Consider the following 56,115-nt stretch of genomic DNA (forward strand, 5'->3'; position numbering starts at 1 on the left):
GTCGGCGGCAACGCGGAGGCGGCCCGGCGGGCCGGCATCAACGTCACCCGCATCCGGATCTCCGTCTTCATGATCGGGTCGGGGCTGGCGGCGGTCAGCGGCATCGTCGCGGCGTCCCGGCTGATGTCGGTCAACACCGCGGCGGGCGGCGGCGACACGCTGCTGTACGCGGTGGGCGCCGCGGTGATCGGCGGGACGAGCCTGTTCGGCGGCCGCGGCAAGGCGCGGGACGCGATCCTCGGCGGCCTGGTCATCGCGATGATCCAGAACGGGCTCGGGCTGATCGGGACGTCGGCGTACCTGACGCTGCTCATCACCGGCCTCGTGCTGCTGTTCGCCGCGAGCATCGACGCGCTGGCCCGCCGTCGGCGCAGCGCCACGGGCAGATGAACCGGCCCGGCGACCACCGGGAGCCGATGGCGCGCGCCGTCGGCTCCCCGGTCGCGCCCGCCGGCCCGTCCGGGTTCCCCGCCCCGGACGGGCCCGCGGGCGTTTCCGCGCCGTGGGCCACCGCTGATACGCTCGGCGTCCACGGCCGCGCGGGACGCGGCGGCGCGGCACGGTGGGAGCCCAGCGGGATGTCCGGTACTCCTGTTCTCGACCTGCGCGGCATCGACAAGAGCTTCGGTTCGGTCCAGGTGCTGCACGACGTCTCCTTCGCGGCCCATCCGGGCGAGGTCACCGCCCTCGTCGGCGACAACGGCGCCGGCAAGACCACCCTCGTCAAGTGCATCGGCGGCGTCCACGCGATCGACCGCGGCGAGTACCGCTTCGAGGGGCGCCCGGTGCGGCTCGGCAGCCCCCGCGCGGCGTCGTCCCTCGGCATCGAGGTCGTCCACCAGGACCTCGCGCTGTGCGAGAACCTCGACGTCGTGGAGAACCTCTTCCTCGGCCGGGAGCGGCGCCGCGGCCTCGCGCTGGACGAGGAGGCCATGGAGGACATGGCGCGCCGCACCCTCTCGGGCCTGTCGGTCCGGACGGTCGACTCGGTGCGGCGGCGGGTGGCGCACCTGTCGGGCGGGCAGCGGCAGACGGTCGCGATCGCCCGCGCCGTCCTGTGGGACTGCAAGGTCGTCGTCCTGGACGAGCCCGCGGCGGCGCTCGGCGTCGTGCAGACCCAGCAGGTCCTGGAGATCGTGCGGCGGCTCGCCGACCGGGGCCTCGCGGTCGTGCTGATCTCGCACAACATGAACGACGTGTTCGCCGTCTCCGACCGCATCTGCGCGCTCTACCTCGGCCGGACCGCCGCGCAGGTGCGGACGGCCGACGTGACGCACCGGCAGGTCGTCGAACTGATCACCTCGGGCGTCAGCGGCGATCTGGGGCTGCGCCGATGAGGGCGGGACCGTCGCAGGAGGACGTCCGGCGGCACAACCTCGGGACGCTGCTGCGCTTCGTGCACCTGCGGGGACCCGCGTCCCGCGCGACGCTCGCCGAGTCGCTGGGCCTCAACCGCAGCACGATCATGGCGCTGACGTCCGACCTGACCGCGGCCGGGCTGGTCCGCGAGGAGCTGCCGCGGGGGCCCGGGCGGCGCGCCGGGCGCCCGTCGCTCGTCGTCCGGCCGGAGTCCACCCGCGTGTACGTGCTGGCGTTCGAGGTCGCGGTGGACCGGTTCGTCGTCGCGCGGGTCGGACTCGGCGGGGTGATCCTGGACCGGCGGGAGGGCCGCCGGGCCCGCGACTCAGACCCGGCCGAGCTGCTCGGCACGCTCGTGGCGGGCGCTCGCTCGCTCGTCCGCAAGGCCGAGCGGGACGCGGTCTGCGTCGGCGCCGCGGTGGGCTTCCCGGGAACGGTCCGCCGCGCCGACGACGCGATCATGTTCGGCCCGAACCTGGACGTCGGCGACCTCCCGCTGGGCGACGCGCTGTCCCGCCGCCTCGGCCTCGGCATCCCCGTGTCGGTCTGCAACGACGCCAACCTGGGCGCGCTCGCCGAGCACGAGCGGGGTACCGGGGTCGGCTGCGACAACCTCATCTACCTGCACGGCGACGTCGGCGTCGGCGGCGGGATCATCGTCGGCGGGCGGCTGCTCGGCGGCGACGAGGGGTTCGGCGGCGAGGTCGGGCACATGGTCGTGAACCCGGGCGGGCGGCGCTGCGCGTGCGGGTCGAAGGGCTGCCTGGAGGCGGAGGTGGGGGAGCGGACGCTGCTGTTCCACGCCGGCCGGGAGGAGCGCCCCGACCAGGTGGGGCGGGACGCGGTGCGCGCCGTCGTGGACGCCGCCGACCGGGGCGACATCGTGGCGCGGGAGGCGCTGCACCGCGTCGGGACGTGGCTCGGCCTCGGCGTCGCGAACCTGGTCAACATCTTCAACCCGGGCCTGGTGGTGTTCGGCGGGACGCTCCGCGACATCTACCTCGGGGCGGCCGCGCAGGTCCGCAGCGTGCTCGCGCAGGGCGCGCTGGCCGCGCCGCGCGACAAGGTCCGGCTGCGGACGGCCGCGCTGGGCGACGACACGACGCTCGTCGGCGCCGCCGAGTTCGCGTTCGCGGAGGTCCTGGCCGACCCGGTGCAGGTGCTGGCCCGGCTGCGGACGCCGGAGAACGAGCCCGTCTAGGGGGCGCGGGCGCCGGGGTCAGGCGAGCCCGCCGTACCCGCCCCGGTAGAAGATCAGCGGGTCGTCGTCGCCGTGCTTGTCGAGCTCGTGCACCCGGGCGACGACGATCACGTGGTCGCCCGCGGCGTGCTCCTGCTCGACGGAGCACTCGATCCAGGCGAGGACCCCGTCGAGCAGCGGGGCGCCGCCCGGCGACCCGGTCCAGCCGATGCCGGCGAACTTGTCGGCGCCGCGGGCCGCGAGCCGCCGGCTGACGTCCTCCTGCGGTTCGCCGAGGATGTTCACGCACAGCCGTCCGGCGGCGCGCAGCCGCGGCCACGTCGTGCTGGTGTGCGCGACGCAGAACGCCACGAGGGGCGGGTCGAGGGAGACGGACGTGAAGGAGTTCGCGACCAGGCCCAGGGGGCTCCCGGTGCCCGGCTCCAGGGCGGTGATGGCGACCACGCCGGTGGCGAAGCGGCCCAGGACCGCGCGGAACCGTGCCGCGTCGATGTCGGTGACCGGCGGCGCCCCGGACGGCGCCGCGCCGCCCGGGCCCGCGGTCGTCGGGGGCGCGGTCGTCGGGGGCGCGGTCGCCGGTGATGCCGCGGCGGCTCCGTCGAGCATGGACGCATTCCCTCCTCGTGGCGTCGGCGCGTCGCGCGGTGCCGCACGGTGCGCGGTGCATGGCGGGCCCGTACCGGCGCTCGTCCGGTCGCAGGCGCACGTCCAGTACAGCCGACCAACGGGGACGCTGATTCCCAAAGGGGACGAACTCCGTCAAAGGTCCTGGTCGGGCCTAGGTCGGCGGTCGGAGGGGACGCCCGCGCTCAGGGGCGCGGGGCGGGTTCGATGTTCTGGTTCGCGCGGAAGAAGTTGTCCGGATCGTAGGTCCGCTTGATCTCCGCGAGCCGGTCGTAATGGCCGCGGTACGTCGCCAGGACCCGCTCCCGGCCCTCGCCCGCTCCGATGAAGTTCACGTACGAGCCGCCCATCGAGTACGGGAGCAGGGCGTCCCAGTAGTCGACGCACCACCGGCGGATGGCCTCGGCGTTGGCGGGGTCGGGGTCGACCCCGGCGAGGACGCCGGACCAGACGGCGTCGCGGTAGCTCCACGCGGTGGCGTCCGGGTCCGTCCGGTGGGCGGCGCCGTCGACCGGGTAGAGGTGCATGAGCGACAGGGACGTGGGGACCTTCTCGCCGTACTCCAGGTGGACGTCCAGAGCGGCGTCGGGGATGCGGTCGAAGAAGTGGCCGCGCCAGTACCACTGGTAGCCGGGCGGGATCAGGTCGTCGAACATGCTCTGGATTGCGGGGTAGGGCATGGGCGACGCGAAGTGGAAGGCGGGCGGGCCCGGCTCCCCGCTCGTGGCGAACGTCTCCTCGAAGCGGTCCGGATCGCCGGTGCGGCACCACACGACCCCGCACATCGTCCGCCCGTGGATCTCCTCGGGGAAGGGCGGGGCGGGCGGGATGACGAACATGGTGTAGAAGCCGTACACGTCCTCCGGCGCCCGGGGGAGGAACTCGCGGTACCAGGAGAGCACGTCGCGGGTGCGTTCGACGGGCCACACGGTGATCGCCATCCCGACCGTGTCCACCGGGTGGAGCCGGTAGGTCAGGGAGGTGACGACGCCGAAGTTCCCGCCGCCGCCGCGCAGCGCCCAGAACAGGTCGGGGTGCTCGTTCTCGTCGGCGGTGACGAACCGCCCGTCGGCCAGGACGACGTCCGCGGCCAGCAGGTTGTCCACCGTCAGCCCGTACTTGCGCGTGAGGTAGCCGTGGCCGCCGCCGAGGGTGAGGCCCGCGGCGCCGGTCGAGGACACGATCCCGGCGGGCGTGGCGAGCCCGAAGGCGTGGGCCGCGTGGTCGAGGTCGCCGAGCAGGGCGCCGCCGCCGACCTGCGCGGTCCGGGCGGCGGGATCGACGTGCACCCACCGCATCGGCGACAGGTCGATGGTGACGCCCTCGTCCACCAGGCAGAGCCCCGGCCCGCTGTGCCCGCCGCCGCGGACGGCCGGTTCCAGCCCGGCGTCGCGGACGAGCGCGACCGCCGCCATCACGTCCGCGGCGTCCGCGCACCGCACGATCGCGGCCGGATGCTTGTCGATCATCGCGTTGTAGACCTTGCGGGCCTCGGCGTACGCGGCGTCCCGCGGATCGATGACCGGTCCGCGCAGGCTGGAGCGCAGCGCCTCCACTGTCGCGCTGTTCATGATGTTCTCCCCGGACGAGCCGAACCGCACGGCCGGGCGCCCGCGGCGGCCGCCGGTGCGCTCCGCGCCGTGCCGGCCTGTACGCAGGCCGCCCTGCCCGGCCCTCCGCAAGGGAAAACCGCACAACTGGACATATAGCAACAAATGGGTTTAAAGGTGCTTGGGTCAGGGGCGGCGGGACGGCTCGGCGGACGCGGCCGCCGCGCCGTACCCCATCCCGAGCGCCATCCCGGACGACGCCGCACGCAGGCAGCCCAGGACCAGCCGGCCCGCGCGCGCCGACCGCGCCCGCGTCCGCGCGGACACCCGCGGCCCCTCGCGCAGCACGGCCCACGCCGCCCACCCGACCGCGACCACCGCCCAGTACGACACCAGCCGGTACAGCGCGACGGCCGCGACGGCCGCGGCCGGCCCGGCGCCCAGCGCCGCCAGGGCCGCCGCCATGCTCGTCTCGACCGCGCCGAGCCCGCCCGGCAGCAGCGGCAGCGCGCTGCCCGCCGCCTGCGCCGCGAAGTACGCGAGCGCGACGCCGTGCGGCGGCACCGCGATCCCCACCGCCTGCGCCGCCGCGAACAGCGCCAGGATGTCGAAGGCCCAGTTGAGGACCGCCAGCGCGGCGAGCGCCGCCCAGTCGCGCCCGGACGGCCGCAGCACGTCCCGCGCCTCGGCCAGCGCGGCCGCCGCCCGCGCCGCGCGGGGCGCCACGCGCGGGTGCGCCACCGCCCTGCCGCCCGCCCGGCGCAGCGCCCCCGCCGCCGCGCGGCGCGCGCCCGGCCGCAGCAGCACGGGCGCGGCGAGCAGCGCCGCGGCGACCGGGACGGCGAGCGCCGCCAGCACCGGTCCGCGCGAGCGCGGCTCCGCCAGCAGCGCCGCCGTCCCGATCGCGGTGTACGCCGACGTCGTGATCACACCGCCCGCCAGGATCACCGCGGTCGCCAGCCGGGCCGGCGCGCCGCCCCGCCGGAACTGCCGGAACGTGTAGACGACGCTCACCGCGGGGCCCGCCGGGAGGGTCGTCGACAGCGCGTTCCCCGCGTAGGTGATCGCGAAGGCGCGGCGCAGCGACATCCGCAGCCCGCCCACCCGCAGCAGCCGCCGCTGCAGCCGGGCGAACGCGCCCATCGACCCCGCGCCGCCCACCACGACCAGGACCAGCCACAGCGGCTCGGCCCGCCCCGCCGCGGCCCGCAGCGCGCCCGGATCGGGGAGCCGGTCGCGGTTCAGGACGAGCGCCGCGACGGCACCCAGCACCAGCGCCCACTGGACGGCGACGCCCGCGCGCCGCCACCGCGGCGCACGAGGCTTCTCCGCGACCACCCGCTCCACGCCCGCTCACCCCGCAAGATCCTTTTACGGTGCGAACCTACGGTCGGGGGCGGACATTCCCCGGCGGCCGGGATCCGGAAACCGGCGCAGCCGCTTGCGGCCCGTCCGCTTGCGGCCCGTCCGCTTCCGGCCCGTCCGCGCCGGGGACGTCCCGGCTCAGGGGCGGTTCGTCGGGTTCACCGCGTCCGACTCGGCGGGGCCGTCCCGGTCGGGCCAGCGCTCGTCCTCGCCCGGCCGGGCGGCCTGCTCGTCGTACTCGGCGACGCTCAGCCCGTCCCGGTCCTGGTCCGGCTCCTCGATGACGTGGTCCGCGGGCGGATCCTGGACGTACTGCTCGGTCAGGGCGACCTCGTCGGCCTGCTCGTCGTCGCCCATGTCGTCCACGTCCGCGCGGAAGTCTCTGTCCTCTCCAGGGTTGCGCTGCCTCATGCCCCCCGGTGTGCCCGCAGCCCGGCGCCCTATGCGGCCGGGCGGTCCCGGACGGCGACGAGCCCGCCGACCACGCCGACGAACGCCGTGCCGTCCGGGCCGATCGTGACCGGCGCCCAGTTGTTGTCGAACCACTTGCCCGTCCCGGTCAGCACCTTGTAGACCGTCCGGCCGGTGTGGACGTCGACCGCCGTGAGGTACCAGGCGTCGACGAGGTCGCGGCGCGGCTCCTTCGTGTACACGTACAGCAGCCCGGCCGGGACCGACACCTTCGGGACGGTCGACGGCGACCGCTCCGCGCTCGTCCACACGGTGCGGCAGCCCGCGCCGCCGGCGTCGACGTCCACGCGGGCGAGCCCGCCGGTCGGCGCGCCGCCCGGCGGCAGCTCGAAGAAGTTGCGGTAGCCGTGGTTGTTCTCGATGAACAGGCTGTTCCCGTACCCGACCAGCGAGTTGTCCGTCGCGCTCCGCCCGCTGCCGAACACCGGCTCCCGGCAGACGAGGCTCCCGTCGTCCCGCCGCCGCACGACCACGTTCATCCGGTCGTCGGCGTTGTCGGTGATCGCCACGTACGCGTCGCCGAGCAGCGTCGGCGTCGTCCCCGACCCCTGGTCGATCTGCCCCGGCTTGCGGCCCGAACCCCGGTCGTACGGCTCGCGCCACACGGTCCGCGGCATGCCGGTCGCGTCCGCCCGCATCGCGTACAGCGCGTGGTCGGACACGATCGAGACGCCGTCCTCACCGGCGGCGAACGAGTTCTGGATCCGCTCGCCGCCCGCCAGCCGCGTCGCCCGCACCGTCCCGGTGTCCGGATCGACCGTGCCGAGGCGCCCGCCCCGCGTGACCCACCAGATCAGGCCCGTCCAGTCCGGCCCGACCGCGGTGATCGGATCGCACTCGCCCTGCGGCCACGGGTTCGTCCACGTCGCGCAGTCGTGCGGCAGGTACGGGCTCAGGTCCCAGTCGTCGACGACCTCGAACCGCCACCGCCCGTCCGGCCCCTTCCCGTGGGCGAACCGGCGCAGGTGGAAGTCGGAGTCGGCGAGCACCGCGCGGTCCTGCGGGTCGAGGTAGTAGTACGCCCCGCCGGACGTGTCGGTGAAGATCTTGTCGAGGCTCAGCGAGAACACCGCCTCCACCGTGGACGGACGCGGCGGAAGCTCGAACGTCGCGAGATCGTCCAGCGTCCGCGGGTCGATCAGCCGCAGCATGAAGTTCTGCCCGCGCGTGCACTGCGCGACGATCAGCCCGCTCCGCCGCGCGAACGTCACCGTCGAGCACAGCCCCGGGAGCCCGCCGCCCTTCGCCTCGTCCAGCACCTCCGGGTTCCGGCCCAGGGGCCCGAGGAACGGGTAGGCGTCGGACGCGTGGCTGTCGGCGTGCATCGACGACGTCCCGACCGGGCCCATGTGCGGGTTCGCCGGGACCGGTTCGCCGGGCAGCGGCCGCGGCGTCGCCGGACCGCCGACGAACGCGGGGACGCGCCCGGTGCCGGGGCCGTCGGGGATCGGGTCCGCGCCCGCCGCCGCCGCCGACGGCAGCAGCGCCGCCGCAAGCGCGACGGGAAGCACGGCGGCGAGCAGGGCTCTGCGCATCGGGCAACTCCTCGTCAGGACGTCGCCCCGTTCGCGCCGCCGGGACGTTCAACGCATCGTCAGTATGATCGTCCGGGGCGCCCGGATGGTTACCATCCCCGCATGGCCGTGAAAGCAGTGATCTTCGACTGGGGCGGCACCCTGACCCCCTGGCACGACATCGACATCGGCGACATGTGGCGCGCCATCTGCACCGCCCACCTGCCCGCCGACGACGTCGAGCGGGTCGCCGCCGCGCTGCTGGAGGCGGAACTCGAACTGTGGCGGCGCGGCGAGGAGCAGCACCGCAGCGCCACCCTCGCCGAGGTCTTCGAGCGCGCGGACGCCGGACTGGAACTCACCGAGGCGCTCCTGGAGACCCACTACGAGACCTGGACGCCCCACACCTTCACCGACCCGGCCGTCCCCGGCCTGTTCCGCGCCCTCCGCGACCGCGGCATCAGGATCGGCGTCCTGTCCAACACGATGTGCGGGCGCGACTGGCACGAGCGCGTCTTCGCCCGCGACGACGTCCTCGACCTCCTCGACGGCGCCGTCTACTCCAGCGAGATCCCGTGGACCAAGCCGCACGCCGAGGCGTTCCGCGCCGCGATGGACGCCGTCGGCGTCACCGACCCCGCGTCCTGCGTCTTCGTCGGCGACCGCCCCTACGACGACGTCCACGGGGCCAAGTCGCTCGGCCTCCGGGCCGTCCAGATCCACCACCAGACCACCCACGCGTTCACCCGGCCCGGCCTCCTGCCGCCCGACGCGCTCATCCACCGCATCGACGAGCTGCTGCCGCACCTCGACGGGTGGTGACCTAGGGCTTCGCGGCGACGATCAGATCCCGGGAGATCGCCTGGTCGACGCGGTGGCGGAACCGCAGGTACGGCTCGGATTCCGCCACCCGCAGCCCGCTCCCCGCCAGGATGTCCGCCAGGTCCTCGCGCCGCCCCACGAACGTGTTCCACGAGATCCCGATCGCGCCGCCCGGCCGCAGCAGCCGCGCCCACTCCGGGACCGCGGCGGCCAGCAGCTCCACCGGGCTGCGCGACAGCTCCTGCCGCCGCCCCGGCCGCCCGCCCTTGGGGCGGCTCGCGTGCTGGACGCCGTACGGCGCGTCCGTCACGACCAGGTCGAACGACGCGGGCTTGAAGAACCGCCCCGCCTGCAGCGAGTCGGCGTTCACCACCTCGATGTCGATCGTCTCGCCGCTCTTGTAGCGCTCCTTCGACGCCCCGAGCGTCACGTGCAGGCGCCGCCCGACCACCGACTTCTCGCGCCGGATGTTCGCCACCTCCGCCCGGTGCTTCACCCGGTTGTTGCGCAGCCACGTCTTGATGAACGCCGCGTACGCGTCGAAGTCCTTGCCGTCGAGGTCGATCCCGGCCGCGTCGAACCCGTACATCATCGCCTGGTTCAGCGTCGTGCCCCGGCCGCACATCGGGTCCAGCACCCGCGGCCGCCCGGTCACCAGGTCGGCGGGGGAGTCGGTCGCCATCGCCGTCACGTTCAGCAGCAGCTTCGTGAAGTGCTCGTTCGTCTTCCCCGAGTACTTCTGGATCGTCAGCAGGTCGCTGCCGAACAGGTCCAGCGGCTCGACCGCCACCGGCCTGAGCAGGCCGCCGTCGCAGAACTCGAACAGCGCGTACAGCGACGACAGGTTCGACAGGAGCCGCACGTCCGGCGGGCCCAGCTCGTCGGCCTCGAACGTCACGTAGCCGACGCCGCCGACCGACGTCTCGCCGATGCCGCGGATCCGCCCGCCGAGCGCCCGCTCACCGAACACCGCGAGCTCGGCCCGCACCAGTTCGGCGGCGGCCTGCGAGTAGACCCGGTTGTGCGAAGGGGAGACGAGAAGGCCGTACGCGGTCATTCGAAGGAGCCTAACAGCGCGCCCCGCCGCCCGAGCCGGGCGCAGACACGCCCCCGGGCCTCCCCGTCGGCGCCGGTCAGGCGGTCCCGATGCGGCGCCGCTTCGGACGCCCGCCGCGCGGACGGACCGACGGGAAGTCCGGCGCCTGGACGACGCGGCCCTCGACCGTCGGGACCTCCCCGGCGGTGTCGTCGGCGGTGTCGTCGGCGGGGTCGCCGCCGGGGCCGTCGGGCCGGACGTCGTCCCGCGCGGCGGCGCCCGGGGCGGGCAGCGCCGCGGGCCCGGCGGGCGGGGCCTCCGGCGGCTCCAGGTCGGGCAGGTGGCGCGACGCCGCGTTCAGCAGCTCGGCGACGCGGCTCTTCAGGCTCGCCAGGTCGGCGCGGGCCACGTCCGCCTGCGCCTGCGCGCGGCGGGCGTTGCGGCGGGCCTCGTCCCGCTCGGCGGCCAGCCGGTTCAGCTGCTCGTGGTAGGCGGCCCGCAGTTCGTCGAGAGCGCTCGCGGCGCCGTTGTGCGGAGTGGTCATGCTCGTCTGGGCTCCTCCCCCGAGTGGTCCAGTGGCACAGGATGCAACGCCCGTTCCGGGCCGGGTGGTTCCCCGAAGTGTGGAAGATCACTCACCGGTCGCCGGGGACGGGACGCGGCGCGAGCGCGGCGTCCGGCAGCCCCGGGAACGCGTCCGCCGGAGCGGCCGCCCCCGCCCGGGCCCGCCAGCGCGCGGCGCGGGCCGCCGCCCGCAGCGCCCCGTCGGCCGCGAAGACCCGCAGGTCGGGCGCCGACGCCCCCGCCAGCGCGACGTAGCCGGGGACGACGCCGTCCTCCAGCGCCGCCGCGAGCAGCGCCGCGCTGCGGACGTCCGTGATGCGCACCGGCAGCTCGTAGGCCGGCGCCGCGGCGACCGGGTCCGCGGTCATGACCGACAGCAGCGCGTCGCGCCGCGACCGGTGGCCGTCCCACATCTCCTTCGCGGTCGCGCGCAGCTCGCCGGCCAGCCGCCCGCCGAGCACGCCGTACCCGTACACGGCCGCGTGCTCGGCGGCCAGCACGTCCTGCAGCGCGGGCGCGCCGGACCGGCCCGGCACGGGCGCCGGGTCGCCCCCGGCCGTCCGCGCGTGCCCGGCCTCGCAGGCCGCGATGCTCGCCAGGAGCTGCGCGAGCCCCGGCTCGGCGTCCGCCGTGTCGGCGGCGCGCGCCGCGGCCGACTCGCCCTCCGCCCGGCGCAGCGCCGCGAGCGCCGCGTCGCGCCCGGACGGGACGGGCCGCGCGCCGGGCGGCGGGATCCGGCCGCCCTCGTGCCGCCGGTCGCCCGAACCGGGCACGTGGTGCGCCTTCAGCACCCGCAGGTGCTCGCGGTGCCGCGCCAGGACGGGATCGATCTCCCCGGCCAGGCCGGGGACCGCGGCGCGGGCCGCCTCGTACGTGGCGATGAGGTCCTGCTCGGCGGCGATGGCGCGCACCAGCGCGGGCATCCCGCGCACGGGCGCCGCGGCCTCGGCGGCGCACCCCGTCAGCGCCCCGGACAGCAGCGGCAGGGCGAGCGCGCCCCCGAGCAGCGCCCGGCGCCGCACGCCGCCGCGCGGTACGGCCTGAGGCAAGGGAGTCTCCTCACCGGATGGTGTGGGCGGTGACGCGCACGCAGACGTGCGCGCCGGGATGTGCAGGGGAGGCCCGCGGGGCCGGTCGCTCCGGGAGCCGGCGGCGGACCGCTACCAGCATTTCACATCCGCCGCGCCGGTGACCTGTCCGAAAGACCGCTGCGGTGTCCGGCTGTCGATAGTCTTGAAGGGTCAGCGGACACACGGTGACATCAGGACAACACGAGGAGGGGCCATGAGCGTCGAGTCCCGCGGAGGTCCGGCCCGCGGGGGCCGCCCCGGCAGGGGCCGCGCCCATGGGGACCGTGAGCGGAGCGGCCGGGACCGCCGCCCCGACCCCGCGGCGCGGCCGACCCGCGACGTCGCCGCCGCCGAGCTGCGGCACCTGCTCGAACCGGCCGTGACCGAGGCCGGGTTCGACCTCGAGGACATCGACGTCCGCCCGGCGGGCCGGCGCCGCCTCGTCAAGGTCGTCGTGGACGCCGACGGCGGCGTCGGGCTCGACGACATCGCGCGGCTCAGCGAGACGGTGTCCGCGCTGCTCGACGGCTCCGACGTCATGGGCGCCTCCCCGTACGTGCTCGAGGTGACCTCGCCCGGCGTCGACCGGCCCCTCACCGAGCCGCGGCACTGGCGCCGCGCCGTCGGCCGGCTGGTCGTCGCGCCGCTGGCGGAGGGCGGGCAGGTCGAGGGCCGGGTGGTCGCGGCCGACGACGAGGCCGTCGAGATCGAGGTCGCCGAGCCGCGCCGGAAGAAGGGAGCCGGCGCGGGGGGCGGCGGTACGTCCGCTGGGTCGAAGACCGCCGGGCCGGGCGCCCGGCGGCGCCGGTTCGGCCTCGGCGAGCTGGGGCGCGGCCGCGTCCAGGTGGAGTTCAAGGCTCCGCCGCCCGGGGCGGCCGAAGATTCGCGTTCACCGGCTGAGCCGGACTAGAGGGGGGAACCTCGTGGACATCGACATGACCGCCCTGCGGGGCCTGGAGAGCGAGAAGGACATCTCGCTCGACGTGGCCGTGAAGGCCATCGAAGACGCCCTGCTGATCGCCTACCACCGAACCGAGGGCGCGGCGCCCCGGGCGCGCGTCGAGCTGGACCGCACCACCGGGCACGTCACCGTCTGGGCCACCGAGACCGACGAGGAGGGCACCGCCCTCCGCGAGTACGACGACACCCCGACCGGGTTCGGGCGGATCGCCGCCACCACCGCGAAGCAGGTCATCCTGCAGCGGCTGCGCGACGCCGAGGACGAGCTGACGTTCGGCGAGTACGCGGGCCGCGAGGGCGACATCGTCAGCGGCATCATCCAGCAGGGCAAGGACCCGCGGAACGTGCTCGTCGACCTCGGCAAGATCGAGGCGGTGCTGCCGCCGCAGGAGCAGGTGCCGGGGGAGCGGTACGAGCACGGCGAGCGCCTGCGCGCCTACGTCGTCCAGGTCCGCAAGGGCCACCGCGGCCCGTCGGTGCAACTGTCGCGCACCCACCCCAACCTGGTGCGCAAGCTGTTCGCGCTGGAGGTCCCGGAGATCGCCGACGGGACGGTGGAGATCGCGGCGATCGCCCGCGAGGCCGGGCACCGCACCAAGATCGCGGTGCGCTCGCGCAAGCCGGGCGTGAACGCCAAGGGGGCCTGCATCGGCCCCGTCGGCGGGCGCGTCCGCAACGTGATGACCGAACTGCACGGCGAGAAGATCGACATCGTGGACTGGTCGGAGGACCCGGCCGAGTTCGTCGGGAATGCGCTGTCGCCGGCGCGCGTTTCGAGTGTCGAGGTCGTGGACGCGGACGCCCGGGTCGCCCGGGTGATCGTGCCCGACTACCAGCTTTCGCTGGCCATCGGCAAGGAAGGGCAGAACGCCCGGCTCGCGGCCCGGCTCACCGGCTGGCGGATCGACATCCGGTCCGACACCGAGCCCGTCGAGCCCGCCGGGGGCGCCGACCCCCGCGGGCCGGGACGGCCGCAACCGGACGATCGCGGCGACCGGCCGCAGACGCCCCCCAAGGCCGCCGGGACCGGCGGATCCGGATCTTCTACGTCAGGAGACCATGCGACAGGTCCCGCCGACGCCTCGGCGCGGTAGACTCTTGAAAAGCGGCCGGGCTGCCCCCATGCGCACGTGTGTGGGCTGTCGGGTCCGCACGGCCAAGTCCGACCTGCTCCGCCTGGTGGTGGTCGAGGGCGTGATCGTCCCCGATCCGCGCGGGCGGATGCCGGGGCGGGGCGCGCATCTGCACCCCGATCCGGGATGCCTCGAGCTCGCAGAGCGACGTCGGGCGTTCCCCAGGGCGTTCCGCCTTCAGGGGCCGCTCGACGCCGATGTGCTGCGGGCGCGGGTTGCGGAGCGGGCCGCGCGGCAGCAGGATGGCTGAACGTAATGGCCGAACGGTAAGCGACGTCTAGTCGGGAAGCAGGTCGAGATTGCTATGAGCGCTCGATGAGCACGCCGCGATGAGTACGGCAAGTTAGCGACGGTCCGGTGGCCGCACCCCCGGACCGAGTAGGGAGTGCAGTGGCCAAGGTCCGGGTATACGAGCTCGCCAAGGAGTTCGGAGTAGAGAGCAAGGTCGTCATGGCCAAGCTCCAGGAGATGGGCGAGTTCGTCCGTTCGGCGTCCTCCACGATCGAGGCGCCGGTCGTACGCAGGCTTACCGAAGCCTTCCAGAACGGTTCCTCCAAGCAGGGGGACAGGCGCGCCGCACCGAAGAAGCCTTCGGGGCAGCCGCGTCCGTCCGCGCCGCGTCCGGGTCCGCCCGCCGGCGACGGACGTTCCCAGGGTCCGCGTCCGGGCCCCCGTCCGGGCCCCGGTGGTCCCGGCGGCCAGGGCGCGCAGCGCCCGTCCGCGCCGAAGCCCGGCCCCGCCGGCGCCGGTGCGCCGAAGCCGGGCCCGCGCCCGCCGGTCCCGCCGGCGCCGACCCAGCAGGTCCCCGGCCGGCAGGCTCCGGGGCAGCAGGCTCCGGGCCAGCAGGTGCCGCCCCCGGCCGCCGCGCAGGGCCCGAGCGCCCCGCCGGCCGGTGAGCGCACCGACCGCGGCGAGCGGCCCGGCGGCCAGGGCGGCGGACGCCCGGCCGGCGGCCCGAAGCCGGGTCCCCGCGCGCCCAAGCCGGGCCCGCGTCCCGGCCCCCGCCCCGCGGGCGGCGGCCGCGGCCCCGGCGGTCCGCGTCCGGGCAACAACCCGTTCAGTTCCAACGCCAGCGGCATGGGCCAGGCGCCCAAGCCGGGCCCGCGTCCCGGCCCGCGGCCGGGCGGCGACCGTCCCGCCCGGGACGGCGGTCCGGCGGGCGGCCCCCGTCCGGGCCCGCGTCCCGGCGGCGCCCCCGGCGCCGGCGGCCCGCGCCCGAACCCGGGCAGCATGCCGCCCCGTCCGGGCGGCCCGCGGCCCAGCCCGATGAACATGCCGTCCTCGCGTCCCGCGGCCCCCGGTCGCGGCGGCCCCGGCGGCGGTCGTCCCGGCGGCGGCGGACGCCCCGGCGGCGGCGGTCGTCCCGGTGGCGGCGGCGGCGGTCGTCCGGGCGGCGGCTTCGGCGGTCCGCGCGGCGCCGGCGGCGGTGGCGGCGGTCGTCCGGGCGGCGGCTTCGGCCCCCGGCCCGGCGGCGGCGGTCGCGGTCGCGGCGGCACGCAGGGCGCGTTCGGCCGTCCCGGCGGACGTCCCGCACGCGGGCGCAAGTCGAAGCGGGCGCGTCGTCAAGAGTTCGAGAACATGCAGGCGCCCGCCGTCGGCGGCGTCTCGGCCCCGCGCGGCAACGGCAAGACCATCCGGCTGCCGCAGGGCGCCTCGCTGACCGACTTCGCCGAGAAGATCGGCGCCAACCCGGCGTCGCTCGTCGCGATCATGATGCACCTCGGCAAGATGGTCACCGCGACGCAGTCCGTCGACCCCGACGACCTGCAGGCGCTCGGGCTCGAGCTGGACTTCGACGTCCAGGTCGTCAGCCCCGAGGACGAGGACCGCGCGCTGCTCGAGTCGTTCGACATCGAGTACGGCGAGGACGAGGGCGGCGAGGAGCACCTCCAGGCGCGTCCGCCCGTGGTCACCGTCATGGGCCACGTCGACCACGGTAAGACGAAGCTGCTGGACGCCGTCCGGCACGCCAACGTGCAGGCGGGCGAGGCCGGCGGCATCACCCAGCACATCGGCGCCTACCAGGTCGAGACCGAGGTCGACGGCGAAGAGCGCAAGATCACCTTCATCGACACCCCGGGTCACGAGGCGTTCACCGCCATGCGTGCCCGCGGTGCCGACACCACCGACCTGGTGGTGCTGGTGGTCGCCGCGGACGACGGCGTCAAGCCGCAGACGACCGAGGCGATCGACCACGCCACCGCGGCCGGGGTGCCGATCGTGGTCGCGGTCAACAAGATCGACGTCGAGGGCGCCGACCCGAACAAGGTGCGGGCGCAGCTCACCGAGTACGGCCTGGTCGCCGAGGAGTTCGGCGGGCAGACCATGTTCGTCGACGTGTCCGCCAAGCAGGGCACGAACATCGACGGGCTGCTCGAGGCGATCATCCTGGCCGCCGACGCCGAGCTCGAGTTGAAGGCCAACCCCGACATGCCCGCCCAGGGCTCGGCCATCGAGGCCCACCTGGACAAGGGCCGGGGCGCCGTGGCGACCGTGCTGGTGCAGCGCGGCACGCTCCGGGTCGGCGACTCGATCGTCTGCGGCGTGGCCAACGGCCGCGTCCGGGCGATGCTCGACGAGAACGGCAACAACGTCGAGGAGGCGGGCCCGTCCCGTCCGGTGCTGGTGCTCGGCCTCGCCGCCGTGCCCGGCGCGGGCGACAACTTCCTGGTCGTCGACGACGACCGGGTGGCCCGGCAGATCGCCGACAAGCGCGTCGCGCGCAAGCGCAACGCCGAACTGCTGCGCAGCCGCAAGAGCAGCTCCCTCGAGGAACTGTTCAAGGACTTCCAGCAGGGCAAGCGGGAAGAGCTGCTGCTCATCCTCAAGGGCGACGTGTCCGGTTCGGTCGAAGCGCTGGAGGACTCGCTCCTCAAGATCGACGTGGGCGACGAGGTCAGCCTGCGGATCATCCGCCGCGGCGTCGGCGCGATCACGCAGGACGACGTCAACCTGTCGCTGGCGTCCGAGGAGGGCGCGGTCATCATCGGCTTCAACGTGCGGCCCGAGCGGAACGCACAGGAGATCGCCGACCGCGAAGGCGTCGACATCCGGTACTACTCGGTCATCTACCAGGCGATCGAGGAGATCGAGGCGGCCCTCAAGGGCATGCTCAAGCCGGAGTTCGAGGAGGTCCAGCTCGGCACCGCGGAGATCCGCGAGATCTTCAAGGTGCCGCGGATCGGCAACGTCGCCGGTTCGATGGTCACCTCCGGCCACATCCAGCGGAACGCGAAGGCCCGCCTCGTCCGCGACGGCGTGGTCGTCGCCGACAACCTCACGGTGTCGTCGCTGCGCCGCTTCAAGGAAGACGCCACCGAGGTCCGCGAGGGCTTCGAGTGCGGTATCGGCGTGGGCTTCAACGACATCAAGCTCGGTGACGTCATCGAGTGCTTCGAGATGCGGGAGAAGCCCCGCGACTGAGGCGCCCGGCGGCGTCCGCAGCCGAACGGCCGGCCGCCCGTCCGGACCCGCGGGTCCGGACGGGCGGCCGTCCCCGGCTCGGCCACCGTTCGAGGGGCTCGCCCCGGCCGCGGCGTGCGCTCGCCGGCGGGGTGAGTGGAATGTGACGGTCCGGGGCGCTCGACGGAAAAACGGTGACATGGCGCCAGGCTCATCTCATAGCCTGGCGTCTGTCATTCCCGGTCCCGCCGCCGCCGCAGGCGGAGGCCGGCCCGGGAACACGGCGGCCGATCGCCGTCGTTTCACTTTTGAGAGATCCCGAGGTGATCGATCAGGTGTACGTGGGTGCACTGACACTCGACCTGCTGCTGGGGGACGTCCGGTCGCTGAAGCAGAAGCGGTCCGTGGTCCGGCCCATCATCGCCGAGGTGCGCAAGCACTTCCCGGGTGTGGCCGTGGCCGAGACCGGCGACAACGACCTGTACCGCCGCGCGGAGATCGGGATCGCCGTGGTCTCGGGCACCGCGGCCAACTGCTCCCAGGTGCTCGAGCAGTGCGAGCGCCTGGTGTTCGGGCGGCCGGAGATCGAGCTGCTGTCGGCCAGGCAGCGGCTCTTCAATGACGAGGACTGAACCGGTCGGCGGCCGGGACACGGCCCTCGCCGGACCATAGAAAGGGAGTGCGATCATGGTGGACGCAGCTCGGGCGCGCAAGCTCGCCGACCGCATCCAGCAGATCGTCGCCGAGATGCTGGAACGGCGGATCAAGGATCCGCGGCTCGGCTTCGTGACCGTGACGGACACCCGCATCACCAACGACCTGCGCGACGCCACCGTGTACTACACGGTGTACGGGTCGGACGGCGAGCGCGCCGAGACGGCCGCCGCGCTGGAGAGCGCCAAGGGCGTGATCCGCTCGGAGGTGGGCAAGAAGACGGGGATCCGGCACACGCCGAGCATCACCTTCGTCATGGACTCCCTGATGGAGAACGCCGCCCACATCGACGACCTGCTGGCGAAGGCGCGCGCGCGGGACGCCGAGGTCGCGCGGGCCGCGCAGGGCGCCGCGCACGCCGGTGACGCCAACCCGTACCGCGAGCCCGCCGCCGACGGCGATCCGGACGACGAGTTCGACGACGAGCCCGGGTCCGACGGCGAGGACGGCTCGTCCCGGCGCTCGCCGTCGTGAGCGCCGCCGAGGACCGCGCGGTCGCACCGGCGGCGTGGTCGCACGGATGGCCGTCGCGCGTCGCCGGCGGCTACCGGGCGGGCCACGGCGACGCCGGTCCCGGCCACGATCCGGTGCCCGGCGCCGGGAACGGCGCCGCCGCTTCCGCCGCCTCCGTCGCCTCCGCAGAGGCCGCCCCGGACGCCGGCGACGGCTCCGGCGGCCTCGAGTGGGAGAAGGCGCTCGAGCTGATCCGCGCGGCCGACGAGGTGGTGCTCGCCTGCCATGTCGTCCCGGACGGGGACGCGCTCGGATCCATGCTCGCGCTCGGGCAGGCGCTCCGCTCGCTCGGCAAGCGGTGCCTCGCGTCGTTCGGCGAGCCGTTCACCGTCCCCGGCATCCTGCGGTTCCTGCCCGGCCAGGAGCTGCTCGTGGAGCCCGGCCGGCTGCCGGCGTCGCCCCGGCTGATGGTCTCGCTGGACGCGGCGGGCCGCGCCCGGCTGGGGTCCCTCGCCGGGCACGCCGACCGGGCCGGGGCGCTGATCGTGGTCGACCACCACGCGTCCAACACGGGCTTCGGCGGGGTGCGGCTGGTCGACCCGGACGCCGCCGCGACGGCGGTGCTGGTCGAGGAGCTGATCCGGCGGCTCGGCGTCCCCCTCGACGGCGACATCGCCCAGAACCTGTACGCGGGGCTGGCGAGCGACACCGGCTCGTTCAAGTACCCGTGCACCACCCCCGAGGTGCACGATCTCGCCGGGCGGCTGCTCACCGCGGGCGTCCGTCCCGAGGCGGTCAGCCGCGAGCTGTGGGACCGGGCGCCGTTCGGCTACCTGCAGGTGCTCGCGGGCGCGCTGGCGCGGGCGCGGCTGGAGCGCGACGCCGCCGGCGGTCGGGGCCTGGTGTGGACGACGATCGCCCGGGCGGACCGGGACGCGCGCGACGTCCCCTACGATCAGCTCGAAGGCGTCATCGACCAGCTCCGCCGCACCGACGAGGCCGAGGTCGCGGTCGTGTGCAAGGAGAACGACGACGGCGACTGGTACGTGTCCATGCGCTCCAAGGGGGCGGTGGACGTCGGCCGCGCCTGCGTCGCGCTGGGCGGGGGCGGGCACCGGACCGCGGCCGCGTTCACGACGGCCGGCGAGCCCTCGGCCGTCATCGACCGGCTGCGCGGCGCGCTGCGCCCGCCCGGCGAGGCCGCCCCGTCCTGACCCTTCGGCCAAGCAGTCGGACCCGGCCGGGGACCCCCGGCCCTGGAATCGGAGCGCGCGTGGAGAACTCGGGGCTCGTCATCGTCGACAAGCCGGCGGACTGGACCTCGCACGACGTCGTCGGCCGCATGCGGCGGCTCGCGAAGACCCGCCGGGTCGGGCACGCGGGGACGCTCGACCCGATGGCGACGGGCGTCCTCGTGCTCGGCGTGGGGAAGGCGACCCGGCTGCTCGGGCACCTCGCCCTCACCGAGAAGGGCTACGACGCGACGATCCGGCTCGGGCAGTCGACCAACACCGACGACGCCGAGGGCGAGATCACCGCGTCGGCGTCCGCCGCCGCCGTGACCGACGAGGCGCTGCACGCGGGCGTCGCGGCGCTGACGGGGCGCATCGAGCAGGTGCCGCCGCAGGTCAGCGCGATCAAGGTGAACGGCGAGCGGGCCTACAAGATGGCCCGCAAGGGCGAGGAGGTCGAGCTGAAGGCCCGGCCGGTGACCGTGCACGGCTTCACCGTCACCGGTGTCCGCCGCGACGGCGACCTGATCGACGTCGACGCGTCGGTGGCGTGCTCGTCCGGCACCTACATCCGCGCGCTGGCCCGCGACCTCGGCGCGTCCCTCGGCTGCGGCGGGCACCTGACCCGGCTGCGCCGCACCCGCGTCGGCCCCTACGACCTCGGCATGGCCCGCACCCTGGACGCCCTGGCGGAGGACCTCGAGATCCTGCCGATGAACGAGGCGGTCGCCGCGGTGTTCCCGCGGCGGGACGTGTCGGCGGACGACGCCCGCAAGGTCGCGCACGGGGGGCGGCTCCCGGCGGCCGGGCTCGGCCCGGGGCCGGTCGGCGTGTTCGGACCGGACGGGACGCTGCTCGCGCTCGTCGAGGAGCAGGGGCGCGCGGCCAAACCGCTGGCGGTCTTCGTTCCCTGACGGGCCCGGCGCACGCCCCGCCCGTCCGTGTCGATCGTCACGCCGGGACACCGGTGCCAAACCAACCTACGGTGTCGTAACCTACGTAACCGTAAGTTGGTTGTGGCATGGTCAGAGCAGGAGGTGTCCATGGCGACGGCGACGAGCGGCCGCACCGGGAGCGCACCCGTCGATTCCCCCACGCGCCCGAGGCTTCGCGGCTGGCTGCACATCGGCGCGTTCCCGGCCGTCCTGGTCGCCGGGCTCGTGCTGGTCGCGCTCGGCCCGACGACGCAGGCCCGGCTGGCCTCGGCGGTGTACGTGGCGGCGTCCGGGATGCTGTTCGGCATCTCCGGCACCTACCACCGGCAGCGCTCGCACCGGGTCATCGAGGTGCTGCGCCGCTTCGACCACGCGAACATCTACCTGATCATCGCCGGGACGTACACGCCGTTCGCCGTCGTGGCCCTGGACGGCGGTGCCCGCGTCGGGGTCCTGGCCACCGTGTGGACGGGCGCGATCGCCGGCGTCGTGTTCCGGACGGTCTGGATCGGCGCCCCCCGCGCCCTCTACGTCACCCTGTACATCGTCCTGGGCTGGGTCGCGGTGTTCTTCATGCCGCAGTTCCTGGACGGCGCGGGCGTCGCGGCGTGCGTCCTCGTCGCGATCGGCGGCATCTGCTACAGCCTGGGCGGCGTCGTGTACGGGCTGCGCCGCCCCGACCCGTCCCCGAGCTGGTTCGGGTTCCATGAGGTGTTCCACACGTTCACGCTCGTGGCGTACGTCCTCCAGTACATCGCGGTTTCGCTGGTCGTGTACCAGTCCGGCTGACCCGCGCCAGGCGCGTCCCGGACGCGTTCGCCCGCGTTAGGGCGCCCCTCCCACGACGTCGGCCCGGGGCGCATGGCACCCTTTATGGCGACGGCAAGAACCGGGCAGACGAGAACCGGACGGATACGTCCTACGCAGGGAGAGCATGGTGCGGCGCTGGCATGGCCTCGACGAGGTACCCGCCGACTGGGGCCGTTCGGTGGTCACCATCGGCGTGTTCGACGGTGTGCACCGCGGGCATCAGCGGATCGTCGGCGCCGCCGCCGAGGAGGCCCGGCGGCGCGGGCTGCGCTCCGTGGTGATCACCTTCGACCCGCATCCGGACGAGGTCGTGCGGCCCGGCACCCACCCGCCGCTGCTGGCCACCACCGGCCGCCGCATCGAGCTGCTCGGGGGCCTCGGCACCGATGCGGTCGTGGTGGTCGCGTTCACGCTCGACCTGTCGAAGACGCCGCCGGACGAGTTCGTCCGGCAGGTCCTCGTCGACCGGCTGCACGCGGCGCACGTCATCGTCGGCGAGGACTTCCGGTTCGGGCACAAGGCCAAGGGCGACATCGCCCTGCTGCAGGAGCTCGGCGGCAAGTACGACTTCACCGCCGAGGGCGTCCCGCTGGTGGCGGACGGCGACACCATCTCCTCGACCTCCATCCGGGAGCGGCTGGGGGCGGGCGACGTCGAGGCCGCCGCCGAGGCGCTCGGCCGGCCGCACCGGGTCGAGGGCGTCGTCGTGCGCGGCCACCGCCGCGGGCGGGCGCTCGGCTTCCCGACCGCGAACCTGGAGACGCTGCCCAACACCGCGATCCCCGCCGACGGCGTCTACGGCGGCTGGCTGGTCTGCGACTCCGACCGCTACCCGGGCTTCCGGTGGCCCGCCGCGATCTCCATCGGGACGAACCCGACGTTCGAGGGCGCGGGGGAGCGGACGGTCGAGGCGTACGCGCTCGACCGCGACGACCTCGACCTGTACGGCGAGCACATGGGCGTCGACTTCGTCGCCCGCATCCGGGACACGCTCAAGTTCGACTCGGTCGACGCGCTCGTCGAGGAGATGCGCCGGGACGCCGACCGGGCCCGGGAGATCACCGCGGCCGCGCCCGGCGAGGAGCCCGGGACGCCCGCCGGGTGACGTCCCGCGCGGGGCCGGTCGCGCGCCGCACCCTCCGTGATCAGGGGGGACCCGGACCGTGACGGTGCGTCGTCCCGGCATGGTACGGTGAAGAATCGCCGGGATGGGCCCCGGCGCGGCTGGCTGCACCCTCATGCGGCTCGCCACATCTCTCAATGACGCACCATGCGGACCCGTTCGCCCGCTTCCGGGCCGGGATCTGCGGGTGACGACCTTACGAAGGAGCCACGTGTCGCTCGACACCGCCACGAAGAAGCAGATCATCGCCGAGTACGCGACCACTGAGGGTGACACCGGGTCTCCGGAGGTCCAGGTCGCGCTGCTGACCCGGCGCATCACCGATCTGACCGAGCACCTCAAGGAGCACAAGCACGACCACCACAGCCGCCGCGGCCTCCTGCTGCTGGTCGGCCAGCGGCGTCGGCTCCTGAAGTACCTCGCCAACAAGGACATCAACCGCTACCGGAAGCTGATCGAGCGCCTCGGTCTGCGCCGCTAGCGGTGTGAGGGAGTGGCCATCGGGCCACTCCCTTCCTTTATCGGCCGGGTGAAGCCGTGCAGGCCCCCCGGCCCGGCCGGGGTCGGGCGGACGGCCCGCCCCGGCGCAGCCCGCGCCGTCCGGCCCACCGGCCGGACCGGCCGGACAACCGAAGAGAAGACCCTCGCGGACACCGCTGGTGCGGGCCGGTCCTCGGTAGTGGCTTCCGGATCCGATCCGCCCGCGTCGGCGGGCACGGGATCCGGGTGCTTCGATCGAAGACCGGCAGCGTGACAAGCCACGGGAAACGGCCGCGAGGTCCGATACCGGAACCTGAGGAGGTTTCCCGTGACAGAAGCCGTGCGCATCGACGGAGCGCAGAGCACCGAGGCCGTGATCGACAACGGCACGTTCGGCACCCGCACCATCCGCTTCGAGACCGGCCGGCTGGCCCGCCAGGCCGCCGGCTCGGCCGTCGCCTACCTCGACGACGAGACCATGGTCCTGTCGGCGACCACCGCGTCGAAGAAGCCCAAGGACAACCTGGACTTCTTCCCGCTGACCGTGGACGTCGAGGAGCGGATGTACGCGGCCGGGCGCATCCCCGGCTCGTTCTTCCGCCGCGAGGGCCGTCCGTCCGAGGACGCGATCCTGACCTGCCGGCTCATCGACCGGCCGCTGCGGCCGTCCTTCACCAAGGGCCTGCGCAACGAGATCCAGGTCGTCGAGACGATCATGGCGCTGCACCCCGATCACCTGTACGACGTCGTGGCCATCAACGCCGCCTCGATGTCCACCCAGCTGGCCGGGCTGCCGTTCTCCGGCCCGATCGGCGGCGTCCGCGTCGCGCTGATCGACGGCCAGTGGGTCGGGTTCCCCACCCACCCCGAGCTCGAGCGCGCCACGTTCGACATGGTCGTCGCCGGCCGCGTCCTCGAGGACGGCGACGTCGCGATCATGATGGTCGAGGCCGAGTCGACCCGCGACACCCTCAAGCTCGTCGGCGACGGCGCCGTCGCCCCGACCGAGGAGACCGTCGCCGAGGGCCTCGAGGCCGCCAAGCCGTTCATCAAGGTGCTGTGCCGCGCGCAGAGCGACCTCGCCGCCGTCGCCGCCAAGCCGACCACCGAGTACCCCGTCTTCCTGGACTACCAGGACGACGTCCTCGAGGCCGTCACCGAGGCCGTCGGTGGCGACCTCGCGCAGGCGCTCACCATCGCCGGCAAGCAGGAGCGCGAGACCCGCCTCGACGAGATCAAGGCGGCCGCCGCCGAGAAGCTCGCCGAGCGGTTCGAGGGCCGCGAGAAGGAGATCTCCGCCGCGTTCCGCGCCGTCACCAAGAAGCTCGTCCGCGAGCGCGTCGTCCGGGACGGGCTGCGCATCGACGGCCGCGGCGCCAAGGACATCCGCCAGCTCACCGCCGAGGCGCACGTCGTCCCGCGGGTGCACGGCTCGGCGATCTTCGAGCGCGGCGAGACGCAGATCCTCGGCGTGACCACGCTCAACATGCTCCGCATGGAGCAGATGATCGACACGCTCAACCCCGAGCGCACCAAGCGCTACATGCACAACTACAACTTCCCGCCCTACTCCACCGGTGAGACCGGCCGGGTGGGCTCGCCGAAGCGGCGCGAGATCGGGCACGGCGCCCTCGCCGAGCGCGCCCTGATCCCGGTCCTGCCGACCCGCGAGGAGTTCCCCTACGCGATCCGGCAGGTGTCGGAGGCCCTCGGCTCCAACGGCTCCACCTCGATGGGCTCGGTCTGCGCGTCCACGATGTCGCTGCTGGACGCCGGCGTCCCGCTCAAGCAGATGGTCGCGGGCATCGCGATGGGCCTGATCCACGAGGGCGGCGAGTACGTCACCCTCACCGACATCCTCGGCGCCGAGGACGCTTTCGGCGACATGGACTTCAAGGTCGCCGGCACCCGCGATGTGATCACCGCGCTGCAGCTCGACACCAAGCTCGACGGCATCCCCGCCTCGGTGCTGGCCGCCGCGCTGAAGCAGGCCAAGGGCGCCCGCCTGGCGATCCTCGACGTGATGCAGGAGGCCATCGAGGCGCCCGCCGAGATGAGCCCGAACGCGCCGCGGATCATCACCATCAAGGTCCCGGTCGACAAGATCGGCGAGGTCATCGGCCCCAAGGGCAAGATGATCAACTCGATCCAGGACGACACCGGCGCCGACATCACCATCGAGGACGACGGCACGATCTACGTCGGCGCCACCGACGGCCCGTCCGCCGAGGCCGCGCGGCAGGCGATCAACTCGATCGCCAACCCGCACATGCCCGAGGTCGGCGAGCGGTTCCTCGGCACCGTCGTCAAGACGACCACGTTCGGCGCGTTCGTGTCGCTGCTGCCCGGCAAGGACGGCCTGCTGCACGTCTCGCAGATCCGCAAGCTGCACGGCGGCGCCCGGATCGAGAACGTCGAGGACGTCATCGGCGTCGGCGAGAAGATCCAGGTCGAGGTCACCGAGATCGACCAGCGCGGCAAGCTGTCGCTGGTCCCGGTCGACGTGATCGAGCGGGAGTCCGCGGAGAAGGCCGACGGCGGCGACGACGGGGCCGCCGAGGCGACCACGGAGGCCGGCGACGGCGACTCCGGCGAGCGCCGCGCCCCGCGCCGCCGCCGCACCCGCCGCGGCGGCGACGACGCGGGCCAGCGCAACTCCTGACCGCGCACGACGGCCGACCGGCCCGCCCGCCCGGGGCGGGCCGGTCGGCCGCTTTCCGGCCCGGCGCCCGCCGGCCCGGGACAGCGACCAGCAACCGGAGGGTGAGCCAGCCGTGACGCTGCCGGCCCGGGCGCAGGAGCCCGGAACCACCACCACGATCCACGCCGACGGCGCCGGCGAGGTCCGCCGCACCGTCCTGCCCGGCGGGCTGCGCGTCATCACCGAGCGGATGCCGACCGTCCGGTCCGCGGCGTTCGGCATCTGGGCGTCCGTCGGGTCCCGCGACGAGGAGCCCGCCGACGCCGGCGCCTCCCACTACCTCGAGCACGTCCTGTTCAAGGGCACCGAGCGGCGCTCCGCGCTGGAGATCTCCGCGGCGATCGACGCGGTCGGGGGCGACCTCAACGCGTTCACCGCCAAGGAGTACACCTGCTACTACGCGCGGGTGCTGGACGCCGACCTGCCGCTCGCCGTCGACGTCGTGTCCGACATGGTCGCGGCGTCGGTGAACCGCCCCGAGGACGTCGAGGCCGAGCGCGGCGTCATCCTCGAAGAGATCCACATGCGGGACGACGACCCCGGCGACCTCGTCCACGACGAGTTCGCCACCGCCCTGTTCGGCGACACGCCCCTCGGCCGCCCCATCCTCGGCACCGAGGAGTCGATCAACGCGCTGTCGCGGGACCGCATCCACGGCTACTACCGCGACCGGTACGTCCCGCAGAACCTCGTGGTGTCCGTCGCGGGCAACGTCGACCACGACCGCGTGGTCGGGCTCGTCGCCGAGGCGTTCGCCGGGCGCCTCACCGGCGACGCCGCCCCCGCCGGGCCCCGCCTCGACGGCCCGGCCGTGACCGCCGACCCGCGCACGGTCGTCCTCGACAAGGACACCGAGCAGGCCCACATCATCCTCGGCGGCCTCGGCGTGCCCCGCACCGACGACCGCAGGTTCGCCCTGGGCGTCCTCAACGCGGCGCTCGGCGGCGGCATGTCGTCCCGCCTCTTCCAGGAGGTCCGGGAGAAGCGCGGTCTCGCCTACTCGGTCTACAGCTACACCGCGCAGTACGCCGACTCCGGCATCTTCGGCGTCTACGCGGGCTGCCAGCCGTCCAAGGCCGAGGAGGTCCTGCAGATCTGCCGCGACGAGGTCGCCCGCGCCGGCGACCTCACCGCCGAGGAGCTCGAACGCGGCAAGGGGCAGCTGCGCGGCGCCATGGTCCTCGGCCTCGAGGACACCGGCTCCCGGATGAGCCGCATCGCCAAGAGCGAGCTGGTATACGAGTCGCTGATGCCCGTCGACGAGGTCCTCGCCCGCGTCGAGGCCGTCACCCTCGACGACGTCCGCGCGGTCGCCGCGGACGTCCTCGGCGCGCCGCAGGCCCTCACCGTCATCGGGCCCGTGGGGGACGGCTTCGGCAGTTAACCGCCCGGCCCGCCGGGTAGGGGGTGCCACGTGAAGATCCTCATCAGAGTGGTCATCGCCGCGGTGGCGCTGTGGGTGGCGTCCGCGGTGGTGGACGGCATCGACCTGGAGGGCGGCGATACCGGCGAGGAGGCGCTCACCCTGCTGGTGGTCGCCGCCGTTTTCGGCGTCATCAACGCCGTGCTGAAGCCGATCATCAAGGTGCTGGGCTGCGCCTTCTACATCCTCACCCTCGGCCTGATCGCGCTCGTGGTGAACGCCGCGCTGCTCATGCTGACGAGCTGGGTCGCCGGCGAGATCGGCGTGCCGTTCCACGTCGAGTGGTTCTGGCCCGCGTTCTGGGGCGCCATCATCGTCGGGCTCGTCAGCTGGGTCCTCAACCTGTTCGTCGACGACGACCGGTAGGCTCGGGCCGACGCCGGACGGGAGGAACACGTGATCAAGGTCGGAGTGCTGGGCGCGCAGGGCCGGATGGGCGCGGAGGTGTGCCGCGCCGTGCAGGGGGCGGACGACATGGAGCTCGTCGCCACCGTGGACGTGGGGGACGCGCTCGACCCGCTCACGGCCGCCGAGGTCGTCGTGGACTTCACCCGCCCCGACGTCGTCATGGACAACCTCCGCTGGTGCGTGGAGCGCGGGCTGCACGCCGTCGTCGGCACCTCCGGCTTCGACCCGTCCCGCGTCGACACCGTGCGCTCCTGGCTGACCGACGCCTCCGCGGGCAACGTCCTCATCGCCCCGAACTTCGGCATCGGCGCCGTCCTGATGATGCACTTCGCGCAGAAGGCCGCCCCGCTGTTCGAGTCCGTCGAGATCATCGAGACGCACCACCCGAACAAGGTCGACGCGCCGAGCGGCACCGCGCACCGCACCGCCGAGCTGGTCGCCGCCGCGCGCGCCGAGGCCAAGGTCGGCCCGTCCCCGGACGCCACCACGTCCGAGCTCGACGGGGCCCGCGGCGCCGACGTCGACGGCGTCCGCGTCCACGCGGTCCGCATGTCCGGTGCCGTCGCGCACCAGGAGGTCGTCCTCGGCGGCCACGGGGAGCTGTTCACGATCCGCCACGACTCCATGAACCGCGAGTCGTTCATGCCGGGCGTCCTGCTCGCCGTCCGCCGCGTCCCGAACCTCGACCGCCTCACCATCGGCATCGAGTCCCTGCTCGGCCTCTGATGGAGTTCGCGGCCGACCCCTGGGACTACCTCGCCGCCTCCGACGCGATCGACATCGAGCACCCGCTCGTCCAGTCGATCGCCTCGGAGCTGCGCACCGGCGACGACATCGCGTACGCGCACGCCGCGTTCGACCACGTCCGCGACCGGGTCGCCCACTCGATGGACGCCGCCGACCCCCGCGTCCCCTGGCGGGCCTCCGACGTCCTCGAGCAGGGCGTCGGCCTCTGCTACGCGAAGTCGCACGCCTACGCGGCCCTGCTGCGCGCCGGCGGCATCCAGGCGGGCCTGTGCTACCAGACCGTCTCCGGCGTCCTGCACGGCCTCACCGCCGTCCTCGTGGACGACCGCTGGGTCCGCCTCGACCCCCGCGGCAACAACGCGACCGTCGACGTCCGCTTCTCGCCGTCCGAGGACCGCCTCGCCTACCCGGACGTCCCGGTGCACCCCACCGTCTACGCGACCCCGCACCCGACCGTCCTGCGCGCCCTCCGCTCCATGCGGACCCTCGACCCCGAAGCCCTCCCGACCGCGCTCTGACCACGCCCTTCAGTGACACACGCGGCCATAGGATGGGCCCATGAGCACGCTGCCGGAGTGGGTATCGGACCCGACCTCGCTGACCCTGGACGAGGAGCAGTACGACGCTCTCCCGGATCGAGTCCGGAAACTGATCGAGGTCGTCGACGGCAATATCATCCAGTGCCATTCCGGCTCCATCGAGCACAGCAACGTCGCTCGCAGGCTGGCGAACAAGCTTGAGGCGGCCAAGCCTGACGATCCCTGTATGGGGGTCGTCACGGATGTCGATATGCGCCTTGCGAAGCGCATCCGCAAAGGCGGCAAGTTCTCGTTCCGGCGTCCGGACGTCCTGGTTCACAAGTGCATTCCTCGCGGCACGCGGCTGTCCGCCGCCGATGCGCTCATGGCCGTGGAGGTGGTCTCGCCCGGGTCCGTGACCGCCGACACGATCGACAAGCTCGCCGAGTTCGCATTCGAAGGCATCCCGGTCTACCTGGTCGTTTTCCTGGACGGCGACCTCTTCGTCAAGGCCGTTCACGAGTATCGCCTCGACTGGGCCAATCGAATCTACCGCCTCGCCGAGATTCACGAAGACGAATTGGTCCTCGAAAAGCCGATCCGGGTGGCGATCCCCTTCAGCGCCCTGGACGATTGATCCCCTCGCCGCCCGAAGCCTTCCCGACCGCGCTCTGACCGCGCCCTTCAGCGCCCCGCGCGGAACGCGCCCGGGTGGGCCTTGTAGGAGATGTCGATCTCCCGGCGCCGCGGGTCGTCGTCCGGGGTCAGGATGTGGGTGAGGCAGGTGACGAGGACGGGGTGCCCCTTCGCGGCCCCCTTCCGGCGCGGCCCCAGGTCCGCGGCGGCGAAGAACTCGACGGCGGCCGCGGCGAACGCCGTCCGGCTCCCGGTCAGGCAGAGCGTGCGGGCGTGCGTGACGGGGCGCAGGTGGTCGCGGAAGTCCCGGCGGTGGCTGCGCTCGGCCCAGGCGCGGGCGTCCCGGGCCGTCCGCTCCCGGTCGACCCGGACGGTCATCGGGACACCGGGGCCGGTGAGCGTGCGGCGGAGCCCCGGCCAGCGGGTCACCGGGAAGGCCGATGAGTGGTGGAGGAGGAGCAGGTCGAGGCGGCCGCCGCACTGCTCCACGAACCCCTCGCAGCCCTCGATCGGCTCCCCGCCGCGCAGCGGGACGTGGACGATCGTTCGGCGGGAGGCGGCGGCGAAGGCGAACAGGGCGCCGAGCCGCGTCAGCCCGTCCCGGTCTCCGACGAGCCACCCGTACCGCTCGGGGTCCCCGAGGGCGGTGTGCGCCGGCGGCGTCCAGGGCCGGACGACCCGCCGCCCGTCCCGCTCGAACCGCCGCACCCGCACCCGCACCGCCCTACCGTAGCGCCGCCGGATCATTCGGTGGTGCGGGCGATGCCGGCGGCGGCGTCGCCGTCGGCGGGCAGGACGGACAGGGGGCCCACCGCGGGGGACATGCCCCAGCGGCCGGCCATGCCGCGTGCGATGCGGGTGACCTGTTCGAGGTCGCTTTCGGAGCCGCCGGTGGTGACGACGCCGAAGACGAGCTCCTCGGCGGCCATGCCGCCGAGGGCGCCGATGATGCGGCCGCGCAGGTACCGCTCGTCGTAGGCGTAGCGGTCGTCCTCGGGGGTGGAGAGGGTGACGCCGAGGGCGCGGCCGTGCGGGACGATCGTGATCTTGCGGACGGGGTCGGCGCCGGGCTGCGGCATGCCGAGGAGGCCGTGCCCGGACTCGTGGTAGGACGCGTAGCTGACCGCGAAGACGAGGATCAGCAGCGTCCAGAACAGGTAGGTGTTGCGGCCGGGCCGCCACCGCCGGCCGCCGTCGGGCACGCCTTCGGCGCGCCACGGCTGGTCGGGCGGCGCGGGCCGGTGCGCCTCGTCGCCGCCCGTGCGCGGTGCGTCGGGTGCGGGTCGCTTCTCTCGCACGTGCGGCGGCTCCCTGTGGCGGCACTCACTCGGGACGGGTGTTTTCCCTGGTCAAGTGCGCCGAAACCGCTACTGCGGCGCGTCGGGGACCGGGAATCCGTGCTTGTGGAACAGCGCGCGCGCCGTCGGGCCGGTGAGCCAGGAGACGAACGCGTTCGCGGCGCGTTCCTGCCCGCCGCCCTCGACGACGGCCGCCGGGTAGGACGTCACGACGTTGAGTTTCGCGGGGATCGGGACGCTGCTCGCCGCGACGCCCGCGGACCGCATGTCGGTCACGTAGACGATGCCCGCGTCGGCGTCCCCGGCGCGGACGCGGTCCAGGACGGCGCGCGCGCTGACCTCCACGGTCGTCCACCGGACGGTCAGGCCCGCGTTGCGCAGGAGCCGGGCGGCGTAGCGGCCGGCGGGGACGGACTCGGCGCCGGCGGCGGTCCGCAGCCCGGGGCGGGCGAGGTCGGCGGGGCCGCGGATGCGGCGCGGGTTGCCGGGGGCGACGGCGATGGTCAGGGCGTTGTGCGCGACGGTCCGGCGGCGGCCGCCGAGGTGCGCGTCGGCGGTGTTCATGCTCGCGGTGTCGGCGGTGACGAGGACGTCGGCGGGGGACAGGTCGGACAGCCGCCCCGCCATCTCCAGGGAGCCGCCGAACACGAGGCTGACGTCGACGTCCGGGACGGCGTGCTCGTAGGCGGCCTCCATCTCGCCGAACACCTCGGTGAGGGAGGACGCGGCGTACACGGTGAGGGTCGTGGTCCCGGAGGAGCCGCCGCAGGCCGCGGTGAGGGCGAGCAGGACGAGCGGGACGCACGCGAGGGCGCCGCGCCGTCGGGGGGAGTCCGGCATATGGCCTCATCCTAGAGCCGGTGGGTGTTCGCCCGGCTGATTCCGGTCTGGCGTGTCAGTGCGCGGCGCTAGTGTTTCCGCGTAGGCGATGACCTTGACGGAGGCCCGATGTCCCTCGACCTGATGGAACTGCTGCCCGATGACTGGCGGGCGCGACTCGACCCCCTGCTGGACCCGCTCGCCACCGCGGCGCTGGGCGCGTTCGTCGCGGGCGAGTACGAGGAGCAGACGGTCTACCCTCCGCGCGAGGACCTGTTCACCGCGTTCCGGTGCTGCTCGTTCGAGGACGCCCGGGTGCTGATCCTCGGCCAGGACCCCTACCACGGGCCCGGGCAGGCGCATGGTCTGAGCTTCAGCGTGCGCGAGGGCGTGCGGCTGCCGCCGTCCCTGCGCAACATCTACAAGGAGCTGGCCGCCGATCTGGAGATCCCGGCCGCGGCGTCCGGCGACCTGACCCGCTGGGCCGACCAGGGGGTGCTGCTGCTGAACGCGGTGCTGACGGTCCGCGCGGGCGAGGCCGGGTCGCACGCGGGCAAGGGCTGGGAGGACTTCACCGACGCCGCGATCCGGGCGCTGAACGACAAGTCCGACCGGGTGGTGTTCGTCCTGTGGGGCGCCTACGCCCGCAAGAAGGCGCGGCTGATCACCGGCGCGCACCACACGGTGATCGAGTCGGCGCACCCGAGCCCGCTGAGCGCGAAGAAGTTCTTCGGGACGCGGCCGTTCAGCGCCGTCAACAAGGCCCTGGTGGACGCGGGCCGCAGCGAGATCGACTGGGCGCTGGGCTAGGACGTCCGGAAAGTCCCCCGCGCGAGGGAGGCCGGGCCGCGGTCTCCCCTCGGCGAGGGAGGCGCGGCGGACCCGTTCCGGCGGACGATCGTGGCATGACGGTCACAGCTCATCCGCAAGGACGCCCGGCCGCGCCGGAGGCGCCGGGACGGCTCAGGCTCGCCGTGTGCGCCGCGACGATCGCCGCCTGCGTCCCGTACCTGACGATCAAGCTCGCGTGGCTGTCCGGCAGCACCGTCGGCTGGAACGACGCCGAGGCCGCGCGGGACTCCACGCTGTACGTCGGCAACCTCGTCACGATGGCGATGGACGCGCTCGCGGTCGTCATCGCGCTGGCGTTCACGTTCCGCTGGGGGCTGCGGCTGCCGGCGTGGCTGGTGCTGGCGCCGACGTGGATCGCCGCCGGGCTGCTCGCGCCGATCGCCATCGCGGTGCCCCCGGCGGCCGTCGTCATGGCGTTCGACGCGCCCGCCGCCGAGTCCGGCGACCCGGAGGCGATGCAGGGCTGGGTGTTCGGGGTGGTCTACACCGGCTTCACGGTGCAGGGCATCGGGCTGCTGACGGCTTTCGCGCTGTACGCGCGGGTCCGCTGGGGCGACGTCCTCGCCGCGCGCACACGGGACGTCGCCACGGGGGCCACACACGGGTTGCAGGCGCTCTTGGCGCGGACGGCGCTGGTGTTCGCGGTCGCGTTCGCGGTGCCGAACCTCTACTGGGCGTTCGGCGGGACGGCGGGCCGCCCGGACGGGCCGACCGGCGACATGAACGTCGCGCAGCACATCCTCGCGGGGGCGGGCGCGGTGCTGGCGGTGGCGGGCGCGGGCGCGCTGCTGGCCGTCCTGCGGCGGGCGGAGCGGCCCCGGCGGTTCGTCCGGCCGCTGGCCGTGGCGTGGACCGGCTCGGCCGCGACGTTCGCGTGGCCGCTGTACACGCTCGTCATCGTGCTGGTGCAGCCGGGCGAGATGGGGCACGACATGGCGGCGGCGACGAACCTGACCTCGCTCGCGGGGATGTTCGCCGGGCTGCTCACGGGCCTCGCGGGCGCCGCCCTGCTGGCCGAGCACGCCGCCGCGGGCCGTCCGGGCCGGACCGGCCTCCCGGCGGGCCGCGTGGCCGCCCCTCCGGCCGTCCGTCCGGCGGGCTACAGGGCCAGGCCGACCGCCAGCAGCACCCCGTAGGCGATCTGCAGCCGGCCGGTCTCGCCCAGCACCGGGATGAGGGCGGGGCCGGCCGCGCCGTTCATCACCTTCTGCGTCGGCGGGACCGACAGCGGCGCGGCGAGCAGCGCGATCAGCGCCCACGGGTGCGGGGCGGCGAGCGCCAGCACCACCATGAACGGCAGCGCGGTGCAGGCGGCGTACAGGATCCGCGTCCACGGGCCGCCGAGGACGACCGCGAGGGTGCGCTTGCCGGACTCCCGGTCGGTCGGGATGTCGCGCAGGTTGTTGGCGACCAGCAGGCCGCAGGCGAGCAGCCCGACCGGCACCGCCGCGACCCACCCCTCCCACGGCAGCGCCTCGACCTGGACGTACACCGTCCCGACGACGGCGACGAGGCCGAAGAACACGAACACCGACACCTCGCCGAGCGCCCGGTACCCGTAGGGCGTCTTGCCGCCGGTGTAGAACCAGGCCGCCAGGATCGCGACGGCGCCGACCAGCAGCAGCCACCAGGTCGTCACGGCCGCGAGCACCAGCCCCGCCGCGGCGGCGAGCAGGAAGCAGCCGAGCGCCGCGGCCAGGACCTGCTTCGGCGGCGCGGCCTTCGAGCCGACCAGCCGCATCGGGCCGACCCGGTCCTCGTCGGTGCCGCGGACGCCGTCGCTGTAGTCGTTGGAGTAGTTCACGCCGACCTGGAGCGCGAGCGCGACGAACGCCGCGAGGAGCGCGCGCCACCAGACGGCCTGGCCCTCGCCGACCGCGACGCCGGTGCCGACGACGACGGGGACGAGGGACGCGGGCAGAGTGCGGGGCCGCGAACCGGCGACCCATTGGGAGAGCGTGGCCACAGTTACCGCTTGTTCTCGTCGACGACAGGGGGACTCAGGAGTTCGATTCTTCCCGATGCCGGGCGGGGCCGGGACGCAGCCGCAGCGACAGGGCCAGCCCGAGCGCCAGGATCCCCGCGGTGACCAGCGCACCGTTGCGGGTGGCGGTGGCGAGGCTGGCGTCGGCGGCGCGCGCGGCGGCGTCCATGCCGGACGTCTCGTGCAGCTCGCGCGCGTACGTCCCGGCGCTCTCCCGGAGGTCGGCGACGATCGCGTCGCGCGCGGCCGCGGGCGTCCCGGACGCCGCCAGCTCGTCGTCCATCGCGTGGCCGAGACTCGTCGCGAACACGGTCCCGATCACCGCGATGCCGAGCGCGGCGCCGACCTGCCGGGCGGTGGACTGGGTGCCGGACGCCTGCCCGGACCGCGCCGCCGGGACGTCCGCGAGCGACACGTTCGTGAGCTGCGCCGAGGTGAGCCCGAGGCCCAGCCCGTACAGCAGCATCCAGGGCGCGAGCCCGAGCCCGCCGGTGGTCGCGGAGACGGTGAGCGCGAGGCCGAGGACGGCGGCGACCTCCGTCGCCATGCCGACCTGCACGACCCGGTGCGGCCCCCGCTTGTTGGCGAGGCGGCCCGCGTACCCGCCGGTGAGGAACGCGCCGACGGCCAGCGGCAGGATCGCGACGCTGATCTGCAGCGGGTTCGTGCCGTGCACGCCCAGCAGGAACAGCGGCAGGACGAACAGGAGGCCGAGCTCGCCCACGTTGATGAGCGACGACGCGAGGTTGCCGTGCCGGAAGTTCGGGATGCGGAACAGGTCCAGGTCGAGCATGACGGGGCGCCCGGCGGCGGCGCGAGAGCGTTCCAGCACGACGAGCGCGGCCAGCAGCACGATGCCCAGCCCGAGGACGACCGGGACGGGGGACAGGCCGGTGTCCGGCCAGTCGAACCCGGCCATCGAGAACGGCCGGGTGATGCTCCACCAGCCGTAGGTCTGGCCCTCGATCAGCCCGCAGACGAGCGCGCCGAGCGCGAGCGCGGACAGCGCCCCGCCCGCCCAGTCGATCTCCCGCAGCGCGCTTCCCCGGCGCGGCGCGGCGGGGCGCTGCCGGGTCTCCGGCATGAGCAGCAGCGCGCCCGCGATGAGCGCGACGCCGAGCGGCAGGTTGATCCCGAACGCCCAGCGCCAGCCGCCGCCGGCCGCGACCGCGCCGCCGAGCAGCGGCCCGAGCGCCGCCATCCCGCTGATCAGCGAGCCCCAGATGCCGAACGCGACCGCGCGGTCCCGGCCGGTGAACACCGCGTTCACGGTGGACAGCGTCGCGGGCATGACCATGGACGCGCCGACGCCCTGCAGGGCGCGGGCGCCGATCAGCGCCGACCCGTCCGCCGCGAGGGCCGCGCCGACGCTGGCGACCGCGAACACGCCGACGCCGATCACGAACATCCGGCGGCGTCCGAACAGGTCGCCCGCGCGGCCGAACGGGATCAGCAGCGCCGCGAACACCAGCGAGTACACGGACGTCACCCATTCGGCGTCCGTCGTGGTCAGCCCGAGCCCTCCGACGATGTTCGGGAGCAGCACGCCGACGATCGTGGCGTCCACGACGATCAGCGAGACGCCGAGGCTCATCACCACCATGCCGAGCCATCGGCGGTGGTCGGCGGGCCGCTCCGGGGAGCCGGTGACCGGTTCGGCGACCCGCGCGGAGGCATGCGGCGGCGTCATGGAGGTGGACTTGGGCACGACCTCCAAGATATGGCCGCGGCGCCGGTGGCCGTCACCGACCCCTCCGGAACGGCGCATCGGCCTCAGGCTTCGCCGGTGATGTCGGTGTGCAGCCGGACCTGCCGCACCGGCTCGCCCATGTCGAGCGTCCGGGCCGTCCCGTCCGGCGCCCAGCCCGCCGATTCCAGGAACGCCCGCGTCACGCCGTCGGCCTCGAACGTCCAGGTGAGGAGGGTGGTGACGCCGTCCTCGCGCAGCGTGTCGACGGTGGCGGCGAGCAGCCGGCTGCCGTGCCCGGCGCGGCCGTGCAGGGGGTCGACGAGCAACGCGACCAGCTCGGCGGCCGTGCCGGGGTCGTGGTCGGCCTCCTCGGCGGGGCCGTGCGCGGCGAACCCGACGACCAGGTCGGAGGCGACCGCGACGAGCAGCCGGTGCCGCGGCGACGGCGGCGCCGTCACGGCGTCCGCCCACCGCTCCCGCCACGCGTCCCGGGCCTCCGGGGAGGTCACCCGAGCGAGGGCCGCGGCGGGCAGCAGGTCGCGGTACGCCTGCCGCCAGGTCCGCACCTGGACGTCGGCGACGGCGGCGGCGTCGGCGCGGCGGGCGGGCCGCACGCCGACATCGGGCCCGTTGGCAGCCATGGTGCGCTGTGTCCTCTCCTCGGGAAGATCAAGGCCCACCCTAGAGCGGTCCGGGCGTGCGCGGCGCCGGGCGCGGGCGCTCAGCCGTCGGCGGGCCGGTCGCCCGCGGAGGCGCGGCGGCGGGCGCGGTAGGCGCGGGTCTTGGTCCGGTTGCCGCAGGTGCTCATGTTGCACCAGGCCCGCGAGCGGTTCTTGGAGGTGTCGAGGAACGCCCAGAGGCAGGTGTCCTCGTGGCAGACCTTGAGGCGCGGCCAGGTGCCGTCGGCGGACGCGTCGGCGACCGCCGCGGCGATCCGCGCGAGCCCGGCGGCGGCCGTCCCGGGGTCGGCGGCGGGGCGCAGCGCGGGGTGCGGGCCCGCGGCCAGCGTGACGCGCAGCGGCAGCGCGCCGAGCGCGTCCTCCAGGTCGGCGGGGAGATCGGGCGCGTCGGCCGCGGCGGCGCGGCCGTGGTTGCCGAGCATGGCCGCGCGCAGGCCCTCGCGCAGGCCGAGGGCGGTGCGCAGGTCGCCGTCCGACGCCGCCGTGCCCGCCGGGACGAGCCCGCGCCCCGCGAGCCAGCCGGCGAGGTCGCCGGGCCGCGCGAGGCCCTCGGTGCCCGCGTCGATGTTGAGCGTGTTGACGAAGTCCCGCAGCAGCAGTGCGGGATCCGCGTGCGCGTCGGCCATGGCCCCTCCCGCCGTTCATTGAACACCCTATCCGATGCGACACCGCCTATCCCGGATGGCCGGTTGCGTTCCCCCGACACCGGCGTTACGGTTTAGGTGGTGTCAACGGATGGAGGACGCGATGAAGGCGCTGATCGACCTGGCGGGCCCGGCCGCGCGTGGCGGGTGGGCCCGGCGGGAACACGCACGGTTGCAGGCGGACATCGTCGAGGCCCGGCTCGCCGCGCGCGCCGCCTCCGGCGACGGCCCGGCCGCGCGGGCCCTGCGCTGGCTCGCCGAAGGGGTGTCCGGACGGCTCGGCGCGGCGGGGCGGCCCGCGCTCCCGGCCCGGCTCGCGCGCCGCGGGCGCCGGGCGCGTCCCGTCCGTCCGGCGCACGCCGCGGCCCCCGTCTGCCGCCGGGCCGCCGCGCGCTCGTTCCACGCCGCCTGACCGGCGGACGTACAGCAGCAGTCGAACCAACAGCAGTCACACGAACAGCAGGAGGAACCCGATGACCGGACACGCGACCGGAGACGCGACCCCGAAGGTGGGCAACCTCGTCTTCGACTGCACGGACCTGGACGCCATGGCGGCGTTCTGGGGCGCCCTGCTCGGCATGAAGGAGACCTCCCGCGACGAGGACTGGCGCGACCTCGAACCGCTCGGCGGGCGCGGACCGGTGCTGTCGTTCCAGCTCGTCCCCGAGCGCAAGACGATCAAGAACCGGATCCACCTCGACCTGGAGGTCCCCGACATCCGCGCGGCGGGGGAGCGGGCCCGCGGCCTCGGCGCGACCCCGGCGGGCGAGCCGATGGGGAACCCCGAGTCGCCCTTCCGGGTCTGGTACGACCCGGAAGGCAACGAGTTCTGCTTCGTGACCGCCCCTTGACGGACCCGCCCTGACGGACCCGCCGCCGCGCTCGGCCGCCGGTGCGCTCAGTCCTTGACGATCTGCGCGAGCAGCGTCACGACGCCCACCCCGACGCCGATGGGGATGGCCGCTTCGGGGGCGGCGGCGCAGATGCCCGCGGCGACCAGGGCGATCAGGATGATCAGCAGCGCCCGGGTGGTGATCAGCGGACCGGGGGCGGCGGGGCCGGGCCGCTCCGGCGCGGGCAGGTCCGCCCGCTGCCGTTCGTCGACGATGGCCCGCCTGTCGGATCTCGCTCGCATGTCGGCTCGACCTCCATCCCCCGCGTCGGGTGTGGTCACCGGATGATTCCCCGATGGTGAACCGTTCTCGCGTCCGAGCCGGATCGCGGGCCGAACCGTGATCGATTCATGGACCGGAGCCGCCCCTTCCATGGCGATCGACCGCTCCCCGGGCGGGCGGATGCCCGGCACGTCCTGATCGTCCGGGATCATTGCGGGATGACAGGGACCGTTGGGAAACGCCGGTGGCGGCGCGTGCTGCGCGGCGCGTGCTGGGCGGCGGCCTTCGTGCTCGGCCTGGGCCTCCTCGCGCCGGTCGCGGCGTGGGCCTGGTGGCAGCCCGAGCCGAAGGCGCGGGGGACCGGCACCAATGCGCTGTGGGCGCGGCACCAGTGGGTGGGCGAACCGCACACGGACGCCGAGTACCGCGCCTTCGCGGACTTGCTGAAGGCCAACCGCATCACGGACGTGTACTTCCACGCGGGGCCGTTCGAAGCGGACGGCACGGTCCCGCCCGGCAAGTACCGGCACGCGGGCGCGCTGACGGCGGCGATGGAGAGGTACGCGCCGGACGTGCGGACCCAGGCGTACCTCGGGCAGATCCGCGTCGTCGAGGGCGAAGGGGTCATCGAGATCGACGACCCGGACGTCCGCGCCGAGATCCTGCGCACCGACGAGATCTTCCTCGACCTCGGGTTCGACGGCATCCACTACGACCTCGAGCCGATCTACCCCGACGACCGGGCGTTCCTCGACCTGCTCGACGCGACCCGCGCGCTCACCCGCGAGCGGAACGCGCTGCTCTCGGTCGCACTGGAGCAGCCGACCCTGGCCGACGCCGCCCAGCCCGTGTACGACGCCCTGCTCCCGCGGCAGGGCGCTTTCCGCCACCCCGCCCGGCCCACCGAGGACTTCCTGCGCGCCGTCGCCGGCAAGGCCGACCAGGTCGCGATCATGACCTACGACGTGGCGCTGCCGACCGAGTCGCTCGCGGGCTGGCACTTCGCCCGGCACACCCGCGCCGTGCTCGAGCTCATCGGCGACCGGACGACCGTGTTCATCGGCGTCCCCACCTACCGGCCGCCCATGATGCCGTGGGCCGAGGACCTCGAGGTCGCGCTGCGGGGCGTCCGGCGCGGCATCGACCTGCTCGACCGGCCGCCGAAACGTCCGTACGGCGTCGGGATCTACGCCGCATGGACCACGAGCGCGGACGAATGGGAGCTGTATCGCGCGAATTGGCTGCCGCCGGAGACAGGGAAAGCCAGCGGCTGAGAAACCCCTCCCGCGACGTACCGAAACCCCGGTTTCCCCAGGTAGAAAGGGGCGGGTACGCGCGCCCCGCCGGGGTACGCCCCGATGCGGCGCGACCGGCCCGAGCGGCGGGCCGGACGTCGGACGGCACGAGGAAGTGGGGACGAGGCCGATGGGCATTCAGCAGACCGCGCGGCACGACGGCGACCGCCTCGGCGAGCTGTCGGCGGAGTTCACCGGGTGGCGGATCGGGCGGGGCGGCTCCGGGCACTGGTGGGCCGTCCGGGGCAACGACCTCGTCCGCACCCCGGACGTCGAGGAGCTGCGCGTCCGCCTGCGGGAGTTCGCGACCGTCCGGCCGGCGGCCGACGCCTGACGGACGCGCCGCCGGGCCCCGGCCGGCCCGGCACCGGAGAGGCGCCGGCGCGGCCCGGCGCGGCCCGGCGCGGCTCCGGCCGCGGGCGCCGCCGTGGGCGCTGCCCTGGGCCGATGTCGGCTATGGGCGCGTTATGCAACCGAGTCCGGAGAGTGGCCGGACCGACCCCGCAGCGAGGCTTTCGCGTGCCACGATGTCGACGGAGCCGCTGCCACGCGTACCCCCGAGCGCGTGGCAGCGGCTTCTCCGGCCTCGCGTGCGCGCCGCGCGGCGGGGGCCGTCCCGGCGCTCCCGCCAAAGGGGCAATCCGGGAGGGTTCGCCCTGACGTCGACCTGCGGGTCCAAGGGGAACGGCCGGAGCGGTACCGTTCGTACCATGGCACCCAGCACATCCACCGACGCTCCGTTCGGACGGATGCTGACCGCGATGGTCACCCCGTTCCTGCCGGACGGCGGCGTCGACTACGACGGCGCCGCGCGCCTCGCGACCCACCTGGTCGACGAGCGGCGCCACGACGGCCTGGTCGTCAACGGGACGACCGGCGAGTCGCCGACGACGAGCGACGACGAGAAGCAGAAACTGCTGCGCGCCGTCATCGAGGCGGTCGGCGACCGCGCGGTGATCATCGGCGGCGCTGGGACGAACCACACCGAGCACACCCTGCAACTCGCACGGCAGGCCGAGGCCGCCGGCGCGCACGGGCTCCTCGTGGTCACGCCTTACTACAACAAGCCCCCGCAGGAGGGCCTCGTCCGCCACTTCACGGCGGTCGCCGACGCGACGGGCCTGCCGTGCATGCTGTACGACATCCCCGGCCGCGCCGGAGTGCCGATCCAGAACGACACGCTGGTGCAGCTCGCCGAGCACCCGCGGATCATCGCCGTCAAGGACGCCAAGGGCGACCTGTTCGGCGCGTCCCGGGTGATGGCCGAGACCGACCTGGTCTGGTACTCCGGAGACGACATCCTCAACCTGCCGTGGCTGTCGGTCGGCGCCGCCGGATTCGTCAGCGTGGTCGGCCACGTCGTGGGTACCGAACTGCATGAGATGATCGACGCCCATCTCGCCGGCGACCACGAGCGCGCGCTGGAGATCCACCGGCGGCTGCTGCCCGTCGTCGCCGCCATCATGACCCGTACGCAGGGCGCCATCGCCGTCAAGGCGGCGCTGAACCTGCTCGGCCTCCCCGGAGGCGGCCCGCTCCGCGCTCCGCTCGTCGAGGCCGCGCCGGAGTTCGTGGCGCAACTGCAGGAAGACCTTGCAAACGGAGGAGTCAAAGTGTCCGAGGTTGCCATTCCGGAGGTCGCCCGGTGAGTCATCCTCACCCGGAGCTCTCGGAACCGCCCGCGCCGCCCGAGCACGCCCTGCGCATCGTCGCGCTGGGCGGCCTTGGGGAGATCGGCCGCAACATGACGGTCTTCGAGTACGGCGGGCGCCTGCTCGTCGTCGACTGCGGCGTGCTGTTCCCCGAGACCGAGCAGCCGGGGATCGACCTGATCCTGCCCGACTTCGAATACATCCGGGACCGCCTGGACGACATCGAGGCGATCGTGCTCACGCACGGCCACGAGGACCACATCGGCGCCGTCCCGTACCTGCTGCGCGAACGCCGCGACATCCCCGTGATCGGGTCGCGGCTGACGATGGCGCTGCTGGAGGCCAAGCTCGCCGAGCACCGCATCAAACCGGTCGTCGACGTCGTCGCGGAGAGCGAGCGGCGCACGCTGGGACCGTTCGAATGCGAGTTCCTGGCGGTCAACCATTCGATTCCGGACGCCCTCGCCGTCGCCGTGCGCACCCCCGCCGGGCTCGTCCTGCACACCGGCGACTTCAAGATGGACCAGCTCCCGCTGGACGGCCGGCTCACCGACCTGCCCGGGTTCGCGCGGCTCGGCGCCGAGGGCGTCGACCTCCTGCTGTCGGACTCCACCAACGCCGAGGTCCCCGGGTTCGTCACCAGCGAGCGCAACATCGGCCCGGTCGTCGACGAGGTGTTCCGCACCGCCGAGGGCCGGCTGATCGTCGCGTGCTTCGCCTCGCACGTCCACCGCGTGCAGCAGGTGCTGGACGCCGCCGTCGCCAACGGCCGCCGGGTGTGCTTCGTCGGGCGTTCGATGGTGCGCAACATGGGCGTCGCGCGCGAGCTCGGCTACCTGGACGTCCCCGAGGGGATCATGGTCGAGCAGAAGCAGCTCGACGACGTCCCGCCCGACAACCTGGTGCTGGTGTGCACCGGTTCGCAGGGCGAGCCGATGTCGGCGCTGTCGCGGATGGCGAACCGCGACCACCAGATCCGCATCACCGACCGCGACACCGTGGTGCTGGCGTCGTCCCTCATCCCCGGCAACGAGAACGCCGTCAACCGCGTCATCAACGGCCTCACCCGCTGGGGGGCGCGCGTCGTCCACAAGGGCAACGCGCTGGTGCACGTGTCCGGGCACGCCCCGGCCGGCGAGCTGCTGTACGTCCTGAACGTGACGAAGCCGGGCAACTTCATGCCGATCCACGGCGAGTGGCGGCACCTGCGCGCCCACGCGAAGCTCGCGATGCTCACCGGCGTCCCGGAGGACAACGTCGTCATCGCCGAGGACGGCGTCGTCGTCGACCTCGTCGACGGCAACGCGAAGATCGTGGGCGCCGTCCCGGCCGGGTACGTGTACGTGGACGGGCTGTCGGTCGGCGAGGTCACCGAGACGTCCCTGAAAGACCGCCGGATCCTCGGCGAGGAGGGGTTCGTCTCCATCGTCGTCGGCATCGACTCCACCTCCGGCAAGGTGGTGGCCGGGCCCGAGATCCACGCGCGCGGCGCCGGGATCGTCAACGAGGACTTCGAGGACGTCATCGAACGGCTCGAGAGCGTGCTCGCCGACGCGGCCGGGGACGGGGTCAACGACCTGCACCAGCTCAACCAGCTCGTCCGCCGCACCGTCGGCAAGTGGGTGAGCGACAAGTACCGCCGCCGCCCGATGATCATCCCGGTGGTCGTCGAGGTGTAGGCCGCGCGGGCGTGTCGCGGGCCTCACCCGGTCCCGCGACACGCCCGGCCGCCGTCCCGGGACGTGCGGGGATGCTTGGTTACTCTCGTAACCATGGCCACACGTGCGTCCGGAGGGGCGAAGAGCTCCTCCCGCGCCGGGGGCAGCGCGGCTCGTCGACCCGCTGGGTCGTCCCCCCGGAAGCGACCGAGCGGCAACAGCGGAAACGGCGGAAACGGCAGGGGCGGAGGCAAGGCGGCGGCGAAGGGCAAGGGCGGCGCCAAGGGCGGCCGGCCCCCGAAGCCCGATCCGATCCCGATGGCGTTCCTCGGCTTCTTCAAGCTGCTGTTCAAGCTCTGGCAGCTCGCGGCCGTCACCGTGGGCTCGGTGTTCCGCGCGTACGGGCACGGCGCCCGCAACCTCGACCCCGAGCACCGCCGCGACGGGCTCGGCCTCGCGCTGCTCGGCTCCGCGATCGTGGTCGCCTCGGTGACCTGGTTCAAGCCGGACGGCGTCGTCACCGTCGCGCTCGAGCAGGTGATCCGCGGCGGGCTCGGCATCATCGCGATGGGCCTGCCCGTCCTGCTGGGCCTCCTCGCGTGGCGGACGCTGCGCCACCCCGAGCACCACGAGGACACCGGCCGCATCGTCATCGGCGTCACCGCCCTCGGCGCCGGCGTCCTCGGCATCCTGCACCTGGCGGGCGGCGTCCCGTCCCCGGCCGACGACATGGCGGCCGTCCGGGAGGCGGGCGGCGTGCTCGGCTGGCTCGTCTCCGCACCGCTCGACACCGCGCTCAGCGGCTGGGTCGCCGTCCCGCTGCTGCTGCTCCTGTCCGGGTTCGGGCTGCTCGTCGTCACCGCCACCCCGATCAACAAGGTCCCCGAGCGCCTCGCCGAGCTGTGGTCGGTCGCCACGCTCCAGGGGCGCCCGGAGCCGGCGCCCGCCGGCGCCGCCGAGGACGCGGCGGAGGAGGACGCGCCGGCGCCGCGCCGCCGCAAGGGCCGCAAGAACCGCAAGGACGGCGGCGACGCGGAGGACGGGGAGCTGGAGGTCGGCGAGCACTCGCGCCCCTACGACACGCCGCTGCTGGAGGACGCCGCCGTGCCCGGCGGGTCCGGGAAAAAGGGCGCCGCGCGGCGCCGCGACCTCGCCGACGACCTGTTCGACCCCGACCCGTTCGGCGCCGACGTCCCGCCGCCCGCACCGCCCGGCGACGACGCCCCGCACCCGTTCGATCCCGCCGGCGGCCTCCCGGACGCCCCGGAACCGGACGTCCTCGACGACGTCCTCGGGCACGACGCCCCGGAGCACGACGCGTCCGAGGACGCGGCGCCCGAACGCGAGGCGCCCGACCCGACCCCGGCGCCGCGCGGCTCCGAGCAGCTTCCGCTGTCGTCGTCCGGCGAGATCTACGTCCTGCCGGACCCGTCGGCCCTGCGGCCCGGCAGCGCGGCCAAGCCGCGCACCAAGGCCAACGACGCCGTCGTGAACGCGCTCACCGGGGTGCTCGAGCAGTTCGACATCGACGCGCAGGTCACCGGGTTCACCCGCGGCCCGACGATCACCCGGTACGAGATCGAGCTGGGTCCGGCGGTGAAGGTCGAGAAGGTCACCGCGCTGACGAAGAACATCGCGTACGCGGTCAAGAGCGCCGATGTGCGGATCATCTCCCCGATTCCCGGCAAGTCGGCGATCGGGGTGGAGATCCCCAACACCGACAAGGACATCGTCAGCCTCGGCGACGTGCTGCGCGCCCCCGCCGCGACGAACGAGCACCACCCGATGGTCGTCGGGCTGGGCCGCGACATCGACGGGACGCCGCTGCTGTGCGACCTGACCGCGATGCCGCACCTGCTGGTCGGCGGCGCGACCGGCGCCGGCAAGTCGACCTGCATCAACGGGCTCATCACCTCGGTCCTGATGCGGGCGACGCCCGACGAGGTCCGCATGATCCTCGTCGACCCCAAGCGGGTCGAGCTGACGATGTACCAGGGCATCCCGCACCTGATCACCCCGATCATCACGAACCCGAAGAAGGCCGCCGAGGCCCTCGAATGGGTCGTGGGGGAGATGGACCGCCGCTACGACGACCTGGCCGCGTCCGGGTACCGGCACATCGACGACTTCAACAAGGCCGTGAAGGCGGGCAAGCTGGTGCCGCCGCCCGGCAGCGAGCGCGTCTACACCCCGTACCCGTACATGCTGGTGATCGTCGACGAGCTGGCCGACCTGATGATGGTCGCGCCCCGCGACGTCGAGGACTCGGTCGTCCGCATCACCCAGCTCGCCCGCGCCGCCGGCATCCACCTCGTGCTGGCGACGCAGCGCCCGTCCGTCGACGTCGTCACGGGCCTCATCAAGGCGAACGTCCCGTCCCGGCTGGCGTTCGCGACGTCGTCGCTGTCGGACAGCCGCGTCATCCTCGACCAGCCCGGCGCGGAGAAGCTGGTCGGGCAGGGCGACGCGCTGTTCCTGCCGATGGGCGCCAGCAAGCCCATGCGGCTCCAGAACGCCTACGTCTCCGAGAAGGAGATCACCACCGTCGTCGGCCACTGCAAGGGCCAGATGGAGGCGTCCTACCGCGACGACGTCGGCGACGCCGCCAAGCCCAAGAAGGAGATCGACGAGGAGATCGGCGACGACATGGACCTGCTCGTCCAGGCGATCGAGCTCGTCGTGTCGACCCAGTTCGGCTCCACGTCGATGCTCCAGCGCAAGCTGCGCGTCGGGTTCGCGAAGGCGGGCCGCCTGATGGACCTCATGGAAAGCCGCGACATCGTCGGTCCCAGCGAAGGGTCGAAAGCACGCGACGTCCTCACGAAACCGGACGATCTGCCCGGAGTGCTCGCGGAACTGCGGGGCGGCGGCTGATCAGCGCGGACGCGCGGTACGGCGGCGGGCGACGGACGATCATGACGGAATGATGCGAAATCTTGCCCACTTTCGAACGCGTTGCGAGTCGCAGGGCGGGCATGCCCCTTCCTAGACTGGACCCACGAATGTGGGATCGGTCATAGTCGCCCCCGAAGGAGGCTCGGCGTGAGCATCGGAGAGACCCTGGCGAATGAGCGACAGCGAGCCGGTCTCTCGGTGACTCAGGTGAGTCTCCAGACGCGGATCCGGGAGACCGTGATCCGCGGGATGGAGGCCGACGACTTCGCGCCCTGCGGCGGCAACTTCTACGCGCGCGGCCACATCCGCAGCGTCTCCCGGGTGATCGGCATCGACCCCGAGCCGCTCGTCGCCGAGTTCGACGCGATCCACGGCGGCGCGCCCCAGCCCGTCTCGGCGGTCTCCGCGTTCGAGCCCGAGCAGCCCGTGCGGGAGTTCCGCGAGCGCCGCCCGCCGAACTGGAGCGCCGCGATGGCGCTCGCGCTGGCCCTCGTGGTGGTGTACGCGGTCGTCCAGGTCGTCGGGCAGGACGGCGGCGAGCGGCGCACCGCCAAGCCGGTCGCCGGGACGCCCGCCGCGTCCGCGTCCGGCTCGCCGACGACCGAGCCGACCAAGAAGAGCGACCCGGTCGCCGCCGCGCCCCGCACGGAGGTGGACGTCCGCGCCACCGCGAACCGCACCGTGTGGCTGAGCGTCCGCGACGGCGAGGGCGAGGCGCTGTTCACCGGCATCATGCGCAAGGGCGACCAGAAGCGGTGGACGGCCGACAAGGAGATCGACCTGGTGATCGGCGTCGGCGGCGGCGTCGACCTGACCGTGAACGGCAAGGAGCTCGGCGCGCCCGGCCAGGGCGGCGGCGTGCAGCGGCTCAGTTTCGACCGCGACGATCCCGAAGCCGCCTGAAGCGGGAATGTCGGGCGGGGCGCCGGTCCCCCGGGCGGCCGGCGCCCATTACCTTAGGGGCATGTCCACTCGCCGCAAGGTTTCGCTGATCACACTCGGTTGCGCTCGGAACGAGGTCGACTCCGAGGAGCTCGCCGCCCGCATCGAGGACGCCGGATGGGACCTGGCGGACGGGGCGGACGGCGCCGACGTCGTGGTCGTCAACACCTGCGGCTTCATCGAGGCGGCCAAGAAGGACTCCATCGACACGCTGCTGGCCGCGCACGACTCCGGCGCGAAGGTCGTCGCCGCCGGGTGCATGGCCGAGCGGTACGGCAAGGAGCTCGCCGAGGCGCTGCCCGAGGCGGACGCCGTCATCGGCTTCGACGACTACGCCGGCATCGGCGACCGGCTCGACGACGTCATGGCCGGGCGGGCGCACACCGCGCACACCCCGCGCGACCGCCGCACCCTGCTGCCGATCAGCCCGGTGGAGCGCGGTTCGTCCGCGTCCGGCGTCGCGATCCCCGGGCACGGCGACGAGCACGGCGGCGGGCACGGCGGCGGGCAGGACGACCTGCCGGCGGGCGTCGCGCCCGCGTCGGGCCCCCGGGTGCTGCGGCGCCGCCTCGGCGGCGGCCCGGTCGCCCCGCTGAAGCTGGCGTCCGGCTGCGACCGCCGCTGCACGTTCTGCGCGATCCCCGCGTTCCGCGGCGCGTACGTGTCGCGTCCGCCGGAGGAGGTGCTGGAGGAGGCCCGGTGGCTCGCCGCGCACGGCGCCCGCGAGCTCGTCCTCGTCAGCGAGAACTCCACGTCCTACGGCAAGGACCTCGGCGACCTGCGCGCCCTGGAGAAGCTGCTGCCGGACCTTGCGGCGGTGGACGGCGTCGAGCGGGTCCGCGTCAGCTACCTGCAGCCCGCCGAGACCCGGCCCGGGCTCATCGAGGCGATCTGCGCCACGCCCGGCGTCGCACCGTACTTCGACATGTCGTTCCAGCACGCGAGCGGCCCGGTGCTGCGCGCGATGCGCCGGTTCGGCGACCGGGAGCGCTTCCTCGAACTGCTCGGCCAGATCCGCGGCCATGCCCCCGAGGCGGGCGTCCGCTCCAACTTCATCGTCGGCTTCCCCGGCGAGACCGAGGACGACTTCGAGGAGCTCGCCGAGTTCCTGTCGGCCGCGCGGCTGGACGCGGTCGGCGTGTTCGGCTACTCCGACGAGGAGGGCACCGAGGCCGCGAAGCTGGACGGCAAGGTCGACCCCGACGAGGTCGCGCGGCGCGTCGAGGAGCTGACCGGGCTGGCGGACGAGCTGACCGCGCAGCGCGCCGAGGACCGGATCGGCACCGAGGTGCGGGTGCTCCTGGAAGAGAAGACGGCGGACGGCGGCTTCGAGGGGCGCGCGGCCCACCAGGCTCCCGAGGTGGACGGCACGGTCCTCGTGCGCGGTGCGGGCCTCGCGCTCGGCGAGATCGTCACCGCCCGCGTGGTCGGCAGCGACGGCGTGGACCTGATCGCCGACGCGGGGGCGCCGTGACGGCCGGGACGCCCGACCCGGTGGCCGGCGACCGGGAGGCGCCCCCCGCCAGCGTCTACAACATCGCGAACCTGCTCACGATGCTCCGGATCGCGCTCGTGCCGCTGTTCGTGTGGCTGCTGTTCCTGGAGGGCACCGGCTGGCGGCTCGCCGCGTTCGCCGTGTTCGCGGCCGCGTCCATCACCGACAAGATCGACGGTGACATCGCGCGCGCCCGCGGCCTCGTCACCGACTTCGGCAAGATCGCCGACCCGATCGCCGACAAGGCGCTGACCGGCGCCGCCCTGATCAGCCTGTCGGTGCTCGGCGAGCTGTGGTGGTGGGTGACCGCCGCGATCCTGGTCCGCGAGATCGGCATCACGCTGCTCCGGCTCGTCGTCATCCGGTACGGGGTCATCCCGGCCAGCAAGGGCGGCAAGCTGAAGACGATGCTGCAGGTCATCGCCATCGGCCTGTTCATCCTGCCCGGCCCGCTCGACCCGATCCGCTGGGCGACGATGGCCGCCGCGCTGGTCGTCACGCTCGTCACCGGCGCCGACTACATCGCCCAGGCGTGGCGCCTGCGGCGCTCCCGCGACGGCGTGCGCGGGGAGCGTCCGTGACGGCGGACGGGTTCACCTACGCGGAGGTCGGGGCGACGCGGGACGGTCTTCGGCCGGAGGGCTACCGGCACCTGCGGGAACGGACGCGCGTGGGGCAGGGCCCGGACGCGCTGCGGGCCGCGGTGGACGCGGTCGTCGGCCTCCGGATGCACCGCGCGCTGCCCGTCCGGCTGCTCGCGTCGGGCCCGCGGGCCGAGCCGGGCGTGGACGTGGAGGCCACCGTCGGCGCCGGTCCGCTGCGGCTGCGGGCGCCCTGCCGGGTGGTGTGGACCCGCCGGGACGAGCGCGGCGGCGGCTTCGGGTACGGGACGCTGCCCGGGCACGCGATGTCGGGCGAGGAGTCGTTCGCCGTGGACATGGACGACACCGGGGCCGTGTGGCTGACCGTCACGTCGTTCAGCCGTCCGGCGACGGCGGCGGGACGGCTGGCGGGCCCGTTCGGCCCGCTGCTCCAGCGGCTCTACGCGCGGGGGTGCGGCCTCGTCCTGCGCAGGCTGGTCCGGCGCGGGCGGGGCTGAACGGAGCGGGCCGCGGGACCATGCCCACCCCGGTCATGGTCCCGCGGCCCCGTTCGCGGTGCCCCGCGGTCACAATTATCCCTGCGATTCGGGGTGCTACGCGAATCGTACGGGTGAGTTTTGACTCACAATATGACGCTCACTTCTGCCTAATGTGGGACGTGGACGGCCTTGTGCGCGTGCCGATATGCGGTCGGGGTGCGCTCCAAGTCACACGCGACGTGCACGTATGACCAACAGGTGAACGCAATGTGCACCCGGCGGTTTTGCCGGGCGAGGAATAAGTGATCCGACCCGCGGTCGGTTTTCACGCCCAACGGGTACTTTGTCCGGATTGGGCCGTCAGGGGCGCGAGGGCGCGCCCCGCGGCCGCCGGATCCGCGCGGCGGCCCGCCGGCTCCCGGACGTCGGTGGGCGGCGGTAGATTCGGGACCCGATCGGGAGGGGACGGGATGCGCGTCGAGCTGCTCACCGTCGGGGACGAACTGCTCCTCGGCGACACCGTCAACGGCAACGCCGCGTGGCTGGGCCGGCGGCTCGCCGACCACGGCGCGGAGGTCACCCGCAGCGTCGTCGTCGGCGACGATGAGGACGTCATCGTCGAGGCGGTGACGGCCGCGCTCGGCCGCGCCGACGCGGTGATCACCACCGGCGGGCTCGGGCCCACCAGCGACGACCTCACCCGGGACGCGCTGGCCGCGGCGGCGGGCGTCCCGCTCGTCCGGGACCGGGAGGCGGAGAAGCGCCTGCGGGAGCGGGCCGCGGCGGCCGGGCACGAGATCCGCGAGTCGGCGCTGCGGATGGCGGACGTGCCGGAGGGCGCGGGCGTGCTGCGGAACTCGGCCGGGTCGGCGCCGGGGCTGCGGGTCGAGCTGCCCGGCGGCGTCGCGTACGCGCTGCCCGGCGTCCCGTTCGAGATGCGCACGATCATGGACGAGGTGGTGCTGCCCGAACTGGCCGGCCCGCCCGAGGTCGCCCGCCGCACCCTGCGCACCGCCGGCCTGTGGGAGTCGGTGCTGGCGGAGCGGCTCGCCGAGGTCGAGGCCATGGACGGCGTCCGGCTGGCGTACCTGCCCCAGCCGGCGGAGGTGCGGGTCCGCGTCTCCGTCGCCGGGACGGACGTCTGGGACCGCCTCGTCGGCGTCGAGAAGCGGATCCGCGAGCTGCTCGGCTCCGCCGTCTACGGCGTGGAGGACGAGTCGCTCGACCGCGTCGTGCACCGGCTGCTCACGCAGCGGTCCGCGACGGTCGCGGCGGCCGAGTCGCTGACCGGCGGGCTGATCGGCGCGGAGCTGACCGCGATGCCCGGATCGTCCACGACGTTCGCGGGCGGGGTCGTCGCGTACGCCACCGAGCTCAAGCGCGACCTGCTGGACGTCCCCGCCGACCTGCTCGCCGAGCACGGCGCCGTCCACCCGGACGTCGCGGCGGCGATGGCGGCGGGCGTCCGGGACCGGCTCGGCGCCACGTACGGGGTCGCGGTCACCGGCGTGGCCGGTCCGGAGGCGCAGGACGGCCGTCCCGTCGGAACGGTCTATATCGGCGTGGCCGGTCCGGGAGATTTGCGCATCGTGACCCGACCGAAACTCCCCGTGCCCGGCCCGGGGGCCGAGACCCGCGACGTCATCCGCAGGATGACCGTCGTTCATGCACTTGACCAGCTCAGACGTGCTCTGCTGGGGCTCGGCGCGGACGCCGGCGCCGAGTTCGCCCAGGAAGATCGGGAAGAGTCGGGCTGATTACAGCGTTACGTTGCGAGCGAACACGAAATCAACGGTCTGCCATGGTCACCGTCAAGCCAGGTACGGTGGAACTGGCAGATGGTCCGAACTGAGGGAGGGAGCGAGACGATGGTCCTGCTTCGCCAGCTGCTCGGTGACGTACTGCGGCAGCTGCGGCTGCGCCAGGGACGCACCCTCCGTGAGGTGTCCGCGGCGGCGCGGGTTTCCCTCGGCTATCTCTCCGAGGTGGAACGAGGGCAGAAGGAGGCGTCCTCGGAGCTGCTCTCCTCGATCTGCAAAGCGCTCGGGGTACCGCTGTCGCACGTGCTGAGGGACGTCGCGGATCAGCTCGCCCTCGCCGAGCTGCAGCACGAGCCCGTCATGGCGGGTGCGCCCCAGCACGAGCGCATCCCCGCGGAGAGCATTCCGGAGACCCCGGAGGAGATCACCGGCGAACTGCGTGCGGACATGGTCGCCGCCTGAACGGCGACCGGAACCCGGCGCGGGGGAGTGGAGGCCGACGCTCAGGCGGCCCCGCTCTTTGTCGGGGTGGGGGGAGAGTCCCCCCGTGGTGATGTGATGTGCCTGAGCGGTGGCCGCGATGTGGCGCGGGGGAGTGGAGGTCTGCGTCAAGGCGGCCCCGCTCTTGTCGGGGAGCGTGGGGTTCGCTCCCTCATGTGATGGGTCCGAGGAGCGCGTTCGCGCCGGGTGACGGGGGACGGCCCCGTCGGGACGGCGCCTTGAGAACCGGGGGCGCACGCCGTCGCCGGCACGCCGGTGACCTGGCGACGGGTGTGCGCGGTCTCACGGTTGGACCCGGCATAGCAGGGGATTCTTCCCGGTTGTAACGGACAACCGTAACGACGCGGAAGGAGCCCACAATGGCGGCCATCAAGAGCCCGCTCACCGATTCGGCCCAGAAGGTCGCGGGGAACGCATTGCAGGGCGCCCTCGTCGACCTCATCGACCTCGCGCTGGTCGCCAAGCAGGCGCACTGGAACCTGACGGGCCGCAACTTCAAGGTCGTGCACGAGCACCTGGACGAGGTCGTCGACTTCGCCCGGCAGAGCCAGGACGACGTGGCCGAGCGCGCCGTGGCGATCGGGGTGAACCCCGACGGCCGCGCCCGCACCGTCGCCGACCGCAGTGAGCTGCCGCAGCTCGAAGCCGGGTACCTCGCCGACGACAAGGTCGTCAGCGCGGTCACCGACGTGCTCGCCCAGCTCATCGGCCGCTTCCGGGAGCGCATCGCGGAGACCGACGAGCCGGACCCGGTCACCCAGGACCTGCTCATCGGCATCACCCACGAGCTCGAGAAGCAGCACTGGATGTTCCAGGCGCAGACCTGATCCCCGGCCCCGCCCGCCGGCGCGCCGCCGCGATCCGGGCGCGCGGGCGGCTCCATGAGCACCGAGGCCCCGGTCCGCACGGACCGGGGCCTCGGTGTCTCCCGGGGCGCCCGGTCCGCCGATCGCCTTGTGCTCGGGCGTTTCGTGGTCATCATGGGACATGGGTGTTCGAGCGACGGGGACGATCGTGGGTTCCCTCATGGCCGGTGCGGCGGTGTTCGTGACGGGCGCGGGGTGCGGCTCCGAGACGTTCTGCACGATGGAGATGGTGCCGCAGGGGATCCGGGTGGAGGTGCGGCCCGCCGACGCGGCGCGGATCGAGTCGGCGTCGCTGGAGGTGTGCTGGGACGGGGTCTGCAGGACGCCGCGGATCGTTTTCGGGCCGTCCACGACGAGCGTCCCGCGGGGCTGCGACGGCGACGGGCCCGACGCGGCGTGCGGTGCTTCGGCGTCGCCGGACGATGGGAAGACCGGGTTCGCCAAGGTCGAGGGGCTGCCGGACGAGCCGGTCGAGGTCCGGATCGCGCTGCGGGACGGCGGCGGCGCCGCGGTCCTCGAGAAGCGGCTGCGGGTGACGCCGGACGGCGGCGACGCCGACTGTCCCAAGGGCCCCCAGGCGCGGCTGGTCGTCGCGGGCGGCGACGTCACCGCGGGCTGAGCCGCTCCAGGACGGTGTCGGCGAACTCGACGGCGAGGGGGCTCAGCGCGTCCCAGTCGCGGGCGGCCCAGCCGGCGGTGAGCGGCGGCAGGTCCGGGACCGGGACGAGCCGGACGTCGCCGGAGCCGCCGCCCCAGCCGGGGAGCGCGGGCAGGATCGCGTGGCCGAGGCCGAGTTCGGCGAGCAGCAGCGCGGTGTCCCAGTCGGCGACGCTGGTCGTGGACGCCAGCCGCAGCCCGTGCCGCTCCAGGTGCATCTCCAGGTGGACGCGGGACGTGGAGTGCGCGGGCAGCTCGATGTGCCGGATGTCCGCGAGGTCGGGGAGCGCGACGGACGTCCGCGACGCGAGCGGGTCGTCGGCGCGGACGGCCAGCACCCACGGCAGCTCGCAGGACGCGCGCTGCTCGACGCCGTCGAGCGGCGGGCCGATCGTCACCCATGCGAGGTCGGCGGTGTGCGAGCGGACGGCCTCGAGGCAGCGGCGGCTCGACCCGGCGGTCTCGAACTGCAGGGCGACCTCGGGGTGGCGGGCGCGGAACGCCGCGACGCCGCCCGCCATGAAGTGCCGGACGGTCGTGGCGCCGGTCGCGACCCGCACGGTGCCGCCGACGCCGCGGCGCAGGTCGTCCAGGAGGCGCAGGGCCGCGTCGAGCCCGGCGAGGCCGTCGGCGGCGGCCCGCCGCAGGACGCGTCCGGCGCGGGTGGGCACGACGCCGCGCGGCCGCCGCTCCAGCAGCACCAGGCCCGTCTCCCGCTCCAGCCGCCGGACGTGCTGGCTCACCGCGGACTGGCTGCACGCCAGGTCGCGGGCGACGGCGCTGAGGTTGCCCGCCTCGCAGACGGCGACGAAGACGCGGAGGTCGTCCAGGGTCATGCACCCAAGTTAGAGCTGGGGAGCTTGCAAGGAAACCCGAGAATTGACTTGGGTATGGGCCGGTTCGATGATGGATCCGCGGGCGCAGGATCCGGTGACCCGCGTCAGGCGGCGACCCGCCCGGCCTCCCGGGCGTGCCGGGCGGGCGCCGACCGCCCGGCTCAGGACGCCGCGGGCTGGCAGCGCGGGCACCAGAAGGCGGTGCGCTCGCCGGCGTCGGACGCCTGCCCGGCGCGGCGGATCTCGGTGCCGCAGCGGCGGCAGGGGCGCCCCGCCCGTCCGTAGACCCAGTGCTCGCGGCCGCGCCGCCGGTCGCCGGTCGTGATGTGGCCGTGGCGGTCCTTGTTGGCGTCCAGCAGCCGGTGGGCGAGCTCCACCAGCCCGACCAGGTCGGGCACGTACCGGACGGGCGTCCAGGGGTTCGCGCCGCGCAGGAACAGGACCTCGGCCTTGTAGACGTTGCCGATGCCGGCCACCAGCGTCTGGTCGAGGACCGCCTCGCCGACGGCGCGGTCGGGACGGGCGGCGAGCCGCGCGGCGGCCTCGGCCGCGAGTCCGGGACCCCACGCGGGGTCGAGCAGGTCCGGGCCGAGATGCCCGACGGCGCGGTCCTCATCGGCGGTGCGCAGCAGCTCGACGAGGCCGAGCGAGGTGCCGACCGCCTGCCACTCGGCGTTGCCGAGCACGAGCCGCACCCGGTGGTCGCGCGGGACGGGCCCCGCGCGCCGCACCTGCCAGCGTCCCTCCATCAGCAGGTGCGTGTGGACGGTCACGCCGCCCTCCACCCGGACGAGCAGGTGCTTGCCGCGCGAGACGACCTCGAGGACCGTCCGGCCGCGCAGGTCGGCGGTGGCGAACCGGGGGACGCGGAAGTCCGAACGCGTCAGCGGCCGCCCGGCGAGCGCCTCGTGCAGCCGCCGGGCCGCGAGCCGGACGACGTCCCCCTCCGGCACGTCACCCCCCCGGTGCTAGATGAGGGATCCGCTCTCCCAGGCCGACGGGTCCTCGGTGAGGACGCGGACGGAGTCGGGGAGCTTGCCCTCGGCGATGTGCGCGAGCGTGACCCGTTCCAGGATGGCGCGCTCGCTCGCGCGCAGCGCGATCCACACCTCCTGCAGGGACCGCGCGGGGCCCTCGTAGCCGACGTGCTCGGGACGTTCGCCGCGCACGCCCAGCAGCGGCCCGTCGATCGCCCGGATGATGTCGGCGAGCGCGATCCGCTCGGCGGGCCGGGCCAGCCAGTAGCCCCCCTCGGGGCCGCGCTGGCTGCGGACGAGGCCGGAGCGGCGGAGCTGGCCGAGGATGTTCTCGAGGAACTTGGGCGGGATCTGCTGGGCCTCGGCGAGCTGCACCGCGGTCACGGGATGGCTCCCGGCCACGGCCAGCTCCGCGGCGGCACGCAGCGCGTAGTCGACCCGGGCGGACAATCGCATGCTTGCATTATCCCCCGTCACCGGACTGGTCGGGCGCCCGCCGGAAGGCCGCGGGGCGGGCCGGTGCGGAAACGCGGCGCGGCGCGTCCGCCGGAACCGGGCCTTTGTCCGGCGGACGCGCCGCGGGTGGAGCCCCTCGGGAGCCGCGCCCGGCGCCCGAGGGGGCGGGTCAGGCCGTCCCGCCGGGGGCGGGGACGAGCCCGAGCAGTTCGGCGGCCGCCTGCGCGTTGGCGGCGGCGGCGCCGTAGGTCGCCAGGTAGACGGCCGAGCCCGGACGCCAGACCGGCAGGCCCATCTCGACGACGACGGTGTCGGGCCGCGCGGTGAGCAGCGCGGCCGTCAGCGACCGCTGCTCAGCGTGCCGGTGCGCGTCCCGCAGGACGACGACGAGGCCGCGTCCCTTGGCACGGTCCAGCACCCGGTCCGCGTCCCCGTCCCCGCCGGTCGCCCGGACGGCGTCGGGCGCCCACGGGTGCAGGCCCCACGGCGTCGGGCCGACCGCGATGTTGCCGGACGCCTCGACCTCGACGACCAGCGGCGGCGTCCCGCTCCAGCCTGGGAGCGCTCCCGAGACCCGCACGGCGCGGCGCGCGCCCTCCAGGCCGGCGTCCCGGTCGGGCGCCGCGGGGACCTCGCCGGACAGCCGCCGGCGGAGGGCGTCGGTGCGGTCCGCGGCGTCCTGCAGCCGGTGCGGCGACAGCCGCCCGTCCC

At 74.2% G+C, this 56,115-nt stretch carries 58 protein-coding genes (2 of these 58 only partly in view); 38 read left to right on the forward strand and 20 right to left on the reverse strand.

What is annotated here, in order from left to right; genetic code table 11:
• The 3 genes from H505_RS0133820 to H505_RS0133830 form a co-directional block, all read left to right on the forward strand.
• Positions 1 to 390, forward strand: partial view of a sugar ABC transporter permease gene (locus H505_RS0133820; RefSeq protein WP_026405472.1) — the end only. It extends 894 nt beyond the left edge of the window; 390 of the gene's 1,284 nt are visible here — the last part of the coding sequence; its start codon lies beyond the left edge, outside the window; the stop codon is at positions 388 to 390.
• Between the two features lie 188 nt (positions 391 to 578).
• On the forward strand, positions 579 to 1,337 hold the full coding sequence (locus tag H505_RS0133825; RefSeq protein ID WP_026405473.1) for an ATP-binding cassette domain-containing protein: 759 nt from the start codon (positions 579 to 581) through the stop codon (positions 1,335 to 1,337).
• On the forward strand, positions 1,334 to 2,560 hold the full coding sequence (locus H505_RS0133830) for an ROK family transcriptional regulator (protein WP_026405474.1): 1,227 nt from the start codon (positions 1,334 to 1,336) through the stop codon (positions 2,558 to 2,560). Before H505_RS0133825 ends, H505_RS0133830 begins: the two co-directional genes overlap by 4 nt.
• 18 nt (positions 2,561 to 2,578) lie before the next feature.
• Here H505_RS0133830 and H505_RS0133835 read toward each other — a convergent pair whose 3' ends face one another.
• From H505_RS0133835 to H505_RS0133855, 5 genes are all read right to left on the reverse strand, one after another.
• On the reverse strand, positions 2,579 to 3,166 hold the full coding sequence (locus H505_RS0133835; protein WP_084551135.1) for a flavin reductase family protein: 588 nt from the start codon (positions 3,164 to 3,166) through the stop codon (positions 2,579 to 2,581).
• A 203-nt stretch (positions 3,167 to 3,369) separates the two neighbouring features.
• Positions 3,370 to 4,755, reverse strand: a complete 1,386-nt coding sequence (locus tag H505_RS0133840; RefSeq protein WP_026405476.1) for an FAD-binding oxidoreductase — start codon at positions 4,753 to 4,755, stop codon at positions 3,370 to 3,372.
• Positions 4,756 to 4,920: 165 nt separating this feature from the next.
• Positions 4,921 to 6,081: a lysylphosphatidylglycerol synthase transmembrane domain-containing protein gene (locus tag H505_RS46205; protein ID WP_051301481.1), complete on the reverse strand. Its 1,161-nt coding sequence runs from the start codon at positions 6,079 to 6,081 to the stop codon at positions 4,921 to 4,923.
• Positions 6,082 to 6,237: 156 nt separating this feature from the next.
• Positions 6,238 to 6,510 (reverse strand): hypothetical protein, encoded by a 273-nt coding sequence (locus H505_RS0133850; protein WP_034521250.1) that lies wholly within the window; start codon positions 6,508 to 6,510, stop codon positions 6,238 to 6,240.
• 29 nt (positions 6,511 to 6,539) lie between these two features.
• Positions 6,540 to 8,105: a hypothetical protein gene (locus H505_RS0133855; RefSeq protein ID WP_026405478.1), complete on the reverse strand. Its 1,566-nt coding sequence runs from the start codon at positions 8,103 to 8,105 to the stop codon at positions 6,540 to 6,542.
• 102 nt (positions 8,106 to 8,207) lie between these two features.
• Here H505_RS0133855 and H505_RS0133860 point away from each other — a divergent pair, with 102 nt between their 5' ends.
• On the forward strand, positions 8,208 to 8,906 hold the full coding sequence (locus H505_RS0133860) for an HAD family hydrolase (protein WP_026405479.1): 699 nt from the start codon (positions 8,208 to 8,210) through the stop codon (positions 8,904 to 8,906).
• A 1-nt stretch (position 8,907) separates the two neighbouring features.
• On the opposite strand, the gene H505_RS0133865 is transcribed toward H505_RS0133860, so the two are convergent.
• From H505_RS0133865 to H505_RS52190, 3 genes are all read right to left on the reverse strand, one after another.
• Complete coding sequence (locus H505_RS0133865; RefSeq protein WP_026405480.1) at positions 8,908 to 9,963, reverse strand: TRM11 family SAM-dependent methyltransferase; 1,056 nt, start codon at positions 9,961 to 9,963, stop codon at positions 8,908 to 8,910.
• 76 nt (positions 9,964 to 10,039) lie between these two features.
• Complete coding sequence (locus H505_RS0133870) at positions 10,040 to 10,486, reverse strand: hypothetical protein (protein ID WP_026405481.1); 447 nt, start codon at positions 10,484 to 10,486, stop codon at positions 10,040 to 10,042.
• Positions 10,487 to 10,577: 91 nt separating this feature from the next.
• Positions 10,578 to 11,555, reverse strand: a complete 978-nt coding sequence (locus tag H505_RS52190) for a ferritin-like domain-containing protein (protein ID WP_233617542.1) — start codon at positions 11,553 to 11,555, stop codon at positions 10,578 to 10,580.
• A 235-nt stretch (positions 11,556 to 11,790) separates the two neighbouring features.
• On the opposite strand from H505_RS52190, the gene rimP reads away from it, so the two are divergent.
• The 17 genes from rimP to H505_RS0133965 all read left to right on the forward strand — a co-directional run bounded on the left by rimP (position 11,791) and on the right by H505_RS0133965 (position 29,252).
• Positions 11,791 to 12,486: a ribosome maturation factor RimP gene (gene rimP, locus H505_RS48340; protein WP_084551137.1), complete on the forward strand. Its 696-nt coding sequence runs from the start codon at positions 11,791 to 11,793 to the stop codon at positions 12,484 to 12,486.
• A 13-nt stretch (positions 12,487 to 12,499) separates the two neighbouring features.
• Positions 12,500 to 13,630, forward strand: coding sequence for a transcription termination factor NusA (gene nusA, locus H505_RS0133890; RefSeq protein ID WP_026405482.1), 1,131 nt, complete (start codon positions 12,500 to 12,502; stop codon positions 13,628 to 13,630).
• A gap of 28 nt (positions 13,631 to 13,658) precedes the next feature.
• A complete protein-coding gene (locus H505_RS0133895) occupies positions 13,659 to 13,919 on the forward strand; it encodes a YlxR family protein (RefSeq protein WP_026405483.1) in 261 nt (86 codons plus the stop codon).
• 140 nt (positions 13,920 to 14,059) lie between these two features.
• Entirely contained in the window at positions 14,060 to 17,092 is a 3,033-nt protein-coding gene (gene infB / locus H505_RS46225; protein WP_034521252.1) for a translation initiation factor IF-2, read from the forward strand.
• Positions 17,093 to 17,406: 314 nt separating this feature from the next.
• A complete protein-coding gene (locus tag H505_RS0133905) occupies positions 17,407 to 17,703 on the forward strand; it encodes a DUF503 domain-containing protein (protein ID WP_026405485.1) in 297 nt (98 codons plus the stop codon).
• Positions 17,704 to 17,758: 55 nt separating this feature from the next.
• The gene (rbfA, locus tag H505_RS0133910) at positions 17,759 to 18,259 is read left to right on the forward strand and encodes a 30S ribosome-binding factor RbfA (protein ID WP_026405486.1); all 501 of its coding nucleotides are present in this window, start codon (positions 17,759 to 17,761) and stop codon (positions 18,257 to 18,259) included.
• Positions 18,256 to 19,452 (forward strand): DHH family phosphoesterase, encoded by a 1,197-nt coding sequence (locus tag H505_RS46230; RefSeq protein ID WP_245592704.1) that lies wholly within the window; start codon positions 18,256 to 18,258, stop codon positions 19,450 to 19,452. Before rbfA ends, H505_RS46230 begins: the two co-directional genes overlap by 4 nt.
• Positions 19,453 to 19,511: 59 nt before the next feature.
• Positions 19,512 to 20,384, forward strand: a complete 873-nt coding sequence (gene truB, locus H505_RS0133920) for a tRNA pseudouridine(55) synthase TruB (RefSeq protein ID WP_026405487.1) — start codon at positions 19,512 to 19,514, stop codon at positions 20,382 to 20,384.
• A gap of 129 nt (positions 20,385 to 20,513) precedes the next feature.
• On the forward strand, positions 20,514 to 21,194 hold the full coding sequence (gene trhA / locus H505_RS0133925; RefSeq protein ID WP_034521254.1) for a PAQR family membrane homeostasis protein TrhA: 681 nt from the start codon (positions 20,514 to 20,516) through the stop codon (positions 21,192 to 21,194).
• A 148-nt stretch (positions 21,195 to 21,342) separates the two neighbouring features.
• Positions 21,343 to 22,320 (forward strand): bifunctional riboflavin kinase/FAD synthetase, encoded by a 978-nt coding sequence (locus H505_RS0133930; protein ID WP_026405489.1) that lies wholly within the window; start codon positions 21,343 to 21,345, stop codon positions 22,318 to 22,320.
• Between the two features lie 229 nt (positions 22,321 to 22,549).
• The gene (rpsO, locus tag H505_RS0133935; protein ID WP_026405490.1) at positions 22,550 to 22,819 is read left to right on the forward strand and encodes a 30S ribosomal protein S15; all 270 of its coding nucleotides are present in this window, start codon (positions 22,550 to 22,552) and stop codon (positions 22,817 to 22,819) included.
• 345 nt (positions 22,820 to 23,164) lie between these two features.
• Positions 23,165 to 25,480, forward strand: a complete 2,316-nt coding sequence (locus H505_RS0133940; RefSeq protein ID WP_026405491.1) for a polyribonucleotide nucleotidyltransferase — start codon at positions 23,165 to 23,167, stop codon at positions 25,478 to 25,480.
• A gap of 112 nt (positions 25,481 to 25,592) precedes the next feature.
• Positions 25,593 to 26,903: a M16 family metallopeptidase gene (locus H505_RS0133945; protein WP_026405492.1), complete on the forward strand. Its 1,311-nt coding sequence runs from the start codon at positions 25,593 to 25,595 to the stop codon at positions 26,901 to 26,903.
• A 30-nt stretch (positions 26,904 to 26,933) separates the two neighbouring features.
• A complete protein-coding gene (locus H505_RS0133950; protein ID WP_026405493.1) occupies positions 26,934 to 27,308 on the forward strand; it encodes a phage holin family protein in 375 nt (124 codons plus the stop codon).
• Between the two features lie 30 nt (positions 27,309 to 27,338).
• Entirely contained in the window at positions 27,339 to 28,076 is a 738-nt protein-coding gene (dapB, locus tag H505_RS0133955) for a 4-hydroxy-tetrahydrodipicolinate reductase (RefSeq protein WP_026405494.1), read from the forward strand.
• Complete coding sequence (locus tag H505_RS0133960) at positions 28,076 to 28,615, forward strand: transglutaminase-like domain-containing protein (protein ID WP_034521255.1); 540 nt, start codon at positions 28,076 to 28,078, stop codon at positions 28,613 to 28,615. Before dapB ends, H505_RS0133960 begins: the two co-directional genes overlap by 1 nt.
• Before the next feature lie 40 nt (positions 28,616 to 28,655).
• A complete protein-coding gene (locus H505_RS0133965; protein WP_026405495.1) occupies positions 28,656 to 29,252 on the forward strand; it encodes a Uma2 family endonuclease in 597 nt (198 codons plus the stop codon).
• Positions 29,253 to 29,299: 47 nt separating this feature from the next.
• Here the strand turns inward: H505_RS0133965 and H505_RS0133970 are convergent, their stop codons facing one another.
• From H505_RS0133970 to modA, 3 genes are all read right to left on the reverse strand, one after another.
• Entirely contained in the window at positions 29,300 to 29,971 is a 672-nt protein-coding gene (locus H505_RS0133970) for a hypothetical protein (RefSeq protein WP_026405496.1), read from the reverse strand.
• Positions 29,972 to 29,994: 23 nt separating this feature from the next.
• Complete coding sequence (locus tag H505_RS52195) at positions 29,995 to 30,549, reverse strand: M41 family metallopeptidase (RefSeq protein WP_026405497.1); 555 nt, start codon at positions 30,547 to 30,549, stop codon at positions 29,995 to 29,997.
• Between the two features lie 69 nt (positions 30,550 to 30,618).
• Positions 30,619 to 31,389 carry a molybdate ABC transporter substrate-binding protein gene (gene modA / locus H505_RS0133980; protein ID WP_026405498.1) on the reverse strand — a complete coding sequence of 257 codons (771 nt, stop codon included), beginning with the start codon at positions 31,387 to 31,389 and terminating at the stop codon, positions 30,619 to 30,621.
• Positions 31,390 to 31,497: 108 nt separating this feature from the next.
• Between modA and H505_RS0133985 the strand changes: the two genes are divergently transcribed.
• Both H505_RS0133985 and H505_RS46235 read left to right on the forward strand, forming a co-directional pair.
• On the forward strand, positions 31,498 to 32,178 hold the full coding sequence (locus H505_RS0133985) for a uracil-DNA glycosylase (RefSeq protein WP_026405499.1): 681 nt from the start codon (positions 31,498 to 31,500) through the stop codon (positions 32,176 to 32,178).
• A 95-nt stretch (positions 32,179 to 32,273) separates the two neighbouring features.
• A complete protein-coding gene (locus H505_RS46235; protein WP_157433242.1) occupies positions 32,274 to 33,356 on the forward strand; it encodes a hypothetical protein in 1,083 nt (360 codons plus the stop codon).
• Here H505_RS46235 and H505_RS0133995 read toward each other — a convergent pair.
• The 4 genes from H505_RS0133995 to H505_RS0134010 form a co-directional block, all read right to left on the reverse strand.
• Positions 33,320 to 34,186, reverse strand: coding sequence for a 1,4-dihydroxy-2-naphthoate polyprenyltransferase (locus H505_RS0133995; protein WP_026405500.1), 867 nt, complete (start codon positions 34,184 to 34,186; stop codon positions 33,320 to 33,322). The two genes, H505_RS46235 and H505_RS0133995, sit on opposite strands and share 37 nt — an antisense overlap.
• Positions 34,187 to 34,220: 34 nt before the next feature.
• Positions 34,221 to 35,912: an MFS transporter gene (locus tag H505_RS0134000; RefSeq protein ID WP_245592705.1), complete on the reverse strand. Its 1,692-nt coding sequence runs from the start codon at positions 35,910 to 35,912 to the stop codon at positions 34,221 to 34,223.
• A gap of 65 nt (positions 35,913 to 35,977) precedes the next feature.
• Positions 35,978 to 36,535 (reverse strand): GNAT family N-acetyltransferase, encoded by a 558-nt coding sequence (locus H505_RS0134005; RefSeq protein ID WP_026405502.1) that lies wholly within the window; start codon positions 36,533 to 36,535, stop codon positions 35,978 to 35,980.
• Positions 36,536 to 36,615: 80 nt separating this feature from the next.
• Positions 36,616 to 37,200 carry a CGNR zinc finger domain-containing protein gene (locus tag H505_RS0134010; RefSeq protein WP_026405503.1) on the reverse strand — a complete coding sequence of 195 codons (585 nt, stop codon included), beginning with the start codon at positions 37,198 to 37,200 and terminating at the stop codon, positions 36,616 to 36,618.
• Between the two features lie 109 nt (positions 37,201 to 37,309).
• On the opposite strand from H505_RS0134010, the gene H505_RS0134015 reads away from it, so the two are divergent.
• Entirely contained in the window at positions 37,310 to 37,630 is a 321-nt protein-coding gene (locus H505_RS0134015) for a hypothetical protein (protein ID WP_026405504.1), read from the forward strand.
• A gap of 61 nt (positions 37,631 to 37,691) precedes the next feature.
• On the forward strand, positions 37,692 to 38,069 hold the full coding sequence (locus tag H505_RS0134020; protein ID WP_034521256.1) for a VOC family protein: 378 nt from the start codon (positions 37,692 to 37,694) through the stop codon (positions 38,067 to 38,069).
• A gap of 47 nt (positions 38,070 to 38,116) precedes the next feature.
• Here H505_RS0134020 and H505_RS0134025 read toward each other — a convergent pair whose 3' ends face one another.
• Positions 38,117 to 38,353, reverse strand: a complete 237-nt coding sequence (locus H505_RS0134025; RefSeq protein WP_026405506.1) for a hypothetical protein — start codon at positions 38,351 to 38,353, stop codon at positions 38,117 to 38,119.
• A gap of 198 nt (positions 38,354 to 38,551) precedes the next feature.
• On the opposite strand from H505_RS0134025, the gene H505_RS46240 reads away from it, so the two are divergent.
• From H505_RS46240 to H505_RS46245, 13 genes are all read left to right on the forward strand, one after another.
• Complete coding sequence (locus tag H505_RS46240; protein WP_245592706.1) at positions 38,552 to 39,607, forward strand: glycoside hydrolase family 18 protein; 1,056 nt, start codon at positions 38,552 to 38,554, stop codon at positions 39,605 to 39,607.
• A gap of 151 nt (positions 39,608 to 39,758) precedes the next feature.
• Complete coding sequence (locus H505_RS50395; RefSeq protein ID WP_026405507.1) at positions 39,759 to 39,962, forward strand: hypothetical protein; 204 nt, start codon at positions 39,759 to 39,761, stop codon at positions 39,960 to 39,962.
• 376 nt (positions 39,963 to 40,338) lie between these two features.
• Positions 40,339 to 41,277, forward strand: a complete 939-nt coding sequence (gene dapA, locus H505_RS0134040) for a 4-hydroxy-tetrahydrodipicolinate synthase (protein WP_026405508.1) — start codon at positions 40,339 to 40,341, stop codon at positions 41,275 to 41,277.
• A complete protein-coding gene (locus tag H505_RS0134045; RefSeq protein WP_026405509.1) occupies positions 41,274 to 42,959 on the forward strand; it encodes a ribonuclease J in 1,686 nt (561 codons plus the stop codon). The genes dapA and H505_RS0134045 overlap by 4 nt, the downstream gene beginning before the upstream one ends.
• 93 nt (positions 42,960 to 43,052) lie before the next feature.
• Positions 43,053 to 45,812: an FtsK/SpoIIIE family DNA translocase gene (locus H505_RS0134050; RefSeq protein ID WP_026405510.1), complete on the forward strand. Its 2,760-nt coding sequence runs from the start codon at positions 43,053 to 43,055 to the stop codon at positions 45,810 to 45,812.
• Between the two features lie 168 nt (positions 45,813 to 45,980).
• A complete protein-coding gene (locus H505_RS0134055; RefSeq protein ID WP_034521258.1) occupies positions 45,981 to 46,736 on the forward strand; it encodes a helix-turn-helix domain-containing protein in 756 nt (251 codons plus the stop codon).
• A gap of 61 nt (positions 46,737 to 46,797) precedes the next feature.
• Positions 46,798 to 48,249 carry a 30S ribosomal protein S12 methylthiotransferase RimO gene (gene rimO / locus H505_RS0134060; protein ID WP_026405512.1) on the forward strand — a complete coding sequence of 484 codons (1,452 nt, stop codon included), beginning with the start codon at positions 46,798 to 46,800 and terminating at the stop codon, positions 48,247 to 48,249.
• Positions 48,246 to 48,851 (forward strand): CDP-alcohol phosphatidyltransferase family protein, encoded by a 606-nt coding sequence (locus H505_RS0134065; RefSeq protein ID WP_084551143.1) that lies wholly within the window; start codon positions 48,246 to 48,248, stop codon positions 48,849 to 48,851. The genes rimO and H505_RS0134065 overlap by 4 nt, the downstream gene beginning before the upstream one ends.
• Positions 48,848 to 49,369 (forward strand): DUF1990 family protein, encoded by a 522-nt coding sequence (locus H505_RS0134070; protein ID WP_026405514.1) that lies wholly within the window; start codon positions 48,848 to 48,850, stop codon positions 49,367 to 49,369. The genes H505_RS0134065 and H505_RS0134070 overlap by 4 nt, the downstream gene beginning before the upstream one ends.
• A 452-nt stretch (positions 49,370 to 49,821) precedes the next feature.
• Positions 49,822 to 51,108, forward strand: coding sequence for a CinA family nicotinamide mononucleotide deamidase-related protein (locus H505_RS0134075; protein ID WP_026405515.1), 1,287 nt, complete (start codon positions 49,822 to 49,824; stop codon positions 51,106 to 51,108).
• Positions 51,109 to 51,219: 111 nt separating this feature from the next.
• Entirely contained in the window at positions 51,220 to 51,573 is a 354-nt protein-coding gene (locus H505_RS0134080) for a helix-turn-helix domain-containing protein (RefSeq protein WP_026405516.1), read from the forward strand.
• Positions 51,574 to 51,971: 398 nt separating this feature from the next.
• Complete coding sequence (locus H505_RS0134085) at positions 51,972 to 52,439, forward strand: Dps family protein (protein ID WP_026405517.1); 468 nt, start codon at positions 51,972 to 51,974, stop codon at positions 52,437 to 52,439.
• A gap of 160 nt (positions 52,440 to 52,599) precedes the next feature.
• Positions 52,600 to 53,097, forward strand: coding sequence for a hypothetical protein (locus tag H505_RS46245; RefSeq protein WP_064743768.1), 498 nt, complete (start codon positions 52,600 to 52,602; stop codon positions 53,095 to 53,097).
• Here the strand turns inward: H505_RS46245 and H505_RS0134095 are convergent.
• The 4 genes from H505_RS0134095 to H505_RS0134110 form a co-directional block, all read right to left on the reverse strand.
• Entirely contained in the window at positions 53,084 to 53,971 is an 888-nt protein-coding gene (locus tag H505_RS0134095; protein WP_026405519.1) for a LysR family transcriptional regulator, read from the reverse strand. The two genes, H505_RS46245 and H505_RS0134095, sit on opposite strands and share 14 nt — an antisense overlap.
• A gap of 161 nt (positions 53,972 to 54,132) precedes the next feature.
• Positions 54,133 to 54,924 (reverse strand): DNA-formamidopyrimidine glycosylase family protein, encoded by a 792-nt coding sequence (locus H505_RS0134100; RefSeq protein ID WP_026405520.1) that lies wholly within the window; start codon positions 54,922 to 54,924, stop codon positions 54,133 to 54,135.
• Between the two features lie 15 nt (positions 54,925 to 54,939).
• On the reverse strand, positions 54,940 to 55,404 hold the full coding sequence (locus H505_RS0134105) for an RrF2 family transcriptional regulator (protein ID WP_026405521.1): 465 nt from the start codon (positions 55,402 to 55,404) through the stop codon (positions 54,940 to 54,942).
• A 169-nt stretch (positions 55,405 to 55,573) separates the two neighbouring features.
• A protein-coding gene (locus H505_RS0134110; protein WP_026405522.1) for a glycoside hydrolase family 3 protein crosses the window boundary here: on the reverse strand, positions 55,574 to 56,115 show its 3' portion. It continues 940 nt past the right edge of the window; only the last 542 of its 1,482 coding nucleotides appear in the window; its start codon lies off the right edge, out of view; its stop codon occupies positions 55,574 to 55,576.

The sequence above is a fragment of the Actinomadura rifamycini DSM 43936 genome (genome assembly GCF_000425065.1).
Taxonomy (GTDB): domain Bacteria; phylum Actinomycetota; class Actinomycetes; order Streptosporangiales; family Streptosporangiaceae; genus Spirillospora; species Spirillospora rifamycini.

Bases quoted from the DNA above. Each gene is read 5' to 3' on its own strand.
- rbfA (WP_026405486.1), top strand. From the start codon at position 17,759: ATGGTGGACGCAGCTCGGGCGCGCAAGCTCGCCGACCGCATCCAGCAG.
- H505_RS0133895 (WP_026405483.1), top strand. From the start codon at position 13,659: ATGCGCACGTGTGTGGGCTGTCGGGTCCGCACGGCCAAGTCCGACCTG.
- H505_RS46240 (WP_245592706.1), top strand. From the start codon at position 38,552: ATGACAGGGACCGTTGGGAAACGCCGGTGGCGGCGCGTGCTGCGCGGC.
- H505_RS0133860 (WP_026405479.1), top strand. From the start codon at position 8,208: ATGGCCGTGAAAGCAGTGATCTTCGACTGGGGCGGCACCCTGACCCCC.
- H505_RS0134050 (WP_026405510.1), top strand. From the start codon at position 43,053: ATGGCCACACGTGCGTCCGGAGGGGCGAAGAGCTCCTCCCGCGCCGGG.
- H505_RS0134075 (WP_026405515.1), top strand. From the start codon at position 49,822: ATGCGCGTCGAGCTGCTCACCGTCGGGGACGAACTGCTCCTCGGCGAC.
- H505_RS0134005 (WP_026405502.1), bottom strand. From the start codon at position 36,535: ATGGCTGCCAACGGGCCCGATGTCGGCGTGCGGCCCGCCCGCCGCGCC.
- rimO (WP_026405512.1), top strand. From the start codon at position 46,798: ATGTCCACTCGCCGCAAGGTTTCGCTGATCACACTCGGTTGCGCTCGG.
- dapA (WP_026405508.1), top strand. From the start codon at position 40,339: ATGGCACCCAGCACATCCACCGACGCTCCGTTCGGACGGATGCTGACC.
- H505_RS50395 (WP_026405507.1), top strand. From the start codon at position 39,759: ATGGGCATTCAGCAGACCGCGCGGCACGACGGCGACCGCCTCGGCGAG.
- H505_RS0133965 (WP_026405495.1), top strand. From the start codon at position 28,656: ATGAGCACGCTGCCGGAGTGGGTATCGGACCCGACCTCGCTGACCCTG.
- H505_RS0134015 (WP_026405504.1), top strand. From the start codon at position 37,310: ATGGAGGACGCGATGAAGGCGCTGATCGACCTGGCGGGCCCGGCCGCG.
- H505_RS0133835 (WP_084551135.1), bottom strand. From the start codon at position 3,166: ATGCTCGACGGAGCCGCCGCGGCATCACCGGCGACCGCGCCCCCGACG.
- rimP (WP_084551137.1), top strand. From the start codon at position 11,791: ATGAGCGTCGAGTCCCGCGGAGGTCCGGCCCGCGGGGGCCGCCCCGGC.
- H505_RS0133870 (WP_026405481.1), bottom strand. From the start codon at position 10,486: ATGACCACTCCGCACAACGGCGCCGCGAGCGCTCTCGACGAACTGCGG.
- H505_RS0133840 (WP_026405476.1), bottom strand. From the start codon at position 4,755: ATGAACAGCGCGACAGTGGAGGCGCTGCGCTCCAGCCTGCGCGGACCG.
- H505_RS0133825 (WP_026405473.1), top strand. From the start codon at position 579: ATGTCCGGTACTCCTGTTCTCGACCTGCGCGGCATCGACAAGAGCTTC.
- H505_RS46235 (WP_157433242.1), top strand. From the start codon at position 32,274: ATGACGGTCACAGCTCATCCGCAAGGACGCCCGGCCGCGCCGGAGGCG.
- H505_RS0133865 (WP_026405480.1), bottom strand. From the start codon at position 9,963: ATGACCGCGTACGGCCTTCTCGTCTCCCCTTCGCACAACCGGGTCTAC.
- H505_RS0134010 (WP_026405503.1), bottom strand. From the start codon at position 37,200: ATGGCCGACGCGCACGCGGATCCCGCACTGCTGCTGCGGGACTTCGTC.
- H505_RS0133830 (WP_026405474.1), top strand. From the start codon at position 1,334: ATGAGGGCGGGACCGTCGCAGGAGGACGTCCGGCGGCACAACCTCGGG.
- H505_RS0134080 (WP_026405516.1), top strand. From the start codon at position 51,220: ATGGTCCTGCTTCGCCAGCTGCTCGGTGACGTACTGCGGCAGCTGCGG.
- H505_RS0134085 (WP_026405517.1), top strand. From the start codon at position 51,972: ATGGCGGCCATCAAGAGCCCGCTCACCGATTCGGCCCAGAAGGTCGCG.
- H505_RS0133985 (WP_026405499.1), top strand. From the start codon at position 31,498: ATGTCCCTCGACCTGATGGAACTGCTGCCCGATGACTGGCGGGCGCGA.
- modA (WP_026405498.1), bottom strand. From the start codon at position 31,389: ATGCCGGACTCCCCCCGACGGCGCGGCGCCCTCGCGTGCGTCCCGCTC.
- H505_RS0133850 (WP_034521250.1), bottom strand. From the start codon at position 6,510: ATGAGGCAGCGCAACCCTGGAGAGGACAGAGACTTCCGCGCGGACGTG.
- H505_RS0134095 (WP_026405519.1), bottom strand. From the start codon at position 53,971: ATGACCCTGGACGACCTCCGCGTCTTCGTCGCCGTCTGCGAGGCGGGC.
- H505_RS0133855 (WP_026405478.1), bottom strand. From the start codon at position 8,105: ATGCGCAGAGCCCTGCTCGCCGCCGTGCTTCCCGTCGCGCTTGCGGCG.
- H505_RS0134020 (WP_034521256.1), top strand. From the start codon at position 37,692: ATGACCGGACACGCGACCGGAGACGCGACCCCGAAGGTGGGCAACCTC.
- trhA (WP_034521254.1), top strand. From the start codon at position 20,514: ATGGCGACGGCGACGAGCGGCCGCACCGGGAGCGCACCCGTCGATTCC.
- H505_RS46245 (WP_064743768.1), top strand. From the start codon at position 52,600: ATGGGTGTTCGAGCGACGGGGACGATCGTGGGTTCCCTCATGGCCGGT.
- H505_RS0133960 (WP_034521255.1), top strand. From the start codon at position 28,076: ATGGAGTTCGCGGCCGACCCCTGGGACTACCTCGCCGCCTCCGACGCG.
- H505_RS0134105 (WP_026405521.1), bottom strand. From the start codon at position 55,404: ATGCGATTGTCCGCCCGGGTCGACTACGCGCTGCGTGCCGCCGCGGAG.
- H505_RS0134025 (WP_026405506.1), bottom strand. From the start codon at position 38,353: ATGCGAGCGAGATCCGACAGGCGGGCCATCGTCGACGAACGGCAGCGG.